Raw genomic sequence first — 56158 nt, 5'->3', positions numbered from 1 at the left:
GATGCGCAGCTTCATACCCTTGAGGTCGTCGAGCCCGTTGATTTCCTTTGCGGTAAAGACAACGCGCATGGTGGTGATGCCCCATGCCAGTCCGATGGTGCCGGTTTCGGCCGGCAGCACATCGAGCAGGCTCATGGCGATCGGCTGGCGCACCAGTTTCGCCACCTTTGCGGTGGAATCCACAACCCATGGCGCATTGATCGCGGCGATGGAGGGAATGCGCGAGCCAAGTTCCGCCGTCATGATCCAGCCAAAATCGAGCGAGCCGGCCTGCATCTGCTGCATCATTGCTGCTTCGGTGCCGAGCTGGTTGGCAGGGAAAACCGCGAGATCAAGCCGGCCATTGCTTTCCGCCTTCAACATCTCGCCGACTTTGAGCGCGGCATTGTTCCAGGGGTGACCCGGCGGCGTGGTGATGCCGAGGCGAAAGGTTCTTTTCTCCTGCGCACGCACGATCGACGGCATGGCGAGCATGGCAACGCCTGCGGAAGCGGTGCGGATGAGATTTCTGCGATTGATGTTCATGGTCTTGTTCCTCTGGAGTTGGCCGGTTAACCGGCAAAGAAGGTGGAGAGCTGAGGGAAGATCGAGAGCAGGACGAGCAGCGCGCACGCGACGAAGAAGAACGGCAGCGTGACGATGAACATCTTGCCCGGCTTTGCGCCCGTGACGGCGGAAGCGACGAAAAAGCACAAGCCCACCGGCGGTGACAAAAAGCCGAGCACGAGATTGATAACGGCCACGACGCCGAAATGGATTGGGTCTATGCCATAGACCTCGGTGGCGATCGGAAGCAGGATCGGCACCGTCATGATCAGTCCGGGCGCGCCGTCGATCACCGTGCCGATCACCAGGAGAATGACATTGACCAGAAGCATGAAGGTGATCGGGTCCGATGCGACGGTCTGCACCCATGCCGCGACCTTCTGCGGCACCATCCCGTATACGAGAACCCATGAGAACACGGCGGCGGCGGCGACAAGGAACAGCACGACCGCGGAATAGATGCCCGCCCTGAGCAGCATCCTGGGCAATTGCGCGTAGGAAAGCTCGCCGATCCAGTAACGACCCACGAGGAAGGCGGCGACCACGCCGACGGCAGCCGCTTCGGTCGGATTGGCAAGGCCGGTGAGGATCGAGCCAACGATGATGATCGGAATGAGCAGCGTCGGCAGCGCATCAAGGACGATCCTCGCACGCGCTCCAATGGTCATGCTCTCACCCTTTGGATAGCTGTAGACGAAGCCCATCAGCGCAATCACGATGCAGAACAGCACAGTCAACAAAACGCCCGGCACCAGTCCGGCCATGAGCATATCCGCGACCGGTACCTGCGCCAGGACACTATAGACGACAAACATAATCGAGGGCGGAATGATCGGGCCCAGCATCCCGGCATAGGCGGTAAGACCTGCGGAGAAGGTCTTGTCGTATCCCTTCTTTTCCATCTCGGGCACCATCATCTGTGCCATGATGGCAACCTGCGCCGTGGCGGATCCGAGAATCGAAGCGACGAACATGTTTGCAAACAGGTTCACATAGGCGAGACCGCCGCGCAGCGAGCCGATGAACGCCATGGTCATGTCGATGATCCGCCGGGTGATCCCTCCCCCGTTCATCACCTCGCCGATCAGAACGAAAAGCGGAATGGAAATCAGTCCGTAATTGTCGACGCCTCCGAACAATTGAACGGGAAGGCTTTCGAAGAGCAGGATATTCCCGGTATCCAGAATGTAGACCATGCTCACCAGCAGCAGACACAGGCCGATCGGCACACCCACCAGCATCAGAAACAGAAAAGCGCCTGTCGTAACCATCAGTTCACGCCCTCTGCACTGGTGAAGCCCGGATGCGAACGTGGGGGAGAGAGGCCCAGATCTTCAAGAAGATTGGCCAACGTGTGGACCAGCATCGTGGCCGCGAAGATCGGGATGACTATGCTGACAGCCCAGGTCGGCCAACGCAGTGTCTGCGTCTGCTCCGTATAGAGAAAGTTGAAACTCTGTCCCGCATAGACCTTGGCATCGAAACCAGCGGACGCTATTCCGACTGGATCCATCCACCGCCAGCACATGACGCCCAGCGCAAAGGCGAACACGGCGCCGAAAAGGCTGGCGACAGCCTTCATCCGGCGTGCATTATTCCGGGACAGCTTGTCTGAGATGAGTGTCACCGAAAAATCGAGCCGCAGCCGGGTCAGCGCAGAAGCGCCGATAAAGGCCAGCCATACCATTGCGTACACGGCCGCCTCATCGACCCAGTAGAGAGGCGCCCCCGCATAACGCGTCGCCACATTCGCGAGGATGAGGGTAAGGATCAGCGCCATGAGCGCTCCGACAACCGCTTTCTCGCAGGCGAGAACGCCTTCGGAGAGATGGACCATAAGGCGGACGAGCGCTGAAGGCCGCGGGTCGAATGGAGATGACTCCGAGTGCATGCATGTTCCCTTGTTTTTTTATAACGTAGATTTTATACATTTTAAGTGTCAATAGCCGCGGGATAGTTTTTCGTCGATGCCCATCAAACCATCTCTTAAACATCGCACCCTTTCAGGCGCTCTGCTCGAAGCGATCCGGCAGGGAATCCTCTCCGGCAGCTACGTGGCGGGAACGCAGCTTCGCCAGGACGCGCTTGCGGAGAGCTTCGGCGTCAGCCGCATCCCAATCCGCGAAGCTCTGTTCCAGCTTGAGGCTGAAGGTCTGGTGAGGATATCACCACAGAAGGGAGCGGTGGTTTCGGATCTGTCGCGCAATGAAATCGATGATGTGTTCGAGCTTCGTATCCTGCTGGAGCCACGCCTGCTGCTGGCATCGGCGCCGAAGCTGACCGAGGAGGATTTCCAACGCCTTAACGATCTGCACGAAGATTACATCAAGGCAATCTCGGAAAATACCGTCAACGACTACGGTCGGTTGAATGCGGAACTGCACCTCGCCATGTATCATCGGGCCGATATGCCGCGCACGCAGCAGATCGTCGCCTCGCTCCTCCAGACGAGCGACCGATACACCCGCATACAGCTTTCCAACGCGGCGGCCATGCAGCGCGCGATGGAAGAGCACGCCGAACTGATTCACCTCTGCAGGTCAGGCCGCATTGACCGCGCAGCCCGTTTTCTGGCCGAGCATGTCGCCGCAGTGCGCGACGATCTGGTAAACGTGCTCAGGATTCCGTGATTGATCACCTATTCAACCGCGCCATCGCAGGACATCGGCGTATTTCCGATAGAGCGCAATCTGCGTTTGCGCTACCGCTGCAACCAAGCCTCGATCCCCTTCGCCGCCGCCCGGCCGGTGGCAAGGCAGGCGCTCAGGAGATAGCCGCCGGTCGGCGCCTCCCAATCGAGCATTTCCCCGGCGGCGAACACGCCAGGGAGCGCCTTCAGCATGTAATCGTCGTCAATGCCGCTCCATGCGATGCCGCCCGCTGAAGAGATGGCTTCGGCAATGGGGCGGGGCTTGAGGATCGGAAGCGGCAAGGCCTTGATAATCCGGGCGAGCTGCTGCGGATCGGCCCTGGCTGCTTCGGGTGTGATCTCGCGCAGCAGCGCCGCTTTGACCCCTTCCAGACCAGCCCCCTTGCGAATTCGGCTGGAGAAACTTGCCTTGGGATTCTGCCGCGCCAATTCGTGCGACAGCCGCTCCACCGTCCTGCCAGGCATGAGGTCGAGTTCGAGACTGGCCCCGTTCTCTCGTTCGATTTGATCCCGCAGGCTGGCGGCATGGGCATAGACGAGGCTGCCCTCAATACCGCTTTGCGTTATCACGAATTCACCGGGAAAAATGCCCGCATCCGATCTGGCAGTGACGGATTTCACTGGCGCACCGGCAAAACGATTCCGGAAAGTCTCGCTCCACGCGACATCGAAGCCGCAATTGGCAGGAAGAAGATCATCGATCGCCACCCCCCTGGCTCTTAACCCGGGTATCCAGCCGGCATCGGACCCGAGCCGCGGCCAACTCGCGCCGCCAAGCGCCAGCAATACCGCGTCGCTGCGAACGACTTCCTGCCCGTTCGGTGTTGTGAAAATACATCCGTCGGCAAAGCCCTCCCATCGGTGGCGGGTGAGAATCCTGACGCCCTGCGCCTGGAGCCGGCCAAGCCAGGCGCGTAAAAGCGGTGAGGCCTTCATCGCTTCGGGAAAGACACGCCCTGAGGAACCGACGAAGGTGCCGGTGCCGAGTCCTGCTGCCCAGCTCCGGATATGATCCGGTTTGAACGCATCGAGCGCGGGCCGCAATCGTTCGGACGCGGAGCCAAAGCGCGTCGCAAAGCGCGCATAATCCTCCGCATGGGTGATGTTGAGGCCCGACTTTCCCGCGAGCAGGAACTTGCGGCCGACGGTCGGCATGCTGTCATAGACGGTTACCCTATGGCTGGACGATAGCATTTCCGCCGCCATCAAACCGGCAGGCCCCCCGCCAATGATTGCGATCTGTTTTCCTGTCATGATCCGTTATCCGATTCTTTTTGGCAGTCCTGGCCGGCCCAACTTGGCAACGCAAGGCAAAGCGGAGACTTCCATTCTGCCCGCTCTATGATGCAGCTGCGCGGACGGCTCCCGGTGATCGCCCGATCACCCGCTTGAAGGCTCTGCTGAAGGCGGCTTGCGATCCATAGCCGAGCTGGTGCGCGGCACTTTCGATCGGCATCCTTTCGCGCCCGATCCATTGGGCGGCGAGGCGCATGCGCAGTTCCGTCAGATAGCGTACCGGCGTCATGCCCGTCACTTCCAGGAAGCGCTCGGCGAATACCGAACGGGAACTCCCCATTTCGGCGGCAAGCTCGGCCACCGTCCAGTCGCGGCCAGGCTCGCGATGCAGCGCCGCGATGACGCGTCCAAGCCGCGGATCGCGCAACGCTTCAATCCAGCCTGTCGCGTCGCCGCAGCCACATTCCACCCAGCCGCGGACGATCGAGGCGGAAACCACATCCGCAAGCCGCGCCAGTATCCCGGCATAACCCGCCCGCTCCATGCACACCTCGCGCTGCATGGCTTCAAGCATCGGCAGAATCTCGGGCTGCCGGTCTAGCAACGTGCCGACATGCATCACCTCGGGCATGGATGCGACCAGCGGATGCATGCCCCCCAGATCGAAATCCATGCAGCCGCTGAAGATCAGGGCGTCCTTCGAACGGCAGCTTTCTTGTGTGCAGGAAATAATTGCACCAACAGTCTCGCAAAGCGGAACAGCATCATAGGTGATGAGGTCGCGACTGGGCAGGTCGGGCGCGGAGAGAAGGGCATGTACGCCGCCCCGGGGCAAAAGCACGGCGTCATGCGTGTCCAGCCGCTGAATCGCTCCACCGGCGAGGCGTAGAACGACCGGGCCACGGGCCACGAAATGGAATTGCGCCCGCCCCTCGACGGCACCAAAGCCGACGCCGAAGGGCGGCGTCATCTGTATCCGCTTATAGTGAATCCCGTTAAGGCGCATCCCTAGAAGCAGTTCGCTTACCAGGTCGCGCGGGGGCTGTGCACGGAAAGCAGGTCGAGCTTCGAACTTAGGATCAAACATTCCGGATTCAATCGCATAGATAGTCCGATTTGTCTATCCTGTTGCGTTGCAATGCACAATTTCCGGAAAGGATGCCAGCTGATGCTTGAGCGCAGCATGCGGCTGACGCTGATGGTAGTGCCCCTGATGATGGGTACTCTCGGCCTTGGCCTTGCCAGTGCAGGCAGCGCCCCTCTGGCCGACGCGGCGATGGTCGCCCCCGTGGGGACTCGCCTTTGGCGCAGTGCCTGTCGCCCGGTCGATAATCGGTCAGCATAACAATTCACCAGAATAAACATTCAGGTAATTTGAATAACACATCAGTATTACTTGCCGGCTTATGCAAGAATTAACTACGCAACAAAAACAACAGTCCAGGTAAAAAATTCTATGACAGAATAGCGCAGCGTCTTTAGTGAAAAGGAATCCTTCTCATGAAATCAGGTATCTTCTCTGCGTTCCTCTTGTCCGCAACAATCCTTTCTTCTTCTGTTACAGTTCCGGCTTTTGCGCAGGAGCCGAATGCAGCCGCAACACAGCAAAGCACCCAAGCGCAAGCTGCTCAACCGCAAGCCGCAAAGCCGAGCCCGGCCCAGCTTGCCGCCATGAAGAAGTTGAACCTCGTCTCCAATGAAGGATTTGAGGCGGTGCGCGGGATCGCCCTTGCCAGGCTTGCGATTTTCCAGGGGCAGCCGGATCGCGCGAACGACATTTTGAAAACGGTCAAGCAGAACCTCGATAAGGCCCAGGCGAGCACGACTGACCTGGCTGCGAAACTCAAGCAGGCCGACGGTCCGCAAGACGAGGTCGACGCGATTCAATCGGGCCAGATCCCGATCGATTTCTCGGTCGGCGTCAATGATGATTATACCGTGACGCCGGAAAACGCCCAGCACATCCAAAATGCCAACAAGCATCTCGACGGTGGCAATACGCAGCAGGCTGCCGAAGAGTTGAAGCTCGCCAATGTCGATATCTTCGTCACCGAAACCGACGCCAAGCTTCCCGACCTGGTCAAAGCGGTCGATGCCGCGACGGCCCAACTCGCAAGCAAGCAATATTACGAAGCAAACCTGAGCCTGATGAAGGCGGACGCCGCCATTTCCGTGCGGGCGATATCCGAAGACAAAAACGAAGCTGCGCCGGCCAAAACAGGCGCCGTGCCGACGCCGACACCTGCTCCCACGCAGACAAAATAAAATCCGGATGACCTATGATGAAGCAGACCTGCGCCCGGTTTTCCGGCGCCGGTCTGCTTCGGCTCTCACGCACCGGCCCTGAATGCCACGATCGCGCTATCTGGTAACGATCAGCACATTGACCTCCAGCGGTCGCAGCGCAAGACGCAATTCCTGAAATGGAAGCGCAGTCTGCCTGTCAGAGCCTCCTGCCGTTGGAAACGAGGCGCATGCGTTCTTGCCCTCCCCCCGGCACCACGACAAGCTGCCTGACCTTGCCCTGTTTGAAGGCCTTCAGGAAGCGGTCGTAATCCTTGAAGGCGACGCAGCCATGTGACTCCGCCCGTCCGCCCCGCAGCAGATAGCTGTGCGTGAGAAAGCCGTCGCGGCCGAACTTGTTCTTGCCGTCGACAGGCAGCATGCGGATCGCCTCCACACCATGAAAGCGCTTTTCGCGCATCTTGAGATTATATGTATGCGGCGGGGTCGGCCCGCTCATCTTGACGTGTACATAGCGCGGATCATCGACCATCTTGCCGACACCGGAATGCGCCTCGAGCACGCTCCCGTCGGGCATGTAAACCTTCGCGGCGCTGATGTCATAAACGGCCACGCCGTTTCCCGCTTTGGGTCCGCCGCCGAACATATCGCGCAGTGTCTGACCAAAGCCGCGATCCTTTTCCGCCGGATTGTCCGGCCGCGCAAAAGCGAGCATTTGCGGCTTTGACGCTTCGCGTGCGTTGGTCTTCTCCGCCTCTTCAACGGGTTTGCCCATCGCCGCGGTGCGCGCGCGGGTTTGCTCCTCTGCCGGGCGAAACTGCGGCAGAGGAACGTCCCCGGAGTCCGGCAGAACAGCGATATCCTTGTCGGTGTCGAGGCTCGGCGCCTGCGAGGCGACAGGATCTTCATCCAAGGGCGATGCCAGCCACGCCGACAAGGCGGCGCTGGCCGCTTTGCTCTGAGACGCGGGAGCATAGGCGAGCATGACCGGGGGTCGATCAGAGCCGGCTGGCTGCGACCCAAACCGTTCGGGAGCGGGTGCGACAATTTTGGACGCCGGGCGTTGCGGCGCGACAGGGACAATACTGGCAAGTTTGTCCGGCGTCAGCCTGGCTTTCTTCGCATCGGCCCCATTGTTAACGGTGCCAGTGACTTCCGCCACGTCGACAATACGGGAAGATTTCCCCTCGATGACAGGGCTCCTGCCCCCGATGGGCTCAGCCGCCGCAGCAAGCATCTTGCGCGCCTCGTCAATCCTGGCAGCGTAGTGAGCCGGTGGCTGTACCGGCATTCTCCTGGCCGAATAAAGTTGCGGCTTGGGCAAAAGCGGGCCTGCTCCAAGAGCAAGCGGGCTCGTCGCCATCGCCACCATGGCCGCCAGTGACCATACAGCCAAGCCGGCAAAGGCGGCACCAAGGAACGTGACCCGCAGCGGACGCACCAAATGACGCAGGGACTGTGCACGAACGACTTTACTCAAAACGCTAACCAAGCCAGTAGATCCCGCGGGGAATTTCAGGTCTGCGAGCGACCCCTGCTGCGTGACTTTCCGGATTGCCTCTCTCTGGACAGAATGATCGAGAAGGATGGGGAAATATGGTTAATTTTTGCTTTTCAAAAAGATAGAAAGCTCGGATCCTGCACCCCTGCCGACGGAAGAGCCAAAAAAGTGGAGATGCCGGAACAGCCCCGGGGCGTCGCAGGAACGTGCCAAGACCGGCCCGTTGATACACCAACCCATGTTTTTCAGTCATTTCAAGGCAAATCAGAGATCGCCGATCAACACGCGCTCTGGTATCGGTAACGGTGCGGGGCACAGCCGATGCGGAGGGCAATGGAGGACGAACGCTGACGCGTCTGCATGGCTACAGCAGAGTAACACACCGTGATAGGCGCTCGACGCCAAGAAAGAAACCAAATTTATCTATTATAACTGCAAAGTATAATTCAAGTATATGCAGATATAATCGTATTCCGCAGTCTTTGGATTGAATATCATGCCAGACGATCAAACCAGCACCCTGATTTCCTCCTCTGTCCCTGCCCATATGCCCGTTGCGCCGGCCCGGCGTCTGGCAAACCGTTTCCTGACACTTGCGCTGTCGTTGTTCGTGCCTTGTGCCGGCGTCAGTGCCGAGTCATCCCCGGAGCCCGTATCGTCCACGGCCGCACAAATCTACGACCCGATCGTCGAGGGCAGCTATTCGCGATTCCATCTGCCGGGCCTTGCCGTCGGCGTGATCGAAGACGGCAAGATCGTCTATGTCAGGACGATGGGCGAGCGCGCTGCCGGCTCCGGCCAGAAGATCGATACCGACACATTGTTCAAGATCGGTTCCAACAGCAAGGCAATGACAACAGCCCTGCTCGGCCGGCTGGTGGACCAGGACAAGTTGCGCTGGGACGATCCGGTTACGAAGTATCTGCCTGATTTCCGTATGTACGACCCCTCAGTAACCAAGCAGATGCGCATCAGTGACCTGCTCACCCATTCCAGCGGCTTGCCGGGCGGAGCCGGCGACCTGATGCTGTGGCCAGAGCCCAATGATTTTACCCGCGCCGACATCATCCACGCGCTGCGCTATTTCAAACCCGCCTACAGCTTCCGCAGCCGATACGAGTACGACAACCTTCTTTATGTGGTGGCGGGCGAAGTGGCCGCCGTCGCCGGCGGTGCGCCCTATGAGACGCTGATGCGGCGCGAAATATTCGATCCACTCGGCCTGACGCGCTGCCAGGTGGGTCGCTGGGAGCGCGACGCTGTGGGCAATGTGGCCGAGCCCCACGACTTCGTCGATGGTCGCAACCAGGTGATCCGCGCCGACGGCGCCATCATCCCGGCCACCGCCTCGGATCCCGCTGGCGGCATCCGCTGCAGCCTCAAGGACATGCTGACATGGACCCTCAACTGGCTTGCGCCCACGCCGGCGCAGCTCGCATGGCTCTCCCCAGCGCAGCGCAAAATCCTCCAGGCGCCACACATGCTGATCCCGGTTCCCGCACGAATGCGCAAATGGAACAACACCCATGTAATGGCCTATGGCTATGGCTGGCGCATGGCCGACGCCAATGGCCATTGGACCGTGTGGCACACCGGCACGCTTGCGGGGATGTTTACCGAATTGCGGCTGCTGCCGGACAGCCGCAGCGGCTTCGTCACCCTGATCAACGGCAATGATGGCCAGGCGCGAACGGTCTTGTCCGAGGTGCTGCTCAAGCACTTCACCGACCCAACAGACCGGCGTGGCGTCAAGGAATACGCCGCAGAACTTGATGCGATACGCGCCGCGCCGGGCGAAAAACCTGCCGTGCCGGACGAAAACGCCCTACAGCCGGCCGATCCGCGTATGCTGACCGGCCGGCTGGGCGTCTACGGCGATCCCTGGCTGGGGCTGGCCCGGCTGTGTACGCGTGATGACCAGGTGCGCTTCCAGGTAGCCAAGTCGCCGCGCCTTGCCGGCACGGTGATGAAACAAGGCGACCGCTACTGGGTGCGCTGGGACGATCGCAGCGTTCAACCGGACGCCTGGCTCGATTTCCAGGCCGGCTCACCGGTGCGGCTGACCATGGTTCCTCATAACGGCTACAGCGCCGATTTCCGGGATCTCAACTTCACCCGGAAGAGCAAATGTGAGCCGGGCGGCTAGACGAAGCCGACGGATACGGCTCAGCCCCTGTTGGCAATTGTCATGAAAGCGGCGAGTTCCTGTCCGTACCGCGCCGGCTCTTCATAAAAGGGACTGTGGCCGCTATCGGCGTAGATCGAGAGACGGCTGTCCGGGCGAAGCGCCTTGATCCGTTCCGACATGGCGAGCTTCACCAGTCGGTCATGCCTGCCGTGCGTGAGCAGGATCGGGCCGGCGAATTCCTTGAAGACCGGTTCCAGATCGGTCGTTGTGGTTCTGACGAAGCCCTCGTTCACCGCGCGTGCCGTCATGCCGTTGAGAACCAGCATGCGCTGCAGGTCGCTCCCCGTCGGCGGCTGATGGAAGCAGGCGGCGAGAAAGTCCGCCGTCGCTGCGGTCCGTTCGGACAGATCCGGCGAGGTGGTGGTTCGGGTAAAGGTGGCCGCCTCCTCGGTGAGGAGATCAAGCGACAGCCTGGTGACCGCATCGACCAGATTGACGCCTGCAATCTGCGAGCCGCCATATTTGCGCAAGTAAGCACCGGCCACAAATCCGCCCAGTGACCAGCCGACCAGCACGGGCTTGCGCAATTTCAAAGCCTCCATCACGGCGGCAACATCATCCGCCCACCGATCCGCATCGGAATAAGCGTCAAGCGAGGCGGGCTTGCCGGAATCTCCGTGACCCCGCAAATCGAAGCCGACCATCCGGAAGTTCTTGAGCGCGGGATCGGCAAACTGCTTGTCCCAGCTCAGCCGGCTCTGGCGCAGGCCATGGATGAACAAAATCTCCGGCGCGGCCGGGTCACCCTGAGCCTCGCCCGCCAGAATCGTGCCATCGGCGGAGTGGACGGAAAACGGCTCCCGCCCGGCTGGCGCCCTTGCTTCGTCTGAGCCGGCAGCTGGTCTGGCTGCATCGATCGCTCCTGCCTGCGGCCCGGCAAAGGCGGTTCCTGCTTCGAAAGCGACCGCAGTAAGGCCCGCCGCGCCGACCAGAAACTGACGTCGTGAATGGTTCATGTGGCTTGCTCCTTGTTGTATAGTGATCGCTATTCAACCTACTTGACGCCACCTGTCAAGATGTTGTTTAGTGATCTCTATGGAACCTAGCGCAAAATCACGCGGCGGACGGCCCTGGAGTTTTGACCGCGACAAGGCGATCGAGACGGCCATGCGGCTTTTCTGGCGGCATGGCTATGAAGGTGTGTCGATCGGTGACCTGACCAAGGCCATCGGCATCGCACCTCCCAGCCTCTACGCGGCATTCGGCAGCAAGGCCGGGCTCTATCAGGAAGCGCTCGCCCGTTACGAGGCTAGCCCTGGCACACAAGTCCGCCCCCCCGCCGCCCCGGCGGCCTCGTTGCCAGAGGCGGTACGCCTGCTATTGGAAGGTGCTGTACGGGCCGTCACCCACCCCGATCGGGAGCGGGGCTGCATGATCTCCAGCGGCATGGTCGAGTGTCATCCTGAACATGCTGGTCTGGCCCGCGAGCTGGCCGAGCGGCGCAATGCGATGCAGGAGAGATTGGCGCGTGCACTCCAGCCCTTCGCCGACATAAACGGGTCGCGCCGCCTCGCCAGGCATCTCGCCGCCATCATGCAAGGCATCTCGATCCAGGCGCGGGATGGGACAACACCAGCGGAATTGCAGGAGATCGTCGAAGAGGTGGTTTCGGGCATTTCAGCGCGATTTTCCCTGGGGAGACAAAGACATTGATGGGGCTTGCAAGCGCGGCCAGACAGGAAAGCCGCTATTGCTCGACGTCGAAAATCGCCGGCAGATTCCGCGGCCTGTAGGACGGCACCAGCGCCTTGCGCTCCAAAACAGATCTATGAATTCTTGCGCCCTCGGGTATCGGTCTGGGTTCATAACGCGGCAGATAGAACCCAAAAATTGACCTGCGTCCGGGCCATTCACTTAAGGCTACCTTTTTCGGCAGCCATTCGAGGATGCGCCAGGCGCCCGTTGCGGAATCATGCAAGGGGGCGCCCGGATCTGGCTGGGCATAGGTGAGCTCGCTTCCCGTTCTCGGCTTGCCCTCGACGAGGTGGCTGAACATGGCTCTGTGGATTTTCAGGCCATGGGTCTGGGCCTGCTCAACCATCCAGGCCAGCGGAAACTTCGACAGCCCGCTTTCCGCCTCGGGATAGCCGCCCCCGATATCGGCGTGACAGCCGGCGAACCAGACCTGGCGGATATCCTGCTTCCTTGGCTCCGACGTCGAAAACCGGTTGGGCTTGTATTGCTGGTTGTCCTTCCAGTTTCGCAGCCGGAACATCCGGCGAAACTCATCAATGGCGATGGCTTGACGAAAAATCGCCACGCTGGGGTTTTGCAGTGTGTAGGGAAGCGTCTCGAAACTCGGAATATAAAGCCGGTCCGGACGTGGCACGATCACCGACGCCACCGTATCCCACACGCCAAGAAACCTGACGGGAACCGTCCGCCCGCCGACGATCCGCCTGAAGTGCCAGGCGGTCGAAAGGTCCTCATTATCCATCGCCGCCCGCTTGTAGGCCGCAAAGGCATAGCCGACATAGTTCAACTGGTCCGGCCGCAGAAGACCGAGCAAATGCATGAACCCGGCAAGCACGCGGACACTGTAGGCGCCGCGGCTGAAGCCGAAGAGGAATATGTGGTCCCCCTCGGTGTAATGTGTCGCCACGAACCGGTAGGCCTCAAGGACGTCATCGTCCAGGCCGTATCCTGTGAGAAGCCCCACGACCCCTTTTATGTCCTGATTAATACGCCCCCAGGTCTTTCTTTGACCCAAAGTGCCTACGCCCGGATCGTAATATACGATCTGACCGTCTTCTTTCTCAAGCATCCTGTATAGCTTAAGCACATTCGATATGTTCACGCCGATTTCGTTGCCTGTACCGTCACAACAGACCACGATATTCTTCGGCAACATATATCTCCTTGTCTATATACCCTCTATAAGACTACCACAGATAGAAAGAAGAACAATTCTCGTCATCAATCGCTTTAATACCGGTCTTTGAACTGAAGCGCCGTATGGGAGATCTCAGGTTCCTGAAAGCCGCGTTCCGTTTTCATCGAACACGTGAAGGTCCTTGACATCGAAGGTCAGCCGGATCTCCTCTCCGGATGCAAGTGCGTGCTGGCCGGTGAGGACCGCCAGCAGCGTTTCGCCGGTCGAGGCACGGGCGTGGACGACAGTTTCCGAACCAAGTCCCTCGACAAGATGCACCTTGGCGCCGATGCCCGGTTCATCCGGCGGAGCGATGCGGATATGCTGCGGACGTATCCCTGCGGTAATCGCCTGCCCGGCCACGCCTGTATGGGCCTTGCGGGGGATCGTCCGTGTTTGTTCGCCAAGTATGCTCACGATCGTGCCCTCTTCGCCCACTGCGGCAATGCTGCCCGGGAGGAAATTCATGCTCGGCGCCCCGATGAAGCCGGCTACGAACCGGTTGGCGGGTGTGTTGTAAAGTTCCAGTGGCGTTCCAACCTGCTCGATCTGCCCCTTGCGCAGAACGACGATACGGTTGGCGAGCGTCATCGCCTCGATCTGGTCATGCGTGACGTAGATCATGGTCGTCTGCAGCCGCTTGTGCAGGGCGGAAAGCTCGGCGCGCATGGAAATGCGTAATTCGGCGTCGAGATTCGACAACGGTTCGTCCAGAAGAAAGGCGGTCGGGTTGCGCACGATGGCGCGTCCGATGGCCACGCGCTGGCGCTGGCCGCCGGAGAGCTGTCCTGGGCGGCGGCCGAGATAATCGCCGATTTCCAGCATACGCGCAGCCTCGGCGATCCGGTTCTCGATCTCGGTCTTCGGCATGCGGGCATTTTCAAGTCCGAAGGCAAGGTTCTGTTTCACGCTCATATGCGGATAGAGCGCGTAGGACTGAAACACCATGGCCAGACCGCGGTCAGCCGCCGGCACGTCATTGACCAGGTTGCCGTCGATGCTGATATCGCCGCTTGTCGGCTTGTCGAGGCCGGCGATCTGGCGCAGCAGCGTCGACTTCCCGCAGCCAGACGGGCCGACGAATACAATGAACTCGCCGTCTCTGATGTCGAGGTCGACATTGTGCAACACCTTGATCGCGCCAAAGGATTTGTTGATTTTTTCCAGTGTGATCCGGCCCATGCCGCACTCCTTACTTCAGGCCCGAGGTGGCGATGCCCCGGGTGATAAACTTCTGCAGGAACACGAAGACCAGGATGACCGGGATCATCGTGACCACGGTCATGGCCAGGATGTACTGCCACTGCACATTGAGCTGCCCGGCATAGACATTGAGCCCCACCTGCAGCGTATAGAGCGACGAGCGGCTCAACACGATCAGCGGCCAGAGAAAATCGTTCCAGCGCCAGACCACGGAGAAGATGGCGAGTACCGCCAGGGCGGGTGCGGCAAGCGGCAGGACGATCCGCCAGTAGATCTGCCATTCCGACGCCTTGTCCATGCGAGCGGCGTCGATCAGCTCATCGGGAATGGTCAGCATGTATTGCCGCAACAGGAAGACGCCGGTCGGGGTCGCGACCGTCGGCAGGATAACGCCCCATAAACTGTTGAAAAGCCCGAGCGCGGACACGACCGAATAGAGCGGCACCATGATGACGCCGAGCGGCACCATCAATGTCCCGACGATGATGATCAGGATCACATTCTGGCCGCGGAATTTGTATTTCGACAGGGCGAAGGCGGCCATTGAATTGATCGCCAGGGTGATAATGGTCGCCACCACCGTGACGAAGACCGAGTTCCAGAGATAGCGAAGGAAATCGAACTGCAGGAACGGCTCGGTGTAGTTGGAGGTCGCAAACGCCACCATGTCCACCGGCTTGCGGTCATTGATGTTGACCTTGTGGACCGTTGCCGGATCCTTCGGATCGATCATCTGGGCGATGATGCCGATGCGACGCTTCTCGGCCAGCCTGGCTGTCGTGCCATCCGGCAGCGTCACCTCGTAGAGCGGCAACGGCTTGTCGAAACCTTCGACGCGCACTTCCTGCGTCACATAAGGCAGGATGGTCGGCGGAAACTTGGAAAGGGCCGCCGGCGACTTGAACGAGGAAAGCGTCAGCCAGACAGCGGGGCCGAACATGATGATCAGCCCGCCGATCAGCCATACCCAGGTGACGATATCGGTCCAGTGCCAGCCTTCTCCGCCGCGCCGGCGGGTGATGAATTGCCCAACGGTTCCCATCAGCGTTCCCCCTTCTTCTCGTTGCGGCGGGAGGCCGCCATCTGCATGAGGGTGAGCACCACCAGGACGGCGCCCATGAGGATTGAAGCTGCCGCAGCAAGACCTGGATTCCTCAGTTCGGAGGCGAAGCCCATCTCATAGATGTACTGGATCAGGTACATGGTGCTGGTGCCCGGCCCTCCATGGGTCAGCACGAAGACCTCGTCGAAGACCTGCACAGCGCGGATCAGTGCCAGCACCAGCACCACGATAAGGTTCGGCATCAGGAGCGGCAGCGTGATCCGCCAGAAGATACGCGAACGCGATGTACCGTCCATTTGCGCCGCCTCGTAGAGATCCCTTGGGATGGCCTGCAGGCCGGCAAGCAGGATCAGCGTATAGAAGCCCATATGGGCCCAGATCGAAACCCCGATCGTGGCGACGAAGGCCGTCGTGCGATCCGTCAGCCAGTTGAACTGTCCGGCGCCAAACATTTCGTAGAGAATGAAATTCAGCAGCCCCTGCCGTTCAAGGATCCAGCGCCAGATGAGACCGGTGACAACAGGCGACAGGAGAACGGGAAAGAAGAAGACGGCGCGCCAGAAGCCACGGCCGATGATCTCGCGATTGAGAATGAGGGCTGTGATCAGCGAGACCAGGATCAGCAGCGTGACCTGGATGACCACGAACCAGGCCGTGTTGCCGACAGCAGTCCAGAACCCATCCTGAACACAGCTGTTCGGGTCGAGATAGCTGGAGCAGGAGAAAATCTCACGATATTGCTGGAGACCGACGAACCGGCGCTCGTCAAGAAATATCTGCGTTCCGCCCGTCATCGAATAGGCGAAGTTGATGACGAAGGGGATCAGCACGAAGACCGTGAAGACAGCCATGTTCGGCAGCAGGAAGAATGACGCCATGCCCGTCTGGCCTGCGATCTTCTGCAGCCCTCGCAGAGGGATGTCGATGATCCCCATGACACGCCCGATGACAGCCAGAACCAGCGAACCGGCAACGCTTCGGATTGCTTTTCGATTGTCAGCCATTCACGCCATCCCCCGGTGCCGGCGCGACAAGCGCGCCGGCTGAACCGTCAAAAGGTTCACTGTGCTTGCTTGGCCTTCTCGGCGATATCCTGGTCGATCCGCTGATAGGCCTCGTCCAGGGTGAGTTCGCCTGCCATGGCCTGGCTGATACGGCTGACAAGTGCGCCATAATAGGTATCCGACCACTTCCAGCCCGCAAGCTTGACGGCTTCGGGCGACGTCGTCGATGAAGCCTTGATAAAGGTGTTCAACGCGTCCTTCACCAATGGGCTGTCAGTCTTGAAATCAAGCCCACCGGCGATGACCTCCTTGTTGGCCGGCAGGAACAATGTCCGCTCGGCGAACTCCTTGGCGACGGGCGCGGAGGCGAGATAGTCCATCACCTTGGCCACGTCCTCAGGGTTCTTGGTCACCTTCATGGCAACGAGGCCGGCGCCGCCGGGCATGCCGGTGCAGGCGGCGGGGCCGCAAGGGCTGCCGGTCGCGACCCAGTCAAACCCGTCGCCGATCTTGGTCATGAAATTAGGGATCTGCCAGGAACCGGCATAGTAGAACACCACCTGCGCGTTGATGAAATCATCTGCCGCCGGACGATAGGTCGTGCCGGCTGCGGACACCCAGACGTCCTTTTCGGCGATGCCGTCCTTCGTCCAGCCAACCAGATCCGAAATGAATTTCTTCGCGCCCTCGTCGAGCGGTGCGGGCATGCCGTCCGCGCCGATATAGTTGGCGCCGTATGAGAGCGCCGGACCCGTGATGCGGTGACCGGAACGGTCGATCGCGACGGGATAAGGGATATGCTGGCTGTCAGCCACTTTCTTGGCCGCCATCACCCAGTCTTCCCAGGTCGCGCCCTCGCCCGGCAATGCGACACCGGCCTGTTCGAACAGCGTCTTGTTGGCGAAGCCGCCAGTCAGCGTCATCTGCGTCATGAAGCCTGGAATGATGTCAGAACCGTCGGGACGCATCCAGTCGAGCTGCTCGCCGTAATTCTTCTTCCAGGCGTCCACGTCCTTCAGATAGGGCGTCAGATCGAGCCAGTATTGCGACAGCGACTTCAGATTGGTGACACGGGCGATATCCGGGCCCTGCCCGGCGGCAAGCTGCACAGGCAGTTGCTCCTTGATGGTCGAATAGGCCACCTCGTCGACGGTGACGTTAATATCCGGATTGTCCTTCTCGAAACGGCTGATCAGGTCCTTCAGGACCTCACCCTCGACCCCGTCCGAATACCACATGATGCGCACATCGCCGGCAAAGGCTGCCGTCGTCGTGAGCAGCGCCAGACCAGCTGCCGCCAGAATTGTCTTGCTCCTCATCATCTCTCCTCCTTCGATGTTGCATCCGACGGCGCCTTCCTCCAAGGCTACCGCCGCATTTTCTAGTTCCCCACGCCGATCGGCCCCGGCGGAAGCTCCGTTGCGCTGCCTTCGACGCTCCATTTTCCCGAATCGATCGTCCGCCCTTCCGCCAGGATACGGCCATCCGCATGGAAATGGACGGGACCATAATCCGGATCGCTGACGACAAGCGTACCGTTCTCGCCCTGCGCGAGCGTCAGGCCGGCGAAACGCGCCGCGAACGCCTCCTCGGATCCATCGCGACCGGCATCACCGAGGCGAATGATCCAGACGCCCTCGTGCCCCGGCAACCGCACCTCATTGCCCGCCGTCGGCCCTTCGAGGACTGGTTCGAGCGGCGCGCTGCCTTTCAGCAGCAGAAGGCCATCGCCGGACCGCGCCACTGCTGTCTCGCCAGTCACATCAGACGCGTCGAATATCTGCCGCGGGAACCAGGCATGCGTGAAATCCGGCTGTTCCGGCGCGCAGTCGAAGACCATGACCGCCAGGCCGCGATAGTGCCAAAGGCGCGGCAGGCTGCCGGAGCCGCCCCAGTAGGAGGGACGGCCGTAGCCAGAATGGATCGTCTCTCCGGGATGGTTGATCCAGACCTGCGCATCGGGATTGTCGCCAAGCCGAATATGCAGAACCGTTTCCTGATAGCCCCACTCGTTCCAGCGGTAATGCGCCGCCGTGCCGATCGAATAGGCCTGCGTCTTGTAATGATAAAGTCGCGCCACGCGGTCCTGCCCCTGGGCGAAACACCATTCCTGGGCTTGAGACCCTCGCCAATCGGCGACAGCAGCAAGATCCGCCGGGATATCGAGGCCGTGATCGCGCAGGCAGAGCGCCATCTGTGGCAGGGCATGGACGCGACGGCCATAATTGCCTTTTCCCCAGATGAGACGCGCAATACCTGAGAGTTCCAGTGAGCCGGCGGCACGCAGCGTGTGTTCATAGGAGCGCCCCTGCGCCCCGGTCAAGATGCCATGATGGGCCGAGCGGGCGACGATTGTAACCAGCCGCCGGATCGCCTTGCGCGCGCGTTCGCGAACGTCCGCATCGGGCGCCAGAGCAAAGAGCGCCGTCAGTCCCTTCAGATCGATCGGAAAATAAGGCGCGGAATTGAATTCAGCCATTTCCCATTTCTCGAAGTGGTCGAGCCATGCCCGAACGCGGGAGAGGCCGATGGCGGACTGCTCGCGGCCTAGCCGTCCTGAACGCTCGAACCGGGCTTCCGGCAAAAGCGCGCCGGCGAGATAGGTGGCCGTGTGGAAAAGCAGCGCATGGTTCTCGGAGAAATACCACTGCACATCATTGCCCGGCTCATCCATCCAGTAGCGGTAGCTGAGGATCGCTTCGTCGATCTTGGCCACGACCTCCGGCGCGATATGCGTCCCGTAGACCGTCCGGCACCAGAGAAGCGGCACCAGCGCGAAATCGGCGCAGTCATGGCAATCCACGATCGTCGGCAACGTATCGGCGATCATACCGTCCGTTTCCGCCCCAAAACGGCCCGAACCGAGACGAGCGAGCGCCGTCACATTGTCGGGCTCGCCATATGAGGAGATTTCATCGAGGGTTTCCCGTATGCGACCTGCGAGATCGCCGGCGGCCTCGCCCTGCCGTTCAGCGTGGCAGATTTCCACACCGAAAACCCGTGACGCGGTAAATCCACCGGCAGAAACAGCCACATGGAAATGTCTGAAATCTGAAGGAAGGGCTTCGGTTTTGCCGACGACCAGACGTGTTTCGCCGGCCTTCAGGTCGCATTCGACCTTCATCGGCTCTTCGCGGGACATGAAATCGCCTGCGATCGTGACCACCGCCCCCGCATCGACGGAAAGTGCCGCTGATGTCACCAGCGCGACCTCGCCGGACCGGTAGACCGGCTGCTCGAAATGCATCTTGTCGAGAGCGGCTTCGATCTCTCCGGCCACGCCAGCCTGAACCGGCACAGGCAGCGCCTGCTTAGCCGCGGGTCCAGAGACGTAATCCATCTGGAAGAAATAGCGGGCGTCGCGCTCGGCAAGATCGTCGAAGAAGACCATGATCTCGTTTTCACCGGCCTGAAGATCGACGGAAAAATCCTGCCTGGCTTCAAGGTTGCGGACATAGTCCGCCATCCAGCCGACTTCCGTTCCGTTGACGAAGAGGACCGCACCGCCGCACGTCCCGAGCCTGAGCGTGGCGGCGCCCGCCTCTTTCACCGATATCATCGTCCGCGCCCAGGTGCCGATCATGGTAGGGCGGAACCAGAAGCCGGAAAGATCGACGCGCGGCGAGCCGAAAGGTAGCCAGAAGCGGGAAAGCGCGAAAACGCCCGCAACGTTCGGACGCTTACCACGCCGCTCGGCGGCGAAGGCGGTGCGGCAGGGATATTCGTGCGGAATGAAGTTCTTGTGCTTGGTCATGAAGAAGAAGGGATCCATTTCCCCCTCCATCGGCTGGTCCGGCACGTCGTAGCGCGCTTCGGCGGTGGCGCCGAGCTGCCAATAGGTTACCGGCATGCCTTCGCCAAGCGGGCGGCGCAGATGGTCCATGTTTGCAGTCAAGGTCATAGCCATGTTCATTTCAGATCCGCCACAGGAACTGGATCAAATTCGGTATAGGCCTGGTTTTCACCGGTCATGCCCCAGACAAAGGCATAGGGACCAGTGCCCGCACCCATATGGATCGACCAGGCGGGGGAGATGACGACATCCCCGTTTGCAACAATGAGGTTGCGTGTCTCGGCCGGCCGGCCCATCAGATGGATCACCCGGTCGGCCTCGGCGAGGTCGAAATAGCAATAGGCCTCCATGCGTCGCTCATGCAGGTGCGGAGGCATGGTGTTCCAGATACTGCCGGGCGCAAGATCGGTGATCCCCATCAACAGGAGGCATGACGGAGCGACCTCTGGATGGATGTACATCCTCAAGCGCCGCCTATTCGACCTGCTGTCTTCGCCGAGATCGAGCGGCTTGGCTTCATCCCTGGTAATCAGGCGATGCGCGATATCGCGGCCCGCCGGCACGGAGTTCATGTAGAAGCGGGCCGGATTGGCGGGATCATCGCTTGCAAGCGCGACCTGCTCCGCGCCCCGGCCAACATAGAGGATATCGCGGTTGGCGAGGGCGAATTCCTGCCCGTCGACGATGATCCTGCCGGCCCCGCCGAGATTGGCGATGCCCATCTCGCGGGCAGTAAAGAACAGCGGCGTGCCGACATCTGCCCCACCGCCGAAGGCGAGCGGCGTTTCCGCCGGACAGGCAGCGCCGACGACCATGCGGTCGACATGGGTATAGGCGAACTCGATATGGCCAGGCGCAAAGAGGCCCTCGATGAGGAATTCAGCCCTCAGCCGCTTCGTATCGAATGACGGAATATCGTTCGGAGAGACGCCATAGAGTACGCGCATCATGCCGCCACCTCCGCTTCCGCGCCGGTATGCTTCAGCCCCTCGGTGAGGCAGAGGATCGCCAGCGCCTGACCGTAGCCGGTCGGCTGGATCGGGATATCTTTATAGAATTGCAGGTCATGGCCCATGCGCGTTCCATAAGACACATTCGCAACGGTTCCCGTCGCGTCGATATTGGCCAGCAACACCTCAAGCGCCCGCAAGCCGGCCTCACGGCAGCCTTTCGGACCAATCCCGAGCCGGGCCGCCTTCATCAGCCCGTAGCCGAAACCGGCGGTCGCGGAAATTTCCTCATAGGAAGACGGATCGTCGAGCAGCGTGTGCCAGGCGCCGGATGGAGCTTGCAGCTTCAAAAGCGCATCGATCTGCGTTTCGAGAACGCCGATGAGGAAGGTGCGGATCGGAGCCGGGATATCGGCAAGCTCGATCAGGTCGAGAATGCCGAGCGTGACCCAGCAATTGCCGCGGCCCCAGAGCGCTTGGGCAAAATTGTGCCGGCCATCGAATGTCCAGCCATGGAACCACAGGCCGGACTTCGGATCGCCGAGATAGCGGCTATGCAGAAGAAATTGACGGCAGGCCTCGTCGACAAGTTCGCGCCGGCCGCTCGCCTGACCATAGGAGGCCAGAAACAATCCGACCATGACAAGCGTGTCGTCCCACAATTCGCGCTCGTTGATCTTGTCTGAAACGATGTGCGGGAGGCCGCCCTCGGGGGTGCGCGGCATGTCGGTCAATATCCGGTCTGCCCATTCATCCATCACCTCGGCCCAGCGCGGATCGCGTGTTTCGCGCCACAAAAGCGAAAGGGCGAGCATCGGCGCCGTGGTGTTGATGTTGAGCGCGGGCAGTCCTTCGGAAATGCGATCGGCATACCAGTTCTCCACCAGCGTCTTCAGCGCGTCATCGCCCGTCTGCTGCCACAGACGGACCAGACCGTAGAGCCCGATGCCTTGCGGCCACTCCCATGAATCGAAACTGATATAATCGCCGGGCGTCCCGTCCAGATTGGGCTCGTCATATTGCCCGTCGTGACGCAGATTCGTCATGCCCGCGACAAGCGGCTTCAAGCGCTCGCGCAAAGCGCGGCCGTCTGGCACCATTTCGCATTTCCTCCCATTCCCACCGTCGCGCGACCGCTCGAGGCTATCTCCGCGACGTTGTGAAAAAGGTGACATAAGGAATTGTGTTGCGCAATATGAAAATTTTTTGCAATCTTCCATGCCTGCAATCAAAAGAGGAACAGGAGCATGCCCGGCAAACGGAGCAATCTGAGCCGCAAGGTCAGGCTGGAGGATATCGCGGCGCGCTGCGGCGTGTCGGTGAGCACCGCGTCGCGGGCGCTTGCGGGGGAAAAAGGCGTCCGGCCGGAGATCCGCGCCCGGATCACGGCAATGGCGAAGGCGCTCAATTATGCCGTCCCTTACGCGATTGCCGGCAAGAAGATCGTCCTGGCGGCAAGTAGCGTCGCCATGATCGACTATGTCCGTAATCAGTTCACCGCACAGGTTCTCGAGGGCCTGCACCAGCGGGCGGAAACGCTGGGCGTCCAGATCGTCACCCAGCCCATGTCCAGCGGTACGCATGATATCGGCGTGTTGCAGGAGGCGCTCCATGACGACGATGTGGCCGGCTTCCTGTTTCTCACCCTTGACGATGAGGATGTACTGGCGCTGACCCGCGATTTCGGCAAGCCGGTGGTGCTGGTCAATGGCGACGACCCGCTGATGCGGCTTTCGAGCGTCACACCCTGCAACCGGTCCGCCGCGCGGATGGCAACGGAATACCTGCAGGGACTCGGGCACGAGCGCATTCTTTTCCTCATGCGCCGCGGCCGGCGGACCATCGAGCGGCGGTTTGAAGGCTGGCGGGATGCGATGCCTGACCGAAATGCCGCGGAGATCGACCCTTTGGTGGTTGAGGTCGGCGACTGGCTGCCCGAGCTTGCGGCCGAGGCGCTCGACAGGCGCATCGCCGAGCGCGGCCTCGATTTCACCGCCGTTCTGGCGGCAGGCGAAAGCCTTGCCGCCGGTGCGATGCTTGGCCTGCAGAATGCCGGCTATCGCGTGCCGCGGGATGTTTCCGTGATGGGCATGGACGACCTGCCGCAGGCCGCGTTCTACAACCCGCCGCTGACATCGATCCACATACCGATGCGCGATATCGGCGCGACAGCGGTCGACCTTCTGCTCGACAGTGTCGATAGCCTGGCTGCCGGTCGGGCGCGGCGCATCGAACTGGCCTGTCACATCGTCGAGCGGCAGTCCACGGCCATCGCCAGACCGGACGACGCGCGAGAAGCATAAGCGCCCATGCCTGCCGGAACCGGGTTGCGGCGGATGGGACATCAGACCACCCTGTAACTTGTAGCGGAAAGATCGACGGCCTTGCCGGTCGCCGCGGATTGCTGCGCGGCGAGCCCCATGGCGACCGCCCACCAGCCATCGTCCAGGCTGACTTCGACGGACTGCCCGCCACATGCAGCGCGCTGGAAGCGTTGGTGCTGGTAGAAAGTCGAACCATTGTGGTCTCCGGCGGCGAGGAGATGCGGATCGACCGGGATTTCCACGAATTTCGGGCCCTTCGGATTGCGTGGCGAGACCACCAGCTGGGCGACGGGCGGCTCACCCAGATGGTCGGGCCAGAATCGTCCGGGCCCCGGCACATGGCATTCGATCTTGCCGAGCGGGCCGACGGCGGAAATTTCCTCCTGGTAGCGGGAGCCCTCGGCGAACATGCAGAGCTCCAGCATCGCGCGGGCGCCGGAGGCAAAGTCGACAATCACATAGGCATTGTCCCAGATATCGGAGCGCTTTCCCTCGTAGACCTCATCCAGATGGTTCACGTCCTGGCCGCCCGATGCCATCACCCGCACCGGATCGGATTTGAGGATGTGCCGCATCAGGTCGAAGAAATGGCAGCATTTCTCGACCAAAGTCCCACCGGTATTGCTGTTGAAGCGGTTCCAGTCGCCGACCTTCTGGAGAAACGCAAAGCGATGCTCGCGGATCGTCAGCATGCGGATGCCCCCGGTGGCTGCCTCCGCCTCTTCGATCAGCCTGGCGACCGGCGGCATGTAGCGGTACTCCATCGCCACCCAGATGGGCGCGCGATAGCCGGCGCGCAGGGCGGCAAGGCGCGGCGCATCCTCGGGCGCGGTGAACAGCGGCTTTTCGACGAGGACCGGCAGCGCACGAATGGAAGCGATCTCTTCGAGCTGGCGCAGATGCAAATAGTTGGGGCTGGCGATCAGCAGACAATTGACCTCCTCCACCGCCAATAGTTCACCAATCGAACCTGCCATGACTGCCTGCGGCACGATGGCGGACGCAGCTCTCCGCATGGCCGGATCTGGCTCGAAGATCGCTGCCACCCCGGCATTCTCCACAAGCGCTATATTGCGCAGGTGCTCATGCCCCATCATCCCGCAACCGATAATGCCGTAATTGAGCCTGGCCATGTTTCTTCCTCTTGAAACGGACTATTTGAGACGGGCGACGTAGCGGGCGACCCCGGGATCGAACCAGGTGAGCGAGACTTCGGCCCGCGCGCCGTCCTGCGCCTGACTGACGCGGCTGACGAGCGGCACCGGAGCATCCACCGGCACGGCAAAAACATCCGGCTTCCAGTCTGGAACGGTGCCCAGTCCGACCTGATCTTCCGCCCGGACGATCCAGAGCCGGAGCTTCTGCCGATAGAAGAGGTAGAGGGATTCCAAAAGATCGTCCCTTGTGATCCGGTCGGCATAGCCGCCATCCAGCCAGATTTCCTCAAGCGCCGCCGGTCTGCCGGAGAGATAGCGTATGCGCCGGATGCGGTGCGCTTCAGCGGCGCTGCCGAATCTTGGCAGATGTTCCGGCTTTTTCAGACGCGAGACCTCCAGCACCTCCGCCGTCGGCAGGCCGCCGCCCTCGATCAGCTCGAGCCGGAACATCGCGTAGACGCTCTGTGGATCGCTGATGGCGCGGATATAGTTGCCCGAGCCCTGCACGCGCTCGAGAAGGCCCCTCTCCTGCAGTTCGGCAAGCGCCTTTCTCAGCGTTCCGACAGCCACGCCGAGCTGGCGGGCCATATCCCGCTCGGGCGGCAGACGCTCGCCGTCGATCAGCCGGTTGGCCGCGATATCGCGCACCAGAAGCTCGGCCAGCTGAATGTAGATCGGCAGACTGCCGGGGGGCTGATCCATCGCCTGACACGTCCTCCCAAACGCCGGGACTGAAAATTGATACATTATTGATTTACACAGAACTTGATGATACGCAAGAAAAAACCGCGAGGTTCGGGAGGAGCTTTCATGACGATCGTACCCGTCACATCCGCTGATCTGGACGCAGCCGAAGTGTCATGGTTTGCAGCGCTTTGTTCGGATGACTATGCATATTTGGGCGTGCCGGACGGGCGCCTGCGCTCCAGCTTCCAACACTGCTCCTCGATCGCCACAAAAGCGGAAGAGCTCGGCTTCCGCAACATTCTTTGCCCCTCTTCCTATCAGGTCGGCCAGGACACGCTTTCCTTCGTCGCCGGCTGCGCGCCCCTGACCGATCGCATCAATTTTCTCGCGGCGATCCGTTGCGGCGAGATGCAGCCGATCATGCTGGCGCGCACGATCGCCACTCTCGATCACATGTTGAAAGGGCGGCTGACGCTGAATGTCATCAGCTCCGATTTTCCGGGCGAAACCGCCGACAGCGCCTTCCGCTACAGACGCAGCCACGAGGTGGTGGAAATCCTTCGCCAGGCCTGGACGCGCGACACGATCGACTTCGAAGGTGAGGTCTACAATTTCAAGGACATCTCCACCGATCCGGCCAGACCCTACCAGCAGAACGGCGGACCGCTTCTCTATTTCGGCGGTTATTCGCCTGATGCCCTGGAACTCTGCGGCGCCCAATGCGACGTCTACCTGATGTGGCCGGAACCGAGAGAGCAGATCGCATTGAGGATGAAGGCAGTCAACGCACGCGCCGCCGCCCACGGCCGGACCCTGGATTACGGTCTGCGCGTCCACATGATTGTCCGTGACACGGAAAAGGAAGCGCGCGAATATGCCGATCACCTGGTCTCCATGCTGGATGACGAATACGGCAAGCTGATCCGCGACCGGGCGCATGATTCGACTTCGCTCGGCGTGGCGCATCAGGCCCGCGCCCGCGAACTCGCCGACACGTTCGGCTATGTCGAACCTCATTTGTGGACGGGCATCGGACGGGCGCGATCGGGCTGCGGCGCGGCCCTTGTCGGCTCAACCGACCAGATCCTGTCGGAACTGGAGGCCTATCGCAAAATGGGCATCCGCGCCTTCATTCTTTCCGGCTATCCGCATCTTGACGAGGCTGAGCATTTTGGCACCAAGGTCCTGCCGCAACTGAAGACCTGCTCCTTACCGCATGAATATGGACGCGTTCCGGCCGAAACGCCGGCGACGCCGCTTGGAAACGGAGTACGCCGCTGATGGAACGCATCGATATTGCTCCCGGAGTGAATTTTAGCCGCCTCGTCTATGGCATGTGGAGGCTGGCCGACGGCAATGATGCCTCCCCTGCGGCAGTCCAGGCCAAGGTGGAAGCCTGCCTTGAACAGGGCATCACCACCATGGACCATGCCGATATTTACGGCGGCTATACGGTCGAAGGCCTTTTCGGTGCGATGCTGAAGACAGCGCCTTCACTCCGTGACCGGATCGAGATCGTCACCAAATGCGACATCGTCGCACCCGCCGGACGCCACGCATCGGCACGGATCAAGCACTACGACACGACTGCGGCCCATATAAATGCATCCGTCGAAACATCGCTTGAGGAAATGGCGACGGATCATATCGATCTCTTGCTGATCCATCGCCCCGATCCGCTGATGGACCCCGATGAAACCGGCTCGGCGCTGGATGCGCTGGTCAAATCCGGCAAGGTTAAAAGCGTCGGCGTTTCCAATTTCCGGCCCTGGGATTTCTCGCTGCTGCAATCGTCCATGGAAGAGACACTCGTCACCAACCAGATCGAGATGAGCCTGATTGTGCCGCAAGCCTTTACGAATGGCGATCTCGCCTTCCTGCAGGAGCGCATGATCCCGCCAATGGCCTGGTCTCCGCTCGGCGGCGGTTCCTTGCTCGACGGCTCGCGGCCGACACTTCTGGCAACGCTGAAGCGGATCGGCGGGGAACAGGGCGTGGATGAAACGGCGGTCGCCATCGCCTGGCTGCTGCGTCATCCAGCCCGAATCCTGCCGGTCCTGGGCACGAACAATCTCGACCGGATTGCCCGGATCGGCGATGCGCTGAAGGTCGAGCTCGACCGACAGACATGGTTCGAGCTCTACACGCTGGCAATCGGAAAAGAGGTGCCCTGACGATGGCTGCCGCCAACATGTCATCGCATGACGAGCATGTATTCGTGCCGGACACGGCAAATGCCCGCACATTCCGCAATGCGCTCGGCAGTTTCACGACCGGCGTCACGGTGGTGACGGCGTGGGGGCCGGGCGGGCCGACCGGCATGACAGTCAACAGCTTCGCCTCGGTTTCGCTCGATCCACCGCTGGTTCTCTGGTCGCCGGCCAAGAGCTCTGCGCGGCACGGCATCTATACGACGGCCGAGCACTATGTGATCCATGTGCTCAGTGCCGATCAGGACGAATTGAGCGACCGCTTCACGCGTGGCGGGGCCGGCTTCGACGGGCTTTCCTGGTACGCGAACGGGGAAGGCGCGCCGATCATTCCGGGTACGCTGGCCCGTTTCGAATGTGTCCGCTCCACTCTGCACGATGCCGGCGATCACACGATCATCATCGGCCGGGTTGTGCGGGCTGCACACCGCGAGGGAGACCCCTTGTGCTTTTCGCGCGGCAGCTTCGGGCGCTTTTCCCGCAGTGCCTGATGCATGACATCACAGCGATTTCGTTGAGACGCTGCTTGCCGTCAGCGCCGCAATGATCGGCCGAAATGCTTTTCGATACGGGCCTGCGCAACCTCCAGTCCAATGGACAGGAGCCAGTAGATCATCGATGCGGTGATGAGCATTTCGATATGCCGGAATTCCTTCTGGCCCATCGTCCGGGCGAGATACATGATCTCCCAGACACCGATGACGGAGACCAGCGAAGAATCCTTCAGCATGGCGATGAATTGATTGCCCGTCGGCGGAATGATGATGCGCATGGCTTGCGGCAGGACGACCAGGAACATTGCATGATTGGGCCGCAGGCCGAGCGCCGTCGCGGCCTCGTTTTGTCCATGCGGTATGCTCTCTATACCAGCACGGAAAATTTCCGTCATATAGGCGCCATAGCAAAGCGACAGCGCCAGGATGCCGGCCGGCACCGCGCCGATCACATAACCGACCTGCGGCAGCCCGAGATAGATAAGATAGATCTGCATGAGGAGCGGCAGGCCACGGAACAACGATGTGTAGAAACTCGCAAGGCCGTAAATGACCCCGTTTTTCGATAGTTTGGCGATAGCCCCTATCAAGGCGATCATGGTCGCAATGAAGATCGAGATGACCGAGATGTAAAGCGTGGTAACCACGCCTTGCGTGATAAGGAAACTGATCTTCTTGGCGATAAACGCGAAACTCAGATTGAAAGAATAAAAGAACAGCAACAGCAGACAGAACAATTCGGCCCAGACAGCGCCGACCTGGTAGGTACGCGGCAGCAGGCCCAGAATTTTCCAGTTGACTGCAATAAGCAGCGCATAGGCAATCGCAGCAATGGCGCGGGCAACCTCGGGCGAACTCTCGATGCCGGGCAGCAATGCCGGAAAAAGATGGCCGATCCAGGCACCGCCGACGCCCATCCAGTAAAGCAACGCCGCCACGATCAAAATGGCCACCGCAGCCCCTATGCGTTTAAGAGTCTTCGGATAGGACAGGACGAGTGTGGCGATCATCTTCATTTCCCCAATTCAGACAGCCCGCATTTTTTGCGCTACCTACGCGCGGCGTTCCCGCCACCAATCTTGAGCCTGCAGTTTCCAATAGGTGAGTTGTGCAACCGAAAGACCTGCGATCCCGCCGGCCCATACGAGCCCGAATGGCTTGAACAGGGTGTAGCGATCAGATTGCCCGAGAATGGCCTCGGCGATGACCTTGCCGCCGATCGCGGTCGTATTGAGCCCATGACCGCCAAATGCCGTGCAGTACCAGACACCCGGCTGCAACTGACCGATCTGGGGCATCAGATGCCGGGCATAAGACATCAATCCCGACCACGATGTTTCAATTTTAAGGTCGGCAAGTTGCGGATATGTGCCGACCATTTCGCGGCGAAGCTCCGCGGCGAGGGCTGAGGATGACGCAGCCCTGGTTGTGATACGCCCACCCCAAAGCAGGCGTTTTCCACCCTCGACCACACGGTAGTAATCTCCGGCGCGCCGGTTATCGCCCACGGCATCCGTCGTCGTGATCGCGGTGCGGATCATATCCGGCGCCTCTTGCGACAACATGACATAGGTGGCGATCGGGAGATAGCTGCGCTTGAGCCGGGGTATCATTCCCGTGGTGTAACCACCCGTCGTGACGACGACATTGCGCGCCTTGACCTTGCCGTTTCTTGTGTTGACGATTTTCTCGACGCGGGAAAGGTCGGCTGCAACGGCAGTGCTGCCCTCGAATATCCTGCCGCCCAACCGCTCCACTTCGCGTGCGACGGCGCGCAGATAATTCAGCGGGTGCATGTGAAAGGCCTGCGGGTCCCGCAACGCCTGAAAATAGCGTTTCGAGTGCAAGACCGCCTGCACCTGATCCCGGTCCATATATTCGACGGTATAGTCGAACGCGCGCCTGAGATGCTCGGCGCGCTCTTTCATGGCCTGTTCGTCCCCGTAACGCAGGACACTCATGAGCCCATGGATCGGCGCAGCAGAAATGATGTTCAGTTCATCGATCGTATCGCGGACGAAGCGGGCACCTTCGATGGAAAGCCGGTGAAGTTTCCGCGCATTTTCCGCGCCCGCCATACGCGTGATCGCGTCGCCGCCATTGGCAAAACCGGGACTGACGAAACCCCCATTGCGTCCCGATGCACCCCAGCCGACGCGTTCTGCCTCGATCACTGCGACCGTCTGGCCCGCCCGCGCGAGCTGCAGCGCTACGGTCAGGCCGGCAAGTCCTCCGCCGATAATACAGGTGTCGCACTCGACAAGCCCGGACAGAGCAGGAAACGGCCCGTCATCGGCGATTGTTCGCCGATAGAAAGTATCGATATAATTCATCTGGTTTCCGGAATTCGACAGAGCGCGGGATGCGGCGCCGCTATATCTCGGCGGCGCGCGCATTATGTTGCGATCAATTGGCGCTGTAGTCCTTGCCGTACCACTTGGTCGTCAACGTCGCGAGCGTACCGTCAGCGCGCATTGCGCCGATAATCTCTCCGACCTTTGCCGTCCACTCCGGATCGCCTTTTTCGGCGATGACGACCAGCGGCTCGCGGAAGGCATAGTCACCTTCGAGGATACGGACCGGATAGCCGTTCTTCACGGCATTCTGCGCTGTTTGTTCCGGCGCAATCACTGCGTCGAGGCGAACGCCGTCGCCCAGGCGCAGATCGTCGAACGGCAGCATAGAATCGGCGAAGGTGCGGATTTCGCCCGGTTCGATCTTGTATTCGACGGGCGGCAGGCCAGGCGCGTCAATTTCGAGCTGACGGCGGATAAAATCTTCCGACGTCGTCGCCGTCTCGACACCGATGGTCTTGCCATTGAGGTCATCAACGGATTTGGCCTTGCTGTCCTTGTGCACGACATAGACATAGGGGCTGTAATAATAGACCGACGCAAAATCGATCACCTGCGCGCGGGCCTTGGTCGGCGTTACCGAACCGACACCGACGTCGTAACGACCCTGCCAGCGACCACCGGTCAGCGTCGCCCAATCTGGCGTCTCGAAAGAAACTTCGACGCCCAGGCGCTTGGCGATTTCCCTCGCCATGTCGATATCGAAACCGACCATTTCATTGTTGTCGTCCAGATAGCTTTGCGGTGGCCAGCTGGCGTTGGTTGCGACAACCATCGCCTTCTTTTCCATCACGCGATCCAGCGTCGCGCCGGCTTGTGCCGTTGTGGCCATTGCAAGCGCGACAGCGCCAAGGGTCATGCTTTTCAGAAAATTGTTCACACTATTCCTCCCAGGGTGAATACGGTGCATTGCCCCTATTGTTATTGTCGTTATGCAAGACACCAGAAGGCCGAATGTGCACCCCTTGCCAACCTTAAGCAATACTAGCCCGCGGCGGCCGCGTGCCTAAAACTTCGAAACTTGTTGCGATTTTGTGATGAGGTCATACCGCGATCACGCTGATCGACGGTTGGCTGGAACGCCGGGAGAAACCCGTTGTTGTGGCGAGAGGCAGCGCCGTGCCGTCATAAAATGCCCCCAGCGCGATCGCGAACAGGGCCGCGATGAGGCTTGATCCCGATGCGATCAGCGATGCACCCAAGCCCGCGACCTGACCGAGCGAGCGCATCGCCATGGCGTTCAGATTGCCGAAGAGCATGCCGACGGCGAAGAAGGCAGCGAAGCCGAGCGCCATGAGGACGGCAAGCGGCAATCGACCACTCCACAAAGCGGATGCGAGCAACATCAGCAGACCTGCCGAAGCCAATCCGACAAGGGCATGGCGCGCCATCCTTCTGGCCAGCATCCCTCGCATGCCTGACTGAGGAACGGGAGCCGGAAACTGTTATTTTGCCGCATTGGTGGATAATGCTTTTCGTCTATCTGTTCGTTCTGTTCATTGCCTGGTGCTGCGGCCAAGGATATCTCCCGAGCACCTTCAGGTAAAAATGTGGCTTTATCGCTGGTTGACGCTCGCCACTATCGCGGGGACGATACGATCAAAGTTGCGTCGGCCGTGTTGACAGGTATGGTTTGGCTTAACGAATAAATCCTACAAAGGACATCAAGGCATTTAGCGTCTCACGACGAGCGTGACCCGAACAATGGCAGCAGCGTAAAAAGGACAGCAGATGCAGATCGGCATGATGGGACTTGGCAGAATGGGTGCGAACATGGTTCGGCGTCTTTTGCACGATGGGCATGAGTGTGTCGTCTACGACATCAATGCTGATCAAGTCGATCTGCTCGTGGCCGAAGGAGCGGTCGGCGCGATATCGGTCGAGGATTTTGTGTCGAAACTCCGTAAACCGGCTTGTGCCTGGGTGATGCTTCCCGCAGCCGTCACAGGTCCGAACGTCGATGCGCTCGCCAAACTTATGACGGCCGGCGATATCATCATCGACGGCGGCAACTCCCATTATCACGACGCGGTGGACAAGGCAGCAGAACTGAGCGCGAAAGGCATCGACTATGTCGATGTCGGCACCAGCGGTGGTGTCTGGGGTCTCGAGCGGGGCTATTGCCTGATGATCGGAGGCCCTGCGCGCGCCATCCGGCTTCTCGATCCGGTGTTTGCCACGCTTGCGCCAGGCGCAAGCGAGCAGACCAGCCCTCAAAGTGAAAACTACCCGACCCAACAACGCGGTTATCTTCACTGCGGCCCAAGCGGTGCTGGCCATTTTGTGAAGATGATTCACAATGGCATCGAGTATGGCATGATGGCAGCCTATGCAGAAGGCATGACCATCATCAAAGCCGCTGGTTCCGGCCTGCAGAAACGGTCAGCCAATGCGGAAACCAGTCCTCTTGCGACACCGCAATATTATAAGTTCGATATTGACTTGGCCGCCGTCGCTGAAGTGTGGCGCCACGGAAGCGTCATCAGTTCCTGGCTGCTCGACCTGACCGCGGAGGCCCTCAGGCAAGACCCCCGTCTTTCAGACTATAGCGGGCGAGTCTCGGATTCAGGTGAGGGACGATGGACCGTGAACGCAGCTATCGATACGGGCGTTCCTGCACCGGTGTTATCTGCCGCCCTATTCCAGAGGTTCAGTTCGCAAGGAGGATCTGAATACGGCGACAAACTTTTATCGGCCATGCGGTTTGCGTTCGGTGGGCACCACGAGAAATCCAGGGATGAGCCCTGATTGGTTCGGCTCGGACTAAACATCGCCCGGACGCATTGCGAGTCGTTCCTTCCGGCGCCAGACGTTCTTCGAAGGTCCAGACCCCTTCCGGATATGGGAATTACGGAGACCGCGGCGCTCAAAAAGGGGCAGGATCAGCATCGAGATCTTCGGAGCCACGACCTGCCGGAACCGACGCGGAACGGTATCAGCCGGGCGGACCAGGGGTGGAGATCACTGGTATGGGCGGCGCGAGTTCGTGCTGATATCTGCCGACCATTATGACTGGCTCCGCGCCGCCGCGTAGCCAATCGCACGGGCGGCCGCCGCCGGTCGGGATGGCTATCCCTAGTTTTCCCCTAAAGGGAATTTTCTGTTTGGACAAAGTCAGTCCGGGCCGGCTTCCGCGGCAAACGCCTGGGCTATGTCGTCCTGCGTCACGTCCTGCAGTGCTTTGTGAATCGAAGCCTGGATCGTTTCCACGCCTTGCATCACCAGGATCATAGTTTCCTTTGGCGGGCAGCCTGCGACGTGGCAGGCAAGCTCGCTGACCGAAACAACCGCTTCGTCGGGAAGCTTAAGCATCTCGCGTGTCCAGGACTTTATCCCGCGGGCGTGGCTGATGACGGATGGCCCATTCCTCGCCAGAGGATTGACGAAGGCCCCGCTCATGCCGCCCCCCGCTTTTTCCTCGCCACACGCGGCGCCAGGACCTCGAATAAATCCCGGATCGGTTTGGCGGGCATCTTCTGCCCGATGAGGACCACGCGGCTGCGATGGTCTTCGTCCGGCCAATGATCGAGGCGCTGGAGCGGATACAGCCGATGTTGCACGGCGTGGGCGACGAGCGGCCGGGCAGTGTCATCGGTAAGTGCGAAGATGCCCTTGAGGCGCAGGAGACCGGAACCGATGTTGGTCGTCACGATCTGCAAGAAGGTATCGACCGCTGTGGGCGAGAGGGGCACATCATGGCTTAGGCTCATCGCCTCAATCTCATTCCCGTGCCGATCGGGATCATGGGCATGATCGTGGTGAGCAGCCAATCTTTCCATAGCGAGCCATCCGGGCACATCCTCGGCTTTGCCGGATAAGGAGTAAGCGCCGCCGCCAAATAGTCCCTCCAAATCGAAGCCCCCCTGGTGGCGATCGTGGTAGAACGCGGCCGGGTTGAGGGTCTGCAGCGCCTCTTGCCAGTCATAACGCCCGGTTGCCAGATCGGTCTTCGTCAGGACGACGTGATCGGCAAACGCGAGTTGCTTCCAGCCCTCCAGGAAACTGTCAAGTGTTGCGCGGCCGTCGAGCACATCGAAAGTCGTCACGACTCGCGCAAGATGGAAATGCCGGGCCACCACATGGTCCCTCAGCCCCATGGCAGGTGCGCCTCCAGGAATGATGCTGTTGATGATGGGCGCCGGGTCGGCGAGCCCGGTCGTTTCAATGACGACGCGGGAGACCGGCGGTATTTCCCCGCGAAGTCGTGCTTCGTGCAAGTCGGCGAGCGAACGTCTGATGTCGCTGGTGGCTGTGCAGCAAATGCAGCCCGTGGTGGTTCGGAAATAGGTTTCGGACCCCGTACGGACAAGGTCGTGATCGATGGGTATTGTGCCAAACTCATTGACGATAACAGCTGTCCCTCGCATGCGGGGATCAGCCAGCATGTCGTTGAGCAGCGTCGTCTTTCCCGATCCGAGGAAGCCGGTCAGAAGGGTGACCGGCACCGACTCGTAGAGCTGCCGCAAATCACCCTCCATTGTGTCTGGCGCGTTATGCCGCCGCTTGAACAGACCGCCAATCATGTCAAAAGGATTCCATTTGATCTGAATGTCCGCGGGGCAAGCACGCCCGGCCTGGGCCGGGCAATCCTTGTCATCAGCTTCCGAGGATAGCCGCCCTCATCGTGTTCACGTTGTAACGGAACATGTCGATATAGGTGGATGCGGGTCCGTCGCTTTTGGAAAGCGCATCCGAGTAAAGCGTGCCCCCAACCTCGATGCCCGTTTCTTTCGAGATCTGCTCGATGAGCCGCGGATTGGTTATATTTTCGAGGAAGATTGCAGACGCCTTGTCTTCCTTCACCTGATCGACCAGCTTTGCCATATCGGCTGCGGAGGCTTCCGCGTCTGTCGAGATACCTTGGGGCGCGATGAATTTCAGCCCATAATCGCGCGCGAAATAGCCGAAGGCGTCATGCGTGGTGATCACCGTCCGCTTGTCGGCCGGAATGGCGCCGATCGCGGCCCTCACCTCGGTTTCAAGTTTGCCAAGTTTCGCAATATAGGCCTGGGAATTGGCCGTATATGTCGCACAACCGGCCTTGTCCGCAGCGCAGAAGGCATCGGCAATGTTCTTCACATAGATTTCCCCGTTGTGAATGGACTGCCACGCATGCGGATCGAACTCACCGTGATGATGGCCTTCATCACCCTGGGCGTTCTCACCCTCTTCATGATGCTCCTCTTCGGTATTCTTCAGCGGCTCTATGCCCTTGCTTACCACGATCACAGGAGCTTTTGTGCCGCTCGTTTCGATCAGGCGCGACATGAAGCCTTCCAACTGAAGGCCATTCACCAGCACGACATCCGCTCCCTCCAGGGAGACTGCATCTGCCGGTCGAGGTTCATAGACATGAGCGTCGCCGTCGGGACCGACCAGCGAAGAGACCTCCACCCGGTCACCGCCCACATTCCTGGCCAGGTCGGCTATGATCGAGAAGCTGGCGACCACCTTGAGTTCAGCAGCGGATGCGCTGGAAGTAAGGCCGGCAAGCGTGATGAAGCTGGTGCAGGTCGCAAAGCACAGTGTCTTGAGCATGGAAGTCCTGAGCATAGACGTCTCCTTAGGTTGATCAGGCTGTTTTATGACGACGCGACATAAGAGCGCTTGAAAGCATCCCTCTCCTGCCGGCCAATGCGGAAAGCGCGTAGATGACGCCGGCCGTCAAAATGATGGCCGGCCCGGACGGCAACGACGCATGGTAGGACAGCAGCAACCCGCCAAGCACGGAGAAGGCTGCGATGATGATGGCTATCGCGCACATGGCGCGAACCTCGTTGGTCCAGAAGCGGGAGGCGGCGGCCGGCAGCATCATCAAGCCAACCGACAATAATGTGCCGAGCGCCTGGAACCCGCCCACGAGATTGAGGACGACCAGCGTCAGGAAGATGAGGTGGACCGGCGTTCCGATGCGGCTGACGGAGCGGAGGAAGAGCGGGTCAAGACATTCTGCGACCAGAGCACGCCAAAATATCGCAAGAGCAAGGAAAGTAATGACTGCAACTGCGGCGATGAGCGTCAGGGCAGCATCATTGAGAGCGAGCACGGACCCGAACAGGACATGCATCAGATCAACGCTTGAGCCTTTCCAGGAAACCAGCAGCACCCCGACCGCAAGTGAGATCAGATAGAAGGCGGCCATCGAGGCGTCCTCCTTCTGCACGGTGAAGCGCGAGACCAGACCTGAGCCGAGGGCCACCAGCAACCCGACGATCAAACCGCCGATCGTCATGGGAATGATCTGGAACCCGAAAAGCACGAAACTTACCGCAGCGCCGGGAAGAATGGCGTGCGCCATCGCATCTCCCGTCAAGCTCATTCGCCGCAACATGAGAAAGACACCGACAGGTGCGCAACTAACCGAAAGAACGAGCGAACCAAGCAGCGCGCGCTGCATGAAGCCATAGTGAAGGAACGGACCGATCAAATCCTCAAACATGGCCAACAACCTTATGCTGATAAGGAAGATGATCGCGGTGCACATGCGGCTGGCCGGGTTGCTCCGTGTTCTCGTCGCACCAGCCGGCCTGTTCGTCCCAGGCCTCCTGGAAGCTTCGCGCCCGCCGCAAATTCTCAAAGGTCATGACTTCTGCAGTGGCTCCCCACGCCACGGGGTTGCGCGCAATCAGCAATGTCTGAAGAAAATGCTCGCGGACGAGCGCGTGGTCATGCAGGACGCAAAGGACTGTGCGACCCTCTGACACCCAGCCTTTGATAACCTTCATGAGGTCTGCGATCGTGCGGGCGTCAACAGCGTTGAAGGGCTCGTCCAGCAGGATCAAATCGGCGTCTTGCAACATGGTGCGCGCAAACAGCGCCCGCTGCATCTGCCCGCCGGACAGACTGTCGAGGGGACGCTTTTCGAAACCGGTCAATCCCACCGCGCCAAGACAACCGGAAAGACCAGCCCTGTCCCTAGACGTAAGTCTCCCGAGCAGGCCGCGCTTTTGCCAATAGCCGAGGGAAACGAGGTCGATCACCCGCGCCGGAAAGGTCCTGTCGATCTCGGATTGCTGCGACAGGTAAGCGAGACGCTGATAACGGGTTACGCAAGTGCCGCTGATCGGCTTCAAAATGCCGGCGATACCCTTCATCAAAGTGGATTTACCGGACCCGTTAGCCCCCACGACTGCGGTCAATGAGCCTCGCTGCACCTCTCCGCTCAGGTGATGAATCGCGGCATGGCCGTGATAGCCGAGCGTCAGGTTCTTGAATTCCAGGCAAGTGTTGCTCATCGCGTCCTCGGGGATTGACAGCGACTGCATAGGTAATGTTATTACATTCGTCAATTGAAAATGTAACGTAATAACGTTTTCTATATCCGGTATGGCGATGACAGGCCGCTAAAGTGCCGTCAACTCAGGAGGTCCCAATGTCCAAGTTCGAACCCACCCCCGTCACTGTTCTGACAGGATATCTTGGTGCCGGAAAAACGACGCTTCTCAACCGGATTCTCACTGAGCCCCATGGGAAAAAGTTTGCGGTCATCGTCAATGAGTTTGGCGCGATAGGCATCGACAATGATCTCATCGTCGAAGCCGACGAAGACGTGTTCGAAATGAACAATGGCTGCATCTGCTGCACGGTGCGCGGCGATCTTATCCGTATCATCGAAGGCCTCATGCGTCGCCGCGACCGGTTTGATGGCATCCTCATCGAGACGACCGGATTGGCGGACCCTGCACCGGTGGCGCAAACCTTCTTTGTCGATGAAGACGTTCGATCAAAAACGCGGCTGGATTCCATCATCACCGTGGTGGATGCCAGGCATCTCCTTGGCGAAATCGACCAGGCGCATGAAGCACAGGAACAACTGGCCTTTGCCGACACGATCATTCTCAACAAGACCGATCTGGCCACCGAGGATGAGCTGGCAGCCGTTGAGCAGCGCATTCGAAGCATCAATCTCACCGCCAGGATTTTAAGGACCCAGCGCTGTGACGTCGATATCGCGAGTCTTCTCGACCGGAAGGCTTTCGCTCTTGAACGGATTCTGGAGGTCGAGCCCGATTTTCTCGACGAGGCGCATGATCACGAGCACGACGATCATGTGACAAGCTTCTCGCTGGTCGAACGCCAGTCGATGGACCCGGGCAAGTTCCTGTCCTGGCTTCAGACGATCGTGCAGGCCTTCGGCGTGGACCTGCTGCGATTGAAGGGGATCATCGCGTTTGCCAACGATGACGACCGCTTCGTTGTCCAGGCCGTCCATATGTTGTTGGAGGGCGATCACCAGCGTCCGTGGAAGGACGGCGAAGAACGCGTAACACGCCTTGTCTTCATCGGGCGCAATCTGCCCAGGGACGTCATCAGCGACGGTTTTGCCAAATGCCGCGCGGTCCCTGAGACCGTCGAGTGACCGTCGAGTGACCGCCGCCTGGCAGAAATCAGTTTCAACCAAGGAAGGAACCCCATGACACTGTCTATCCCCCCAAAACGCCTGCTGGCAGCAGTTGCCGCGAGCATCGTCTTTGCCGCGCCATCCGCGCTGGCCGACGACCACGAGACAAGGAAGGCCTGGCGTCTGTTCGTTGCCGATCATGCACAACCCGTAGTCCGCGCCATCGATTTCGCAGACGGGAAGGAACTTGGCCGCTACGATTTGAAAGGCCATGCCACCTTGACCGCAAGTGCCTCTGGCCTGACCGTCTTTGCGGCGCAACCCGATCATGACATCGTTCACGTCATCAAGACTGGTATCGAGTTCTCCGACCATGGCGAGCATCGCGATCTGGATGTTTCAGATGTCGCGCTTCTTCCCGTGACCTTCGAGGGCCCGCGCCCGTTCCACGTCGTCCCACATGATGATCATGCAATTCTGTTCTACGACCGCGGCGGCAAGGCGGACATCATCGATGAAGCGGCTCTCCTCGAGGGCAAAACTGACGTGAAGACGGTGGACACCACCAAACCCCACCACGGCGTTGCCGTGACGATGGGGCGCCATGTCCTTGTATCTGTTCCCGATACCGAAGCTGAAACCAAGCCGGACGAATTGCCGCCTCGCGTCGGTCTTCGTGTCGTCGATGAAAAGGGAGAGCAGGTTGGCGACCTTGCCAAATGCACCGATCTTCATGGCGAAGCCACCTCAGCCCGTCTTGCCGCCTTTGGCTGCAAGGAAGGTGTTCTCGTCGCCCGGCCGGGGGGCCTTGATGGACCAAAGCTTGAAATGCTCCTCTACCCCTCCGATTTTCCTAAAGGCCACACCGGCACGCTTTTGGGCGGAAAGGCGATGCAGTTCTTTCTGGGGAATTACGGTGAAGACAAGATCGTTCTCATCGACCCCGATGGCGAGGACCACTTCCGGCTGATCGAACTTCCGACGCGCCGCGTTGACTTCCTCCTCGACCCGGCGACGCCGCGCAACGGCTACATCCTGACAGAAGATGGCGACCTGCATGTTCTCGACGTCATCAAGGGCGAGATCGTTCGCAAGGCCAAGGTCACCGAACCCTACAGCAAGGACGGCCATTGGCGCGATCCGCGACCGCGTCTTGCCGTAGCTGATGGCCAGATTGCCGTCACCGATCCCCGGCACTCACTTGTGCGGGTTGTCGATGCGAAGACATTGAAGGAGACCCGCACCATCGCTGTCGAAGGTCAGCCCTTCTCGATTGTCGCTATCGGCGGCTCGGGTGCTTCGCACTAAATAGACATCGTGATCCGGAGCAGCTTCGGCGCCTCCGGATCACTCACTGTATTATCCGCTGGAGATGACGATGCCGTATGCGGTTTATGCTGACAGCCGGAAACTGACCCGTAACCAGAGCCTCGTGCTCTCGGTATTGCAATCGTCCAACCAGCCGCTCAGCGCCTATACCATCCTGGATCGTTTGCGCCACGAGGGCCTCAAGACGCCCCTTCAGATCTATCGTGCACTCGACAAGCTGCTGCAAGCCGGGCGGATGCACCGCCTGGAGAGCATGAACGCCTTTGTCGTCTGCAGCCATTCGCGGTACGGTCAGATCCATCCCCGCATCACCGCTTTCGAAATCTGCGAGGCGTGCGGGAAGGCAGATGAATTCCACGTCAGCGAGATCGAAGACGCGTTGATGCGGCACCGCCAGAAGCGGTGGCTTTAAAATCAGGGCCAGCACAATTGAGGTCCATGGGCTTTGCGCCGATTGCGCGTGACCAACCTCATCATCTTACCGATTTCATTGTTGCATAGGAGGCATGGTGCCCAGGAAGCTACGTCTGCTTCAAGCTCCGTTTACCTCTGTGGCGTATATGGAGCATTTTACCGGGGAGTGCAGAAGATGGCGTCACAGCGCGGTTCGCGTGCTCCATGGGGTTGAGGCCATGACACTCATCCGTCCGCTGGAGGCGGCCGACATTCCGGCGGTGGCGGGACTGTTCCAGCGCATCTTCCGGGATGCCAGACAGCCCACGCCGGAAGCCCTGGCGGTCTATCTGCGCCGGCTCTACCTGGAATTTCCCGGGCGCGATCCGGAGATCAATCCACTTGTGCATTTGAAGGACGATGGCGGCATCTCTGGTTTCATCGGCGTCACGCCCCTGAGGATGACTTTTGAGGGCAAGCCGCTGCGCGCGGCGATCTGTGGCTCGCTGATGGTGGAAAACCACGAAAGCGATCCGATGGCTGGCGCGCGGCTGCTCAAGGCATTCCTCGCCGGGCCGCAGGATATTTCGCTCAGCGAGACGGCGAGCGAGGTCTCGGCCGCCATGTGGACAAGGTTGCGTGGCGTGCAACTGTCGCAATACAGTCTCGACTGGATCCGCGTGATCCGGCCTGTGTCTTTTTTCACCCACCTCATTTCCGCAAAAGCCCGCGCCGCCCGTATGTTTTCACCGCTTGCCGGCAGGATCGACCAGACTTTGCGCGGACGCATGGAAGCGGACGCCCTGCACTGGTCCGGCCTTTCGGACAAGTGGAAGCGCGCCGGTGGCTATGGCACGGTCCAGATCACGCGGGACGAGTTTGCCGGGTTGATAGCACCCCTCACCGCCCATTTCCCGCTGCGCCCGGACTGGGCATCTGACCAGCTTGAGCAGATCCTTTTGGATGCCGAGCGAAAGGAAGAATACGGACCGGCCACCTTCTGCCGGGTCGAGACGAAAACCGGCAAGCCGGTGGGCGCGTTCCTCTATCACAGCACGCCCGGCGCAATTGGCCGGGTGCTGCAAGTGCTGGCGCTGTCCGGCCATACCGGAGCGGTGATCGACAGCATGCTTTCTTATGCCGCGGAACAGGAGCTGGCGGGACTGCGTGGGCGCACCCAACCTGCCCTGCTGGAAGCGATGCTTGGCCGGCGCATCGCCTTCACGCATCTGGCCTCGACCGTGGTCCATGCGCGCGACCCGGAGATCGTCCGCGCGTTTGAGGACGGGAAGGCCTTCCTGAACGGCATCGCGGGGGAACATTGGAGCCGGCTGATCGGCAGCCGGTTCGAGTGATGACATCAACCTCGTCTCGCCGTCTGCGGAGACCGGTCCCGCTTTTCAAATAGTCCCGGCTGGCCATCCCGGAATGAGCGCGAAGGGGCAGTAACTCGAATGGCCCCGGGTTCAGGCCGCAACCTCCCCTACCTTCTCCACCAGCAGCGGCTGAAGGTGAAGATAACGGGTCGCCTTGCGCTTGGCCGCGATGTCGGCCCATACGCTTCGGACCTGCTCCCCGGTGAGTGAGGCTGCCTCTGCCACCGCGCTTACCGGGATGTCGTGGTTCAGGCCGTAGAGGCACAGGTCCATCCGGTCGTAGGGCAGCGAGAAGTAGAACTCCTCCTGCGTCTGTGCCAGCGAATAGGTGTCGGTGGTGGGCGGGCGTCGGCGGACATCCTCCGGCACGCCCAGATATTCAGCCAACTGATAGACCTGTGACTTGTAGAGATGGGCGATCGGCTTCACGTCCGCCGCACCGTCGCCGTTTTTCACGAAGAACCCCTGATCATATTCCAGTCGGTTGGGTGTACCGATCACCGCGAAGTTAAGCCTGTCGGCATGGTAGTACTCGATCTGCTTGCGCGTGCGCTGTTTCATGTTGGTGGCGGCGACGATGCCGAGATAGACTTCCGGCGTCATGCGGTGTTTGCTCTGCCGCCCCTGCGGATCCTGCACGACCAGCCAGGAGATGTTGTAGCCGGTGCCTTCGAGCGCATTGGAGATGACGATCTTCGACGCCCAGCCGGGGCCATATTCAGGCACGAGTTTACGAATAAAGCTGTCGCGCCGCTCATAGCATCCCATGGCAAGAAGCGCCGGGCCGATATCCTCCACAATTCCTTCGATGCCGAAGGTTTCGGCGACCAGTCGGCCAAGGCGCAGGCTTTCGGGATCGGAATCGTTCTCAGGCATGAAAAGGCAGCAGACATTCTGCGCACCCAGGGCTCGCGCAGCGAGCGCGGTCGAGACGCTCGAATCGATGCCGCCGGAAACACCCAGCACGAGGCCACGCTTGCGCAGCGAGCGCAACTGCTCGCGAAGCGCCTTTGCGATCCGCTCCGTTTCGGCGGCTGGATCGATGGCAAGGGCTGCGGCGGAGAAGGATGTGGCGGCTTCAGGTTTCATTCGGCTAACGTGCTCCCATGTGCTCGGCCGCAAGCCTGCGGCTGACCTTGCCCGAGTCCGTCCTGGGCAATTCGCTTACGAATTTTACCATCTTCGGCACCATGAAATCTTCCAGCTGTCCTGCGCAGTAGCGGATGACTTCGCGCTCTGTGAGCGCCGGATCCGTGGAGACGACCATGGCCGCGATGACCCGGTCCAGCACTGGATCGGCCACGCCCGCCACCACCGCGTCCGAAATGGCCGGATGGGCGTGAAGAACAGCCTCCACCTCCCGGGGCGCAACCTTCTCGCCGCGTGTCTTGATGATGTCGTCCTTGCGGGCGACGAAGTAGAGGAAGCCTTCTGCATCCCTGCGGAAGAGGTCCCCCGTGTAGAGCATCTTCTCCCACGGGTTGAAGCCCGGTCGCAGCATACTGGCCGTCGCATCCTCGTTGCGCCAATAACCCTGCATGACATGTGGGCCGCGGATCACCAGCTCGCCCACTGTACCGGGCGGAACGGGCTGGCCCTTCTCATCCACCACGAAGGCTTCCGTATTGGGAATGGCGACGCCGACCGAATCCGGCCGCCGGCCAATCTCCTCAGGTGGGAGATAAGTGCAACGCATGCATTCCGTCAGCCCATACATGGAATAGAGCTCGGCACCGGGGCACAGCTCGCGCAGCCGTGCGATGTGCGGATGCGGCAGGGCCGCAGCCGCATTGGTGATGTAGCGCAAGCTGGGCAGGAAACCGGGCTCTAGATCGCGCATCTGCATGATCATGGCCGCCATGGTGGGCACGAGGGGCAAGCCCGTCACCTGCTCCTTGCGTATCAGCTCGAAAATCGCCTGCGGGAACGCGAAGGACTTTTCGATCACCAGCGTGGCGCCGAGCTTGACGGCCGCGAAGAGCTGCGAGAGCCCGTAGTTGAAGGCGAGCGGCAGCACGTTGAGGATAATGTCATCAGGCGTGTTGCGCAGATAGGTGGTGATGGAGGAGGCCGCGGCCTCCACATTGCGGTGCGCCATCATCACGCCCTTGGGGCTGCCGGTGGAGCCGGACGTGTAGATAAGCATGGCAAGGTCCATATCGACCCCGCCATGGCGTACGGGAACCGGCTTGTCCTCAAGGCACTGCGTGAAGGAAACGGCGCCCTCCGGCAGCGCACCTCCCGGCCCTTCGGTGGAGATGAGGATGAAGGGCTGACCGCAGAGCGCGCGCGCCTGGCTTGCGGCGGGCATCAGCTTTGCCTGGGTGAGCACCGCGGCAGCCTGGCAGTTGTCGATGATATAGGCGAGCTTTTCCGCCTTGGTGGAGGCGTTGACCGGGCTGAAGATGGCGCCGGCCTTGAGTACGGCGAAGATCGAGACTGCAGCCTCCCAGCAATTGTCCATGAAGACCAGCACACGGTCGTTCCGACACACGCCCTGAGCCGCGAGTGCAGCCGCGAGACGATCGGAAAGCGCAGAGAATTCGCTATAGGTGAGCCGCCGCGAACCGCTGATCAGGGCCGGTTTGGCTCCATGAAGCGATGCGCTAATGCGCAGGAATTCCTCGATACGCATTGCTGCCCTCCCGTCACCCGCTCAGGCGGTGAGCGACGCCTTCTTATCCGTCCTGGCGCTGACGAAGGCCGCGATCCGGTTCAGCGAATCGAGATTTGCCGGAACGATCTCGGCATCGGCCATAGTGACCCCGAAACGCTCTTCGACGAAGGCGACAAGTTCCAGCACGCCAGTGGAATCGATGATGTCGTTCTCGATCAGCGAAGCGTCGTCGCCGAGTTGAAAGGACGTGTCGCCGAAGAGGAAATTTTCGACAATGAAGGCCCTGACCGTATCCTTGATGCTATCTGCCATTTCGATCTCCAAATGAGCTTGATGGGGCCTGTGAGGCGCGAAGGCGTGAACCGGTAAACGTCTCCAGCCAGAGCTGGGACGAGAGAATGCCGACGAAAGCGGCGTTATCACGGAAGCCGGAAAGCGGTTGCTGCCGGCTCTTGGCGAAGAGCTTTGTGACCGAAGCGGGGTTGAAAAGGCCGCCGGCGGCAAGCTTCTTCACGCTCATGGCTTCCCGAACATAATCCTTCTCGCCCGCTCCGGTGAAAGACTGGCTGTCGGGAGCGCGGTAGGGCTGCTTGGTGCGGCGCAGGATGGTTTCCGGCAGGAGATCCCTGGCCGCCTCGCGCAGGATATGTTTCTCAACCAGGCCCTTCAGCTTCATCTCGGGCGGGAGCGTGGCGGCGAATTCCACAAGCCGGTGGTCGAGGAAGGGGAAGCGCCCCTCGATGCCATGCGCCATCGCCATGCGGTCGCCCTGGCTGGACAGGATGTAGCCGGGCAGCAGGAAACGTCCCTCCAGATACTGCGCCTGGTGCAACGGGTGCCAGCGGGGAAATTCCGCCGGCAGGCGGGAGGCAAGCTCCTCCGTGGCGTCATAGCCGGCAAGCGTGGCGCGTAGGTCGGCGGAGAAGAAGAGTTTTGCCGCCCCGGTCGCGCGGATGCGGGGCTTGTGCGAAAAGAGCGGATCTTCTGATGAATCCGTGCCCGTGCCGAAGAAGGCGGCGAGATAGGCGGCTGACTGCCGGTTGAGGCCCGGCAGATAGGGATAGAGCTTGCGGAAAAGATGCGGACGGATGCGCGAGCCCGGCTGGCGCGCACAGAAGCGGCGCACCCGCGCCTCCTTGAAGATGTCGTAGCCGGCGAAGACCTCGTCGGCCCCCTCGCCTGTCAGGACCACCTTCAGGCCCTTCTCGCGCACCAGCGCGGAAAGCTTGAAGAGCGGCGCGGGCGCGGTGCGCAGGATCGGCCGCTCGGTGAAGCGGATCACATCCGGAAAGACCGTGGCGATGTCGCCCTCCCCGCAGCGCACGGTCGCATGCATGGTGCCGAGTGCCGTCGCCACCTCCTCCTGGAAGGCGCTTTCGTCGTGCTCCGCGCTGTCGAAGGCGACGGAGAAGGTATGGAGCGTCTCCGGCGTCATGCCCGCGGCCAGCGCCGAGATGACGGAGGAGTCGAGCCCCCCCGAAAGATAGGCGCCGACCGGCACGTCCGCACGCAGGCGCAGGCGCGTGGCATCGGTGAGGAGCGCGCGCAGCTCTTCCGCCGCTGCGCGCTCGTCGGTGTGGCGGCTCCGCGCATCAAGATCCGGGAAGCAAAGAGACCAGTAGGGCCGGATCGCCTGCCGGCCTTCCTCGACGAGCATCATGTGCCCCGGTTCGAGCTCATGGATGCCCTTGAAGGCGGTACGCGGGGCGATCGGCGTCCAGAGCGTGAATATCTGGTCGAGCGCGAAGGGGTCCATCTCCGCCTCGACGCCGGGCACTTGCAAAAGCGCCTTCACCTCCGAAGCGAAGAAGAGCGTATCTCCCACAGTCGTGTGGAAGAGCGGCCGCACCCCCATCCGGTCGCGGGCGAGAAACATGCGCCGGCGGCCTGCATCCCATATGGCAAAGGCGAAATCGCCGTTGAGTTCGGCGAGGCAATCCGGCCCCTTCTCGTCATAGAGATGGAGAAGGACTTCCGTGTCGCTGGAGGTGCGCAAAACCCTGCCTTTGGCGCGCAGCGCATCACGCAGTTCGACATAGTTGAAGATTTCGCCGTTGAAGGCGATTACAAGCCGCCCGTTATCGAGGGACATGGGCTGCTGGCCGTCCGTGAGACCAACAATGGCAAGACGCGTGTGGCAGAGGCCCGCGCCAGCGAGCACGGCGACGTCCCGCTCGTCAGGTCCGCGGTGCGCGACAGCTGAAGCCATCCGCTCAAGCAGCGGTTTCACCTCGGCGTCAACAAGGCCTGAACCGAAATATCCTCCAAAGCCGCACAAATCTGAATGCCCTTTTTCCCCAATGCATTCAGTAACCCAAGCACCTTAACAATCGATATACCAGCGCCCGACTTATCCGGCATTCCATATTTGCCGAAACGGCAATAAAATGCCGGTTTGTTTCATCTCCCGAAAGACCAAAGGCTCGCCTGCTGAGACAGACAGGCAAGGCGATCGTACGGCGGCAATCAGTCACCCCCCGCGCGTATCGTCACAACGGCTTGAGCTGCCTCACTGAAAAGCGCGCGCAACACCGTCGCAGCCTTGAGTGCGGCCGGTCATACGGTCCACAGCCGCACCGATGAAGGCCATGCTGGCGGCAATTTCCTGCCCGGGCGCTTGCAGATCATGCACTTCGCGCGCGAAGGCCTCGAATGAAAGGGGGCCGCGATAGCCGCCATCGAGCAGGATCCGTATTTGGTCGGCATTGCCAAGTCGATCCTTCTCATCGACCAGCCCGCGATGCGCGTCGAGCATCTGCGCATGGCTGCGCGCCGGATCAGCAACGCCCGAGATATGGACGAGGCCGGTCAGTCCGGGAAAGAATGTGTCTTCGCCCGCGAGCGCATGGTGGAACGTGTCATGCACCAGCCGGAAAACATCGCCTCCGCCGATTTCGGCCATAGCCTCCGACGCCTCGCGCTTGGAGCGCAGGGAGCAGATCTCGAACCCAAGCGGCTCGACCAGCCCGACAAGGCCGCGTTCCGCGAGGATCGGCTTCAACGCCTTCAGCGCCTCGCGCAGGTTGCGCTGGCGCTCGCCGTCCGCCTGACCGGTGCCGTCATTGACGGGAACCAGCACCAATGCCCTGGCGCCGCTCGCCTGGGCATAATCGGCGAGCTCGACGGCCTCGGCGGCGCGGGCCGGCGTCCACTCGTTGAAGCGCTGCAATGCGTTGATCGAGATGATGGTGACGCCAGCGTCTTCGGCAAGACGGCGCGCCTGGCCGGCTGATACCGTGCGGATATCACCCTTCCCCGGCCTTCCCTCTTCCGAAAGATCGTTGCGAATCTCCACCTCTTTGATGCCGAGGGTGGAGGCAAGCCCGAAAAGCTCAGGCATGCCAAGGCCAGGCACCGTCATGTGATTGAGCGCGAAACGCCGCAAAGCTGTGCCATAGGTCATCGATAATCCTCCCAGAACCGATAGACCGCCACAATAGATGGCGGCCGATATAGATGGCCTATCCAGCGCAGGCCCCACATCAAAGTCAATCGGCACGCACAATCCCGGATTCAAATCCTATCATGGCTGATGGAATGCACACTGGTGTTGACGGATTCCCCTCATGCGAAACTTTAGATCGTTTCGGAAATATGCATCTCGAAGGGAAGGAAGATCTGTCCTGGTGTATCCGCCCCTCCGGTCTCGATCGACTGCGCCATCTGGACGACAAGATCGCGCGAGAGGCGCTCCAGCGGTGTCGCGATCACCAGCGTGATGAGACCTTCGGCAAGTGCCGCGCGGCTGTCTGGCGTGATCTCGTTGCAGACCGTGACGAGGCGGCTTGCACGGCCCAGGCCCTCCTCGCGGAACGCGGCGATCGCGCCCTCCATGCCCCCGCCCGCCAGATAGAGGCCGGCGAGATCGGGATAGCGCTGCAGGAGATCGAAGCTAGCCTCCTGCGCGATATGATGATCATCGAGATTGACAATCGTATCGATGATTTCGAACTCCGGCGCGTGCTCGCGGAAAAACGTGCGGAAGCCGATTTCGCGCAGTTCGTGACCGTGGAACCGGTGGCTGCCGACGAAAATCGCCACTTTCCCCGGCTTTTGAGCCGCCTTGGCGATCATCCAGGCAGCAGTCCGCCCGACCTTGCGGTTGTCGAGGCCGATATAGCTTTCGCGCACGCCGGAGGCGAAGTCGGAAAGCAGCGAGAAGACGGGAATGCCCTTTTCCCTCAGATCGGCAACCGTTGCCGTGATCGTCGGATGATCGACGGAGACCATGGCGATGGCTTTGCAGCGCGTTGCCATCTCCTTCAGCCTGGTGGCGATCTCCACCGGCGTGCGCGTGACGAAATGATCGAGGTGGGCGGTGCCGCGAAAGCCCTGGGCTGTCTCGACCGCGGCCTTCAGTTCACGCGCGAACGCCTGGTAGAAAGGCTGATCCGGCCGCTGCAGAATGAAGCCCAAATGATAATGCGGCAGGTCGCGCTGCAGCCTTTGCCGGATCAGCCCCGCCGCATGATAGCCGATGGCATTGGCCGCCTCATAGACGCGGCGCGCTGTCTCCTCGCGTACCGGCAACCTGCCATTGAGCACCCGGTCAACCGTGGCGACGCTGACGCCCGCCTCTGCAGCCAGATCGACGATGGTCGGACGCTTCGCCATGGAGCCTCTCCCTTGTGAGGAAAAACATCAATGGTGAAGTACCATGATGATATGTTTTGATGGAAAATATCATCAACTCATTGAGGCCGTCAACCGTCGCGGGTAATCTTCATGCTGGCCGGAAATGCAGAGGGAGGAGCTCTCATGAATGCCGCACCGACGATCCGCGATTACAGCCTGATCGGCCGTGATGCCCAAGCCGCCGTTGCAAACGGGCTTGCCGCCGCCGAATGGTATCATACCGATCTTGCGCGCAAGCAGATGAAGGAGCTGATGAAGCGGAGCGACGGCCCGGCGATCCGCGACACGCTCGTCTGGCTCGGCTGCATGATGTTTTTCGCCGGGCTCGGCATCGCACTCTGGGGTACGTGGTGGTGCGTGCCGTTCTTTCTTGCCTATGGCGTGCTCTATGGCTCAGCATCGGATTCACGCTGGCACGAATGCGGGCATGGAACGGCATTCAAGACGCGCTGGATGAACGATGCGGTCTACCAGATCGCCTCCTTCTTCATGATGCGCAACCCGGTAACCTGGCGCTGGAGTCACGCAAGGCACCATACCGATACCGTCATCGTGGGTCGTGACCCCGAAATCGCCGTGATGCGCCCCCCGGATCTCCTGCGTCTTGTGCTCAATTTCTTCGGCCTGCTCGACGTCTGGCATGCTCTCGGCGATATGGGGCGCAATGCCTTGGGCAATGTCAGCGCGGAGGAGAAGACCTTCATCCCTGAACAGGAGCAGCACAAGGTGGTGCGGATCGCGCGCCTCTGGGTGGCAATCTATGCGGCCACCATCGCGCTCGCCATCTATATGGGATCATTCCTGCCGCTGGTGCTGATCGGACTGCCCCGGCTCTACGGCGCCTGGCACCACGTGCTGACCGGTTTGCTGCAGCATGGCGGGCTCGCCGACAACGTCACCGATCACAGGCTTAACAGCCGCACGGTCTATATGAACCCGATCAGCGGCTTCATCTACTGGAACATGAATTATCACGTCGAGCATCACATGTTTCCGATGGTGCCCTACCACGCACTGCCGAAGCTGCACGAGGCGATAAAGCACGACCTTCCGGCACCGAACACATCGATCTGGAACGGCTATCGGGAGATGATCCCGGCCTTCATCCGGCAACTGCGCAATGAGGAATATTTCCTCAAGCGCCAATTGCCGCCAACGGCCAGGCCATACAGGGAAGAGTTCCATAGCGACGCCATTGCTGCGGCAGCGGAATAGCCCGATCGCCATCGTTTTCCAGCAGAACGGGAGGAAACAAATGAGCAACTGGATAGAAGCCTGCGCCGCTGACGATATTGACGAGGAGGACGTTATCCGTTTCGATCATGACGGACGGACCTTTGCCATCTATCGGAGCCCCGACGATGAATATTTCGCCACCGACGGCGTTTGCACGCATGAGCAGGTCCATCTGGCGGATGGCCTCGTCATGGACGAGATCATCGAATGCCCGAAACATAATGGCCGCTTCGACTACAGGACGGGAGAGGCCAAGGGCGCTCCCGTCTGCGTCAATCTGAGGACCTATCCGGTGAAAGTGGAAGCCGGAAAAGTCCTCATCGCAATCGGATGACGGCGATGGACACGGGAATGGTCATCATCGGCGCGGGCGAAAGCGGCGTCAGGGCTGCGTTCGCGCTGCGCGAGCACGGGTATGCCGGTCCGGTGACACTGATCGGCGCAGAGCGCCATCTGCCCTATGAGCGGCCGCCGCTTTCCAAGGAGGCGATGGCAGCAGATGATCCGCAGGCAAAAACCATTGCGGATCACCAGAGGTTGGTCGAACACGGCATAAACCTGATCTCGGAAACGACGGCAACGGCGGTTGACCGCCATGCGCGTGCGGTACGACTCGGCGATGGGTCCAGCCTTGCCTACGAGCGCCTGCTGCTTGCCACTGGCGCCGCACCGCGCCGCCTCCCCTTCGACCATGGGCCTCGCATGGCTTATCTGCGCACATTCGACGACGCGCTGGCAATCCGCCGCCATCTGCGTCCGGGCCGCCCGATCGCCATCATCGGCGGCGGCTTCGTCGGGCTTGAACTTGCCGCCGCAGCACGTCGACTGGGCGCGGAGGTAACGCTGATCGAGGCGCAGTCGCGCATCCTCAAGCGCGGTGTGCCGGAGGAAATCGCCGCGGTGATTGATGCCCGTCATCGTGCAGAAGGGGTGAAACTCATCATAGAAGACGGCATTGCCGATATGAGCGAGAATAGCGCTTGTGTCGTCATTCAGCTGACGAGCGGCAGACGCCTGGAAGCCGATCTCGCCATCATCGGCATCGGTGCTGTTGCCGTCACCGGCCTGGCGCAGGCGGCGGGGCTCGCGATCGACAATGGCATTGCCGTCGATGAATATTTGGCCACCAGCGATCCGCATATCTTCGCGGCCGGCGATTGCTGCTCGTTTCCCCTCGCACTTTACGGTGGCAGGCGGGTGCGGCTCGAAGCCTGGCGCAATGCTCAGGAACAGGGGACGCTCGCCGCAAAGAACATGCTGGGCATGGGTGAAGACAAGGACGGGGGTGAGCCGCATCGTTTTGTGCCCTGGTTCTGGTCCGACCAATACGATCTCGGGCTGCAGATCGTCGGGCTTTGCGATGAAGGCAGCCATGTCGTACGTCGCGATATGGATAATGGTGCATTCATCCTGTTTCATCTCGCCCACGACGGCAGGCTCGTGGCGGCAAGCGGCATCGGCGCCGGAATGACGGTTGCCAGGGATATCCAGCTGGCGGAAATGCTGATCGCCAAGGGTGTGAGACCGGATGCTGAGAAGCTTGTGTCACTGGCGACAAAGCTCAAGACGCTGCTTGCAGCATGAATTCACCCCATACGAAGGCTTGGCTCATAAGAGTGTCGCTTGCACAGATAAGGCGCGCCTGCCACTGGGCTTTAACACGGCTTTCGCCTCTTCCGTATCTCGCTTCCACGTCGCCAGGAGCAAACAGGCCCGTCAGATGAGCATTGGTTCGCAGGCGGCAATGTCGACACAAGCGCCGTTGAACCCATATCGCCGGAATGCCCTAGACCGCGGAAGGGCCGGTCGCGGAGCTGGTCGCCAGCCACAAGACATGGCGGGCACCACCGCGCTTACCATTGGCACGCACATTCACCTCTTCGGCGGCGAAGCCCGCCTCGCGCAATCGGCGTGTAAAAGCGGCATCCGGCGCGGATGACCAAACGGCAAGTACGCCGTCTGCGCGCAGGGCAGCACTGGCGGCGCGAAGACCTTTGAGATTATAGAGGCTGTCATTGGAGGCGCGCGTCAACCCATTGGGTCCGTTGTCGACATCGAGCAGGATAGCGTCGTAAGCGGCTTTCTTCGATCGAATCAGAGCGCCGACATCACCGACATGGATAGTGACGCGTGGATCGTCGAGCGTGCCTTCGTGGAGATCAGCCATCGGTCCGCGTGCCCAATCGATGACCGCCGGAATGAGTTCGGCGACCACGACACCGGCATCGTCGGCCAGTGCACCCAGAGCTGCGCGCAACGTGAACCCCATACCGAGACCACCAATCAGCACGCGGGCATTTTTCCGGCCTGCAATCCGCTTGCAGCCCAGCGTAGCCAATGCCTCTTCCGATCCGCTCAGCCTGCTGTTCATCAACTCGTTCGAGCCAAGCATGATCGAATATTCATTGTCGCGCCGTTTCAAGCGCAGCTCTCCGCCATCACCGGGAATGGTTGCACGATCTAGCTGAATCCAGGCAATCATGGGGGGCTCTCGTTGCGTCGTTCAGATCCCCCTAACATGGACGTGATGTCGAAGGCATCACATTATCGATGAACCAGAGAAAATTGGGCCAAGGCATCAGGTGATGTCCGCGCTCAATTTGGCGATAGATAATCGGCCATGAAATCCAGAAAGGCCTGAACTCTGGGGCTGAGAAATCGGCCCCTTGGCATGAGCACCCACAGCGAAATCGAGCTTGCGCGATTGACCTCGGCGAGAATTTCGATCAGTCGACCGTCTTGAACCGCCTGCCCGACCACAAAATCTGCCAGTCGCACGATGCCATGTCCTTCAATAGCCATGTCGAAAAGCATGCCGACATTGTCACAGGAAAATGAACCTTTCGGCAAAAACTGAACCACTCCGTCTTCCGTTGCAAGGGACCAGGTCGTCGCCGGAACCTGGCCCGACAGCGCAAGGCAATTGTGTTGGGTCAGATCGTCCGATGAACGCGGCTCGCCATAGCGCTTCAGATAGGAAGGAGCAGCGCAGATCAGCCGGCGGCCGCGCGCCAGTTCGTGAACCACGAACTCCGCTCCGGCCGATGGGCTCCCCCGAATAATGATGTCGGCCTGCTCGCTGACCGGATCAACAAGCCGATCAGTCAGACTGAGGTCAATACTCACCTCCGGGTAGCGTTGTAAAAAGGCTGGCACGGCATGCAAAAGCGTTTGCCGGGAAAAACCGGTGCTTGAGTTTATCCTCAACAACCCTTTCGGTCGCGCCCGCGACGAAGCTACGTCCGCCTCGGTTCTCTCGATCAAATCCAGCACCTCATACGCCCGTTCTAGGTAGAGCGAGCCTTCAGGCGTCAGGGCAAGCCTGCGCGTCGTGCGTGTCAGCAGCCGCACGCCAAGCCTGTCTTCCAAACGAGACATTAACTTGGAAAGCGCGGATGGGGTTACGTTCAGATCGTCGGCAGCTTTGGCGAACGAACCGAGCTCAACAATGCGCGTGAACGCTTTCATATCGGTGGAAGCGGGCATATTCATGAAGTCCAGTCATGAGTGAGGCATCGGGATAGCTGATTATCAACTGCGCAGGCTATGATATCTCGAGTCCGGTTGTCCAACCGCAACTCACGGTCACGATCATGCCCCCCGATAAATTCTCCTATCCGAAACCTGAAAAAGTCATCCCAATTGACTATGATCACTATCGTGCGCTGGCTGCAAACCAACGACGTCGCGCCATTGCCTCCCTTTCTCGCCGATGGCGTCGCAATATTGGGCGTTTCTTCCGACGAATATTTTCTTTCCGGTGATTTCGTGAACCTTCTGCTGACCGCCTGAACGCCCCGCGGGGATTCGGGTTCAAATGCAGACAACGATGTGAGTCCTACCGGAATGGTCCCCCTCGGGAAACTCGACGTTGCCATGCGCGTTCGCCTCGCGGAAGACCGCATAGCGGCCGCCCATGATCGAAGAACGTGTTGACGTCAGAGCGTTGCAGCGAACCGCCTGATATGCTCAGCGATCACGCCTCCTTGTTCTTCGAGAGCAAAATGGCCGGTGTCGAGCAGATTGAAATCGACGGTCTCCAAGTCCCGGCGATATGGATGAGCACCCGAAGGAGGGAAAATAACATCGTTCTGGCCCCAGACAATCAGCGTCGGCGGCTGATGCTTCCGAAAATATGCCTGCCACTGAGGATAGAGGTCAGGATTCGTTCGGTAGTCGAGCAGCAGGTCGAGCATGATTTCTTTGTTGCCGGGGCGATTGACGAGAGCGCGCTGGAGCACCCAGCTGTCGGGACTGATCATTGTCACGTCCTTTACGCCATGCGTGTAGTTCCATTCCAGTGCTTCATCAGAAATCCCCGCCTCGCGAATCTTCTGAAAATTCTCCGGCGACGGCTCCTCCCACAAGGCACGGACCGGAGCCCAGAAACTATCCGGCAACCCTTCGTCGTAAGCATTGGCGTTTTGAACGATCAGGAATGTTACCTTCTCGGGGCGCCTGGTTGCTACGCGGAAGCCAACCGGCCCCCCGAAATCCTGCATGTAGAGGGCGTATTTCTCGATCCCGAGCTTGTCCGTGAATCCGTCGATGATGTCAGCCAAGTGGTCGAACGTGTAGGCGAATTCGGAGTTCGACGGCATATCGCTATAACCGAACCCCGGATAGTCGGGCGCGAGGACATGAAACCGATCAGAGAGTTGGCCGATCAACTCGCGGAACATGAACGAAGATGCAGGGAACCCGTGTAGCAAGAGCAACACGGGTAGATCGTGGCTTCCCGCCTCCCTGTAGAAAATCTTGTGCCCGTCGATTTCGATGGTGCGGTAGTACGTCATCACTATCTCCTTGCGTGGACCAGATGCATGGGTTTCGTTCAGAACGATTGGTGGCCAGGGATTCTTGGCTATGGCTGCACCTCCACTGCCAATCGTGGTCCCATCACCAGCCATATGGTTTTAAATTGAAACCGTCTATTTGATACCAAAGAGAGTTTTATATTGCAACCATTATTGCGAAGCCGCGGAACGATGATCGCCCACGCCTGAGAGCATCGACGATTTCGGTGGTAGGGAAAAACCAGCTGGTTAAATCAAACCAGTCATAGGAACGCTGGATGCCCAACGGCGAGGCCGCTGGTTCCAATCGGGGACCGGTGGTCACTGCTTATCAGCCGTGAAGCGTTCGACGAACTGCGCCGTTTCGGAGAGTTTCAGAGGCGCATTGGGAATGAGGCGCTGCGAAGCCCGTTGGTTTGTAACACCTTCATTCAAACGAAAGAGCCAGAGACCGGCATAACCTAATCCCTGGCTCCCGGAACCGAGAACCGGCTCCACATGGTGTTAGCGGAACATGTGAAGCCGGCGGCCACCTTCCATCGGCAATCATGGTGGCGGCGAATACAACTATCGAATACCCATGACGGTTCCACAAAAGTGGCATCAGAACGGGCTGGCCATATCGGCCATATCATTGAACAACAATCGCAGATTGCCCCGTCCGCTACAGCTTCAGCCTGGAACGGATTGAGCTTGTCTCAGGCCCCACGAGCCTTGCCTTGAGCGATCATGGCTGCAGCCAACGTTCAGGATCAGGGAATTCATCTCGGGCATCATTTTGGCGCGCGCAGGCCAGACATTCATTCCATCGCGCCATCCGGTTCTTACCCATCTTTCCCGTGCTCAGTCATCATTCTCGGTCGCTGAGGTCAATCGAGTCGCCCCTCCCATAGCGAGCTGGGTCAGACCAATCTTGAATTCAAGAATGCAACTGTAATCCAGACCGGCGCCCGACGGCA

53 protein-coding genes and 1 pseudogene (2 of these 54 cut by a window edge) are annotated in these 56158 nt (G+C 60.3%); 18 read left to right on the top strand and 36 right to left on the bottom strand.

The window, feature by feature from the left end; genetic code table 11:
• The 3 genes in view from DUT91_RS15545 to DUT91_RS15535 are tightly spaced (at most 26 nt apart) and all read right to left on the bottom strand, a layout consistent with a single transcriptional unit that may run on beyond the window.
• A protein-coding gene (locus tag DUT91_RS15545) for a TRAP transporter substrate-binding protein (RefSeq protein WP_114441440.1) crosses the window boundary here: on the bottom strand, window positions 1-525 show its 5' portion. It extends 465 nt beyond the left edge of the window; 525 of the gene's 990 nt are visible here — the first part of the coding sequence; the start codon lies at window positions 523-525; its stop codon lies beyond the left edge, outside the window.
• A 26-nt stretch (window positions 526-551) separates the two neighbouring features.
• Window positions 552-1817: a TRAP transporter large permease gene (locus DUT91_RS15540; protein ID WP_114441439.1), complete on the bottom strand. Its 1266-nt coding sequence runs from the start codon at window positions 1815-1817 to the stop codon at window positions 552-554.
• Window positions 1817-2437 carry a TRAP transporter small permease gene (locus DUT91_RS15535; RefSeq protein ID WP_114441438.1) on the bottom strand — a complete coding sequence of 207 codons (621 nt, stop codon included), beginning with the start codon at window positions 2435-2437 and terminating at the stop codon, window positions 1817-1819. The genes DUT91_RS15540 and DUT91_RS15535 overlap by 1 nt, the downstream gene beginning before the upstream one ends.
• Window positions 2438-2519: 82 nt before the next feature.
• On the opposite strand from DUT91_RS15535, the gene DUT91_RS15530 reads away from it, so the two are divergent.
• On the top strand, window positions 2520-3176 hold the full coding sequence (locus tag DUT91_RS15530) for a GntR family transcriptional regulator (RefSeq protein ID WP_114441612.1): 657 nt from the start codon (window positions 2520-2522) through the stop codon (window positions 3174-3176).
• A 71-nt stretch (window positions 3177-3247) separates the two neighbouring features.
• Here the strand turns inward: DUT91_RS15530 and DUT91_RS15525 are convergent, their stop codons facing one another.
• Window positions 3248-4450 carry a TIGR03862 family flavoprotein gene (locus DUT91_RS15525; RefSeq protein ID WP_114441437.1) on the bottom strand — a complete coding sequence of 401 codons (1203 nt, stop codon included), beginning with the start codon at window positions 4448-4450 and terminating at the stop codon, window positions 3248-3250.
• A gap of 85 nt (window positions 4451-4535) precedes the next feature.
• The gene (locus DUT91_RS15520) at window positions 4536-5519 is read right to left on the bottom strand and encodes an AraC family transcriptional regulator (RefSeq protein WP_114441436.1); all 984 of its coding nucleotides are present in this window, start codon (window positions 5517-5519) and stop codon (window positions 4536-4538) included.
• Between the two features lie 413 nt (window positions 5520-5932).
• Here DUT91_RS15520 and DUT91_RS15515 point away from each other — a divergent pair, with 413 nt between their 5' ends.
• Window positions 5933-6697 carry a YfdX family protein gene (locus DUT91_RS15515; protein WP_114441435.1) on the top strand — a complete coding sequence of 255 codons (765 nt, stop codon included), beginning with the start codon at window positions 5933-5935 and terminating at the stop codon, window positions 6695-6697.
• A 178-nt stretch (window positions 6698-6875) separates the two neighbouring features.
• Here DUT91_RS15515 and DUT91_RS15510 read toward each other — a convergent pair whose 3' ends face one another.
• Complete coding sequence (locus tag DUT91_RS15510) at window positions 6876-8156, bottom strand: tlde1 domain-containing protein (protein ID WP_342634460.1); 1281 nt, start codon at window positions 8154-8156, stop codon at window positions 6876-6878.
• 93 nt (window positions 8157-8249) lie between these two features.
• Here DUT91_RS15510 and DUT91_RS25540 point away from each other — a divergent pair, with 93 nt between their 5' ends.
• Window positions 8250-8480 (top strand): hypothetical protein, encoded by a 231-nt coding sequence (locus DUT91_RS25540; RefSeq protein ID WP_147272191.1) that lies wholly within the window; start codon window positions 8250-8252, stop codon window positions 8478-8480.
• Between the two features lie 193 nt (window positions 8481-8673).
• Complete coding sequence (locus DUT91_RS15500) at window positions 8674-10323, top strand: serine hydrolase (protein ID WP_200834981.1); 1650 nt, start codon at window positions 8674-8676, stop codon at window positions 10321-10323.
• 20 nt (window positions 10324-10343) lie between these two features.
• Here the strand turns inward: DUT91_RS15500 and DUT91_RS15495 are convergent, their stop codons facing one another.
• On the bottom strand, window positions 10344-11321 hold the full coding sequence (locus tag DUT91_RS15495; protein WP_114441433.1) for an alpha/beta fold hydrolase: 978 nt from the start codon (window positions 11319-11321) through the stop codon (window positions 10344-10346).
• Between the two features lie 79 nt (window positions 11322-11400).
• On the opposite strand from DUT91_RS15495, the gene DUT91_RS15490 reads away from it, so the two are divergent.
• Window positions 11401-12018 (top strand): TetR/AcrR family transcriptional regulator, encoded by a 618-nt coding sequence (locus DUT91_RS15490; protein ID WP_114441432.1) that lies wholly within the window; start codon window positions 11401-11403, stop codon window positions 12016-12018.
• A 34-nt stretch (window positions 12019-12052) separates the two neighbouring features.
• On the opposite strand, the gene DUT91_RS15485 is transcribed toward DUT91_RS15490, so the two are convergent.
• From DUT91_RS15485 to bglB, 8 genes are all read right to left on the bottom strand, one after another.
• Window positions 12053-13216: a DUF2235 domain-containing protein gene (locus tag DUT91_RS15485; RefSeq protein WP_342634459.1), complete on the bottom strand. Its 1164-nt coding sequence runs from the start codon at window positions 13214-13216 to the stop codon at window positions 12053-12055.
• A 114-nt stretch (window positions 13217-13330) separates the two neighbouring features.
• On the bottom strand, window positions 13331-14419 hold the full coding sequence (locus DUT91_RS15480; protein ID WP_114441431.1) for an ABC transporter ATP-binding protein: 1089 nt from the start codon (window positions 14417-14419) through the stop codon (window positions 13331-13333).
• A 10-nt stretch (window positions 14420-14429) separates the two neighbouring features.
• Window positions 14430-15482: a carbohydrate ABC transporter permease gene (locus tag DUT91_RS15475; RefSeq protein ID WP_114441430.1), complete on the bottom strand. Its 1053-nt coding sequence runs from the start codon at window positions 15480-15482 to the stop codon at window positions 14430-14432.
• Entirely contained in the window at window positions 15482-16438 is a 957-nt protein-coding gene (locus DUT91_RS15470) for a carbohydrate ABC transporter permease (RefSeq protein WP_425373809.1), read from the bottom strand. Before DUT91_RS15470 ends, DUT91_RS15475 begins: the two co-directional genes overlap by 1 nt.
• 125 nt (window positions 16439-16563) lie before the next feature.
• A complete protein-coding gene (locus DUT91_RS15465) occupies window positions 16564-17829 on the bottom strand; it encodes an ABC transporter substrate-binding protein (RefSeq protein WP_114441608.1) in 1266 nt (421 codons plus the stop codon).
• A gap of 59 nt (window positions 17830-17888) precedes the next feature.
• A complete protein-coding gene (locus DUT91_RS15460) occupies window positions 17889-20408 on the bottom strand; it encodes a hypothetical protein (RefSeq protein ID WP_245419743.1) in 2520 nt (839 codons plus the stop codon).
• An 8-nt stretch (window positions 20409-20416) separates the two neighbouring features.
• Entirely contained in the window at window positions 20417-21250 is an 834-nt protein-coding gene (gene kduI, locus DUT91_RS15455; protein ID WP_114441427.1) for a 5-dehydro-4-deoxy-D-glucuronate isomerase, read from the bottom strand.
• Entirely contained in the window at window positions 21247-22350 is a 1104-nt protein-coding gene (gene bglB, locus DUT91_RS15450) for a beta-galactosidase BglB (protein ID WP_114441426.1), read from the bottom strand. The genes kduI and bglB overlap by 4 nt, the downstream gene beginning before the upstream one ends.
• A 147-nt stretch (window positions 22351-22497) precedes the next feature.
• Between bglB and DUT91_RS15445 the strand changes: the two genes are divergently transcribed.
• Window positions 22498-23553, top strand: a complete 1056-nt coding sequence (locus DUT91_RS15445; RefSeq protein ID WP_114441425.1) for a LacI family DNA-binding transcriptional regulator — start codon at window positions 22498-22500, stop codon at window positions 23551-23553.
• Window positions 23554-23594: 41 nt separating this feature from the next.
• Here the strand turns inward: DUT91_RS15445 and DUT91_RS15440 are convergent, their stop codons facing one another.
• Together DUT91_RS15440 and DUT91_RS15435 are read right to left on the bottom strand one after the other, a co-directional pair.
• Complete coding sequence (locus tag DUT91_RS15440) at window positions 23595-24707, bottom strand: Gfo/Idh/MocA family protein (protein ID WP_114441424.1); 1113 nt, start codon at window positions 24705-24707, stop codon at window positions 23595-23597.
• A 21-nt stretch (window positions 24708-24728) separates the two neighbouring features.
• On the bottom strand, window positions 24729-25433 hold the full coding sequence (locus DUT91_RS15435) for a GntR family transcriptional regulator (RefSeq protein ID WP_114441423.1): 705 nt from the start codon (window positions 25431-25433) through the stop codon (window positions 24729-24731).
• A 108-nt stretch (window positions 25434-25541) separates the two neighbouring features.
• On the opposite strand from DUT91_RS15435, the gene DUT91_RS15430 reads away from it, so the two are divergent.
• From DUT91_RS15430 to smoA, 3 genes are read left to right on the top strand one after another with little or no spacing between them, the layout of a single operon-like run.
• Window positions 25542-26699: an LLM class flavin-dependent oxidoreductase gene (locus DUT91_RS15430; protein WP_114441422.1), complete on the top strand. Its 1158-nt coding sequence runs from the start codon at window positions 25542-25544 to the stop codon at window positions 26697-26699.
• Window positions 26699-27592 (top strand): aldo/keto reductase, encoded by an 894-nt coding sequence (locus DUT91_RS15425; RefSeq protein WP_114441421.1) that lies wholly within the window; start codon window positions 26699-26701, stop codon window positions 27590-27592. Before DUT91_RS15430 ends, DUT91_RS15425 begins: the two co-directional genes overlap by 1 nt.
• Complete coding sequence (smoA, locus tag DUT91_RS15420; RefSeq protein ID WP_200834991.1) at window positions 27589-28119, top strand: NADH-dependent FMN reductase SmoA; 531 nt, start codon at window positions 27589-27591, stop codon at window positions 28117-28119. Before DUT91_RS15425 ends, smoA begins: the two co-directional genes overlap by 4 nt.
• A gap of 41 nt (window positions 28120-28160) precedes the next feature.
• Here the strand turns inward: smoA and DUT91_RS15415 are convergent, their stop codons facing one another.
• From DUT91_RS15415 to DUT91_RS15400, 4 genes are all read right to left on the bottom strand, one after another.
• The gene (locus tag DUT91_RS15415; protein ID WP_114441419.1) at window positions 28161-29132 is read right to left on the bottom strand and encodes an amino acid ABC transporter permease; all 972 of its coding nucleotides are present in this window, start codon (window positions 29130-29132) and stop codon (window positions 28161-28163) included.
• 42 nt (window positions 29133-29174) lie between these two features.
• On the bottom strand, window positions 29175-30455 hold the full coding sequence (locus DUT91_RS15410; protein WP_114441418.1) for an NAD(P)/FAD-dependent oxidoreductase: 1281 nt from the start codon (window positions 30453-30455) through the stop codon (window positions 29175-29177).
• A 73-nt stretch (window positions 30456-30528) separates the two neighbouring features.
• A complete protein-coding gene (locus tag DUT91_RS15405; RefSeq protein ID WP_114441607.1) occupies window positions 30529-31335 on the bottom strand; it encodes a transporter substrate-binding domain-containing protein in 807 nt (268 codons plus the stop codon).
• A gap of 184 nt (window positions 31336-31519) precedes the next feature.
• Entirely contained in the window at window positions 31520-31882 is a 363-nt protein-coding gene (locus tag DUT91_RS15400) for an MFS transporter (protein ID WP_245419742.1), read from the bottom strand.
• A 325-nt stretch (window positions 31883-32207) separates the two neighbouring features.
• Here DUT91_RS15400 and gnd point away from each other — a divergent pair, with 325 nt between their 5' ends.
• Window positions 32208-33224, top strand: coding sequence for a phosphogluconate dehydrogenase (NAD(+)-dependent, decarboxylating) (gnd, locus tag DUT91_RS15395; protein WP_114441417.1), 1017 nt, complete (start codon window positions 32208-32210; stop codon window positions 33222-33224).
• Window positions 33225-33590: 366 nt separating this feature from the next.
• Here gnd and DUT91_RS15390 read toward each other — a convergent pair whose 3' ends face one another.
• The 5 genes from DUT91_RS15390 to aztA form a co-directional block, all read right to left on the bottom strand.
• Window positions 33591-33875 carry a hypothetical protein gene (locus tag DUT91_RS15390; RefSeq protein WP_114441416.1) on the bottom strand — a complete coding sequence of 95 codons (285 nt, stop codon included), beginning with the start codon at window positions 33873-33875 and terminating at the stop codon, window positions 33591-33593.
• Window positions 33872-34954, bottom strand: coding sequence for a CobW family GTP-binding protein (locus DUT91_RS15385; protein ID WP_114441606.1), 1083 nt, complete (start codon window positions 34952-34954; stop codon window positions 33872-33874). Before DUT91_RS15385 ends, DUT91_RS15390 begins: the two co-directional genes overlap by 4 nt.
• A gap of 118 nt (window positions 34955-35072) precedes the next feature.
• Window positions 35073-36014: a zinc ABC transporter substrate-binding protein AztC gene (gene aztC, locus DUT91_RS15380; RefSeq protein WP_114441605.1), complete on the bottom strand. Its 942-nt coding sequence runs from the start codon at window positions 36012-36014 to the stop codon at window positions 35073-35075.
• A 34-nt stretch (window positions 36015-36048) separates the two neighbouring features.
• Window positions 36049-36915, bottom strand: coding sequence for a zinc ABC transporter permease AztB (aztB, locus tag DUT91_RS15375; RefSeq protein ID WP_114441415.1), 867 nt, complete (start codon window positions 36913-36915; stop codon window positions 36049-36051).
• Window positions 36908-37711, bottom strand: coding sequence for a zinc ABC transporter ATP-binding protein AztA (aztA, locus tag DUT91_RS15370; protein WP_114441414.1), 804 nt, complete (start codon window positions 37709-37711; stop codon window positions 36908-36910). Before aztA ends, aztB begins: the two co-directional genes overlap by 8 nt.
• Window positions 37712-37848: 137 nt before the next feature.
• Between aztA and DUT91_RS15365 the strand changes: the two genes are divergently transcribed.
• The 4 genes and pseudogenes from DUT91_RS15365 to DUT91_RS15350 all read left to right on the top strand — a co-directional run bounded on the left by DUT91_RS15365 (window position 37849) and on the right by DUT91_RS15350 (window position 41894).
• On the top strand, window positions 37849-38835 hold the full coding sequence (locus DUT91_RS15365) for a CobW family GTP-binding protein (protein ID WP_114441413.1): 987 nt from the start codon (window positions 37849-37851) through the stop codon (window positions 38833-38835).
• Between the two features lie 54 nt (window positions 38836-38889).
• Complete coding sequence (gene aztD, locus DUT91_RS15360) at window positions 38890-40125, top strand: zinc metallochaperone AztD (protein ID WP_114441412.1); 1236 nt, start codon at window positions 38890-38892, stop codon at window positions 40123-40125.
• A gap of 70 nt (window positions 40126-40195) precedes the next feature.
• Window positions 40196-40610, top strand: a pseudogene (locus DUT91_RS15355) (Fur family transcriptional regulator).
• A gap of 168 nt (window positions 40611-40778) precedes the next feature.
• Window positions 40779-41894, top strand: a complete 1116-nt coding sequence (locus tag DUT91_RS15350) for a hypothetical protein (protein WP_114441411.1) — start codon at window positions 40779-40781, stop codon at window positions 41892-41894.
• A 111-nt stretch (window positions 41895-42005) separates the two neighbouring features.
• Here DUT91_RS15350 and nadE read toward each other — a convergent pair whose 3' ends face one another.
• The 6 genes from nadE to DUT91_RS15320 all read right to left on the bottom strand — a co-directional run bounded on the left by nadE (window position 42006) and on the right by DUT91_RS15320 (window position 49146).
• Window positions 42006-43004 carry an NAD(+) synthase gene (gene nadE / locus DUT91_RS15345; protein ID WP_114441410.1) on the bottom strand — a complete coding sequence of 333 codons (999 nt, stop codon included), beginning with the start codon at window positions 43002-43004 and terminating at the stop codon, window positions 42006-42008.
• 4 nt (window positions 43005-43008) lie between these two features.
• Window positions 43009-44550 carry a class I adenylate-forming enzyme family protein gene (locus tag DUT91_RS15340; RefSeq protein ID WP_114441409.1) on the bottom strand — a complete coding sequence of 514 codons (1542 nt, stop codon included), beginning with the start codon at window positions 44548-44550 and terminating at the stop codon, window positions 43009-43011.
• A 21-nt stretch (window positions 44551-44571) separates the two neighbouring features.
• Window positions 44572-44844 carry an acyl carrier protein gene (locus DUT91_RS15335; protein WP_114441408.1) on the bottom strand — a complete coding sequence of 91 codons (273 nt, stop codon included), beginning with the start codon at window positions 44842-44844 and terminating at the stop codon, window positions 44572-44574.
• The gene (gene asnB / locus DUT91_RS15330) at window positions 44834-46810 is read right to left on the bottom strand and encodes an asparagine synthase (glutamine-hydrolyzing) (RefSeq protein ID WP_114441407.1); all 1977 of its coding nucleotides are present in this window, start codon (window positions 46808-46810) and stop codon (window positions 44834-44836) included. The genes DUT91_RS15335 and asnB overlap by 11 nt, the downstream gene beginning before the upstream one ends.
• Window positions 46811-47041: 231 nt before the next feature.
• Window positions 47042-47935 carry a TIM barrel protein gene (locus tag DUT91_RS15325; RefSeq protein ID WP_114441406.1) on the bottom strand — a complete coding sequence of 298 codons (894 nt, stop codon included), beginning with the start codon at window positions 47933-47935 and terminating at the stop codon, window positions 47042-47044.
• 173 nt (window positions 47936-48108) lie between these two features.
• On the bottom strand, window positions 48109-49146 hold the full coding sequence (locus DUT91_RS15320; protein ID WP_114441405.1) for a LacI family DNA-binding transcriptional regulator: 1038 nt from the start codon (window positions 49144-49146) through the stop codon (window positions 48109-48111).
• 144 nt (window positions 49147-49290) lie between these two features.
• Here DUT91_RS15320 and DUT91_RS15315 point away from each other — a divergent pair, with 144 nt between their 5' ends.
• Genes DUT91_RS15315 through DUT91_RS15305 form a run of 3 tightly spaced genes read left to right on the top strand, consistent with a single transcriptional unit; the run spans window position 49291 to window position 51987 of the window.
• Window positions 49291-50382 carry a fatty acid desaturase family protein gene (locus DUT91_RS15315; RefSeq protein ID WP_114441404.1) on the top strand — a complete coding sequence of 364 codons (1092 nt, stop codon included), beginning with the start codon at window positions 49291-49293 and terminating at the stop codon, window positions 50380-50382.
• Window positions 50383-50422: 40 nt separating this feature from the next.
• Window positions 50423-50737 carry a MocE family 2Fe-2S type ferredoxin gene (locus DUT91_RS15310; RefSeq protein WP_114441403.1) on the top strand — a complete coding sequence of 105 codons (315 nt, stop codon included), beginning with the start codon at window positions 50423-50425 and terminating at the stop codon, window positions 50735-50737.
• Complete coding sequence (locus DUT91_RS15305; protein WP_200834980.1) at window positions 50734-51987, top strand: NAD(P)/FAD-dependent oxidoreductase; 1254 nt, start codon at window positions 50734-50736, stop codon at window positions 51985-51987. The genes DUT91_RS15310 and DUT91_RS15305 overlap by 4 nt, the downstream gene beginning before the upstream one ends.
• Before the next feature lie 202 nt (window positions 51988-52189).
• Here the strand turns inward: DUT91_RS15305 and DUT91_RS15300 are convergent, their stop codons facing one another.
• Together DUT91_RS15300 and DUT91_RS15295 are read right to left on the bottom strand one after the other, a co-directional pair.
• Window positions 52190-52885 (bottom strand): spermine/spermidine synthase domain-containing protein, encoded by a 696-nt coding sequence (locus DUT91_RS15300; RefSeq protein ID WP_114441402.1) that lies wholly within the window; start codon window positions 52883-52885, stop codon window positions 52190-52192.
• A 113-nt stretch (window positions 52886-52998) separates the two neighbouring features.
• Entirely contained in the window at window positions 52999-53895 is an 897-nt protein-coding gene (locus DUT91_RS15295) for a LysR family transcriptional regulator (RefSeq protein WP_245419741.1), read from the bottom strand.
• Window positions 53896-54045: 150 nt separating this feature from the next.
• On the opposite strand from DUT91_RS15295, the gene DUT91_RS25835 reads away from it, so the two are divergent.
• Window positions 54046-54195, top strand: coding sequence for a hypothetical protein (locus DUT91_RS25835; protein WP_160113660.1), 150 nt, complete (start codon window positions 54046-54048; stop codon window positions 54193-54195).
• Window positions 54196-54341: 146 nt separating this feature from the next.
• Here the strand turns inward: DUT91_RS25835 and DUT91_RS15290 are convergent, their stop codons facing one another.
• Both DUT91_RS15290 and DUT91_RS15285 read right to left on the bottom strand, forming a co-directional pair.
• Window positions 54342-55199, bottom strand: coding sequence for an alpha/beta fold hydrolase (locus DUT91_RS15290; protein WP_114441401.1), 858 nt, complete (start codon window positions 55197-55199; stop codon window positions 54342-54344).
• A 919-nt stretch (window positions 55200-56118) separates the two neighbouring features.
• On the bottom strand, window positions 56119-56158 hold the 3' portion of the coding sequence (locus DUT91_RS15285) for an SURF1 family protein (protein ID WP_114441400.1). 725 nt of this gene lie beyond the right edge of the window; 40 of the gene's 765 nt are visible here — the last part of the coding sequence; its start codon lies off the right edge, out of view; it ends in the stop codon at window positions 56119-56121.

Source organism: Paramesorhizobium salinisoli, assembly GCF_003335045.1.
GTDB lineage: Bacteria > Pseudomonadota > Alphaproteobacteria > Rhizobiales > Rhizobiaceae > Paramesorhizobium > Paramesorhizobium salinisoli.
Note: the sequence above shows the minus strand (reverse complement) of the source record. Positions and strands in the feature narration are given on the sequence as shown.

What these genes read in the sequence shown, in the direction of transcription:
- DUT91_RS15445 (WP_114441425.1), top strand. Translation starts at nt 22,498, where the DNA reads ATGCCCGGCAAACGGAGCAATCTGAGCCGCAAGGTCAGGCTGGAGGAT.
- nadE (WP_114441410.1), bottom strand. Translation starts at nt 43,004, where the DNA reads ATGAAACCTGAAGCCGCCACATCCTTCTCCGCCGCAGCCCTTGCCATC.
- DUT91_RS15405 (WP_114441607.1), bottom strand. Translation starts at nt 31,335, where the DNA reads ATGACCCTTGGCGCTGTCGCGCTTGCAATGGCCACAACGGCACAAGCC.
- DUT91_RS15410 (WP_114441418.1), bottom strand. Translation starts at nt 30,455, where the DNA reads ATGAATTATATCGATACTTTCTATCGGCGAACAATCGCCGATGACGGG.
- DUT91_RS15475 (WP_114441430.1), bottom strand. Translation starts at nt 15,482, where the DNA reads ATGGGAACCGTTGGGCAATTCATCACCCGCCGGCGCGGCGGAGAAGGC.
- DUT91_RS15340 (WP_114441409.1), bottom strand. Translation starts at nt 44,550, where the DNA reads ATGCGTATCGAGGAATTCCTGCGCATTAGCGCATCGCTTCATGGAGCC.
- DUT91_RS25540 (WP_147272191.1), top strand. Translation starts at nt 8,250, where the DNA reads ATGATCGAGAAGGATGGGGAAATATGGTTAATTTTTGCTTTTCAAAAA.
- DUT91_RS15385 (WP_114441606.1), bottom strand. Translation starts at nt 34,954, where the DNA reads ATGGAGGGTGATTTGCGGCAGCTCTACGAGTCGGTGCCGGTCACCCTT.
- aztA (WP_114441414.1), bottom strand. Translation starts at nt 37,711, where the DNA reads ATGAGCAACACTTGCCTGGAATTCAAGAACCTGACGCTCGGCTATCAC.
- bglB (WP_114441426.1), bottom strand. Translation starts at nt 22,350, where the DNA reads ATGGTGCCAGACGGCCGCGCTTTGCGCGAGCGCTTGAAGCCGCTTGTC.
- DUT91_RS15295 (WP_245419741.1), bottom strand. Translation starts at nt 53,895, where the DNA reads ATGAATATGCCCGCTTCCACCGATATGAAAGCGTTCACGCGCATTGTT.
- DUT91_RS15320 (WP_114441405.1), bottom strand. Translation starts at nt 49,146, where the DNA reads ATGGCGAAGCGTCCGACCATCGTCGATCTGGCTGCAGAGGCGGGCGTC.
- DUT91_RS15540 (WP_114441439.1), bottom strand. Translation starts at nt 1,817, where the DNA reads ATGGTTACGACAGGCGCTTTTCTGTTTCTGATGCTGGTGGGTGTGCCG.
- DUT91_RS15495 (WP_114441433.1), bottom strand. Translation starts at nt 11,321, where the DNA reads ATGAACCATTCACGACGTCAGTTTCTGGTCGGCGCGGCGGGCCTTACT.
- DUT91_RS15305 (WP_200834980.1), top strand. Translation starts at nt 50,734, where the DNA reads ATGACGGCGATGGACACGGGAATGGTCATCATCGGCGCGGGCGAAAGC.
- DUT91_RS15415 (WP_114441419.1), bottom strand. Translation starts at nt 29,132, where the DNA reads ATGATCGCCACACTCGTCCTGTCCTATCCGAAGACTCTTAAACGCATA.
- DUT91_RS15335 (WP_114441408.1), bottom strand. Translation starts at nt 44,844, where the DNA reads ATGGCAGATAGCATCAAGGATACGGTCAGGGCCTTCATTGTCGAAAAT.
- gnd (WP_114441417.1), top strand. Translation starts at nt 32,208, where the DNA reads ATGCAGATCGGCATGATGGGACTTGGCAGAATGGGTGCGAACATGGTT.
- DUT91_RS15390 (WP_114441416.1), bottom strand. Translation starts at nt 33,875, where the DNA reads ATGAGCGGGGCCTTCGTCAATCCTCTGGCGAGGAATGGGCCATCCGTC.
- aztB (WP_114441415.1), bottom strand. Translation starts at nt 36,915, where the DNA reads ATGTTTGAGGATTTGATCGGTCCGTTCCTTCACTATGGCTTCATGCAG.
- DUT91_RS15425 (WP_114441421.1), top strand. Translation starts at nt 26,699, where the DNA reads ATGGAACGCATCGATATTGCTCCCGGAGTGAATTTTAGCCGCCTCGTC.
- DUT91_RS15470 (WP_425373809.1), bottom strand. Translation starts at nt 16,438, where the DNA reads ATGGGGATCATCGACATCCCTCTGCGAGGGCTGCAGAAGATCGCAGGC.
- DUT91_RS15315 (WP_114441404.1), top strand. Translation starts at nt 49,291, where the DNA reads ATGAATGCCGCACCGACGATCCGCGATTACAGCCTGATCGGCCGTGAT.
- DUT91_RS15300 (WP_114441402.1), bottom strand. Translation starts at nt 52,885, where the DNA reads ATGATTGCCTGGATTCAGCTAGATCGTGCAACCATTCCCGGTGATGGC.
- DUT91_RS15520 (WP_114441436.1), bottom strand. Translation starts at nt 5,519, where the DNA reads ATGTTTGATCCTAAGTTCGAAGCTCGACCTGCTTTCCGTGCACAGCCC.
- kduI (WP_114441427.1), bottom strand. Translation starts at nt 21,250, where the DNA reads ATGATGCGCGTACTCTATGGCGTCTCTCCGAACGATATTCCGTCATTC.
- DUT91_RS15440 (WP_114441424.1), bottom strand. Translation starts at nt 24,707, where the DNA reads ATGGCCAGGCTCAATTACGGCATTATCGGTTGCGGGATGATGGGGCAT.
- DUT91_RS15535 (WP_114441438.1), bottom strand. Translation starts at nt 2,437, where the DNA reads ATGCACTCGGAGTCATCTCCATTCGACCCGCGGCCTTCAGCGCTCGTC.
- aztD (WP_114441412.1), top strand. Translation starts at nt 38,890, where the DNA reads ATGACACTGTCTATCCCCCCAAAACGCCTGCTGGCAGCAGTTGCCGCG.
- DUT91_RS15325 (WP_114441406.1), bottom strand. Translation starts at nt 47,935, where the DNA reads ATGACCTATGGCACAGCTTTGCGGCGTTTCGCGCTCAATCACATGACG.
- DUT91_RS15350 (WP_114441411.1), top strand. Translation starts at nt 40,779, where the DNA reads ATGACACTCATCCGTCCGCTGGAGGCGGCCGACATTCCGGCGGTGGCG.
- DUT91_RS15365 (WP_114441413.1), top strand. Translation starts at nt 37,849, where the DNA reads ATGTCCAAGTTCGAACCCACCCCCGTCACTGTTCTGACAGGATATCTT.
- DUT91_RS15480 (WP_114441431.1), bottom strand. Translation starts at nt 14,419, where the DNA reads ATGGGCCGGATCACACTGGAAAAAATCAACAAATCCTTTGGCGCGATC.
- aztC (WP_114441605.1), bottom strand. Translation starts at nt 36,014, where the DNA reads ATGCTCAAGACACTGTGCTTTGCGACCTGCACCAGCTTCATCACGCTT.
- DUT91_RS15465 (WP_114441608.1), bottom strand. Translation starts at nt 17,829, where the DNA reads ATGATGAGGAGCAAGACAATTCTGGCGGCAGCTGGTCTGGCGCTGCTC.
- DUT91_RS15430 (WP_114441422.1), top strand. Translation starts at nt 25,542, where the DNA reads ATGACGATCGTACCCGTCACATCCGCTGATCTGGACGCAGCCGAAGTG.
- DUT91_RS15525 (WP_114441437.1), bottom strand. Translation starts at nt 4,450, where the DNA reads ATGACAGGAAAACAGATCGCAATCATTGGCGGGGGGCCTGCCGGTTTG.
- DUT91_RS15460 (WP_245419743.1), bottom strand. Translation starts at nt 20,408, where the DNA reads ATGACCTTGACTGCAAACATGGACCATCTGCGCCGCCCGCTTGGCGAA.
- DUT91_RS15310 (WP_114441403.1), top strand. Translation starts at nt 50,423, where the DNA reads ATGAGCAACTGGATAGAAGCCTGCGCCGCTGACGATATTGACGAGGAG.
- DUT91_RS15490 (WP_114441432.1), top strand. Translation starts at nt 11,401, where the DNA reads ATGGAACCTAGCGCAAAATCACGCGGCGGACGGCCCTGGAGTTTTGAC.
- DUT91_RS15400 (WP_245419742.1), bottom strand. Translation starts at nt 31,882, where the DNA reads ATGCTGGCCAGAAGGATGGCGCGCCATGCCCTTGTCGGATTGGCTTCG.
- DUT91_RS15515 (WP_114441435.1), top strand. Translation starts at nt 5,933, where the DNA reads ATGAAATCAGGTATCTTCTCTGCGTTCCTCTTGTCCGCAACAATCCTT.
- DUT91_RS15290 (WP_114441401.1), bottom strand. Translation starts at nt 55,199, where the DNA reads ATGACGTACTACCGCACCATCGAAATCGACGGGCACAAGATTTTCTAC.
- DUT91_RS15485 (WP_342634459.1), bottom strand. Translation starts at nt 13,216, where the DNA reads ATGTTGCCGAAGAATATCGTGGTCTGTTGTGACGGTACAGGCAACGAA.
- DUT91_RS15435 (WP_114441423.1), bottom strand. Translation starts at nt 25,433, where the DNA reads ATGGATCAGCCCCCCGGCAGTCTGCCGATCTACATTCAGCTGGCCGAG.
- DUT91_RS15500 (WP_200834981.1), top strand. Translation starts at nt 8,674, where the DNA reads ATGCCAGACGATCAAACCAGCACCCTGATTTCCTCCTCTGTCCCTGCC.